The organism is Nocardioides dubius (genome assembly GCF_039528155.1).
In the GTDB taxonomy this organism is placed as follows: domain Bacteria; phylum Actinomycetota; class Actinomycetes; order Propionibacteriales; family Nocardioidaceae; genus Nocardioides; species Nocardioides dubius.
In genome coordinates this window covers 1-43,308 of sequence record NZ_BAAALG010000011.1, presented here as the reverse complement: position 1 = coordinate 43,308, position 43,308 = coordinate 1, and the positions used below count along the sequence as shown (strand labels likewise).

At 69.8% G+C, this 43,308-nt stretch carries 44 protein-coding genes, 2 tRNA genes and 1 riboswitch; of the genes, 32 read left to right on the top strand and 14 right to left on the bottom strand.

The genetic code is table 11. The features are described 5' to 3' along the window. The 7 genes from ABD151_RS13270 to ABD151_RS13240 form a co-directional block, all read left to right on the top strand. Positions 1–722: SDR family NAD(P)-dependent oxidoreductase (locus tag ABD151_RS13270; RefSeq protein ID WP_343995112.1), on the top strand; the 722-nt coding region annotated here is incomplete at its 5' end. A gap of 25 nt (positions 723–747) precedes the next feature. Further along, positions 748–2,280: an AMP-binding protein gene (locus tag ABD151_RS13265; RefSeq protein ID WP_343995109.1), complete on the top strand. Its 1,533-nt coding sequence runs from the start codon at positions 748–750 to the stop codon at positions 2,278–2,280. A gap of 105 nt (positions 2,281–2,385) precedes the next feature. Continuing rightward, complete coding sequence (locus ABD151_RS13260) at positions 2,386–3,174, top strand: ABC transporter ATP-binding protein (RefSeq protein ID WP_343995107.1); 789 nt, start codon at positions 2,386–2,388, stop codon at positions 3,172–3,174. Next, a complete protein-coding gene (locus ABD151_RS13255) occupies positions 3,171–3,896 on the top strand; it encodes an ABC transporter ATP-binding protein (RefSeq protein ID WP_343995105.1) in 726 nt (241 codons plus the stop codon). The genes ABD151_RS13260 and ABD151_RS13255 overlap by 4 nt, the downstream gene beginning before the upstream one ends. Continuing rightward, on the top strand, positions 3,893–5,794 hold the full coding sequence (locus tag ABD151_RS13250; RefSeq protein WP_343995103.1) for an ABC transporter permease: 1,902 nt from the start codon (positions 3,893–3,895) through the stop codon (positions 5,792–5,794). The genes ABD151_RS13255 and ABD151_RS13250 overlap by 4 nt, the downstream gene beginning before the upstream one ends. A gap of 49 nt (positions 5,795–5,843) precedes the next feature. Then, complete coding sequence (locus ABD151_RS13245; RefSeq protein WP_343995100.1) at positions 5,844–7,076, top strand: ABC transporter substrate-binding protein; 1,233 nt, start codon at positions 5,844–5,846, stop codon at positions 7,074–7,076. A gap of 144 nt (positions 7,077–7,220) precedes the next feature. After that, positions 7,221–7,856, top strand: a complete 636-nt coding sequence (locus tag ABD151_RS13240) for a TetR/AcrR family transcriptional regulator (RefSeq protein WP_343995098.1) — start codon at positions 7,221–7,223, stop codon at positions 7,854–7,856. On the opposite strand, the gene ABD151_RS13235 is transcribed toward ABD151_RS13240, so the two are convergent. The 3 genes from ABD151_RS13235 to ABD151_RS13225 all read right to left on the bottom strand — a co-directional run bounded on the left by ABD151_RS13235 (position 7,847) and on the right by ABD151_RS13225 (position 10,572). After that, positions 7,847–8,761 (bottom strand): crotonase/enoyl-CoA hydratase family protein, encoded by a 915-nt coding sequence (locus ABD151_RS13235; RefSeq protein WP_343995096.1) that lies wholly within the window; start codon positions 8,759–8,761, stop codon positions 7,847–7,849. The two genes, ABD151_RS13240 and ABD151_RS13235, sit on opposite strands and share 10 nt — an antisense overlap. Before the next feature lie 5 nt (positions 8,762–8,766). Next, positions 8,767–9,588 (bottom strand): enoyl-CoA hydratase/isomerase family protein, encoded by an 822-nt coding sequence (locus tag ABD151_RS13230; RefSeq protein ID WP_343995094.1) that lies wholly within the window; start codon positions 9,586–9,588, stop codon positions 8,767–8,769. A gap of 147 nt (positions 9,589–9,735) precedes the next feature. Further along, positions 9,736–10,572, bottom strand: a complete 837-nt coding sequence (locus tag ABD151_RS13225; RefSeq protein ID WP_343995092.1) for an SDR family oxidoreductase — start codon at positions 10,570–10,572, stop codon at positions 9,736–9,738. Between the two features lie 143 nt (positions 10,573–10,715). Between ABD151_RS13225 and recO the strand changes: the two genes are divergently transcribed. Further along, entirely contained in the window at positions 10,716–11,456 is a 741-nt protein-coding gene (gene recO, locus ABD151_RS13220; RefSeq protein WP_343995090.1) for a DNA repair protein RecO, read from the top strand. On the opposite strand, the gene ABD151_RS13215 is transcribed toward recO, so the two are convergent. After that, positions 11,441–11,911 (bottom strand): MarR family winged helix-turn-helix transcriptional regulator, encoded by a 471-nt coding sequence (locus tag ABD151_RS13215; RefSeq protein ID WP_343995088.1) that lies wholly within the window; start codon positions 11,909–11,911, stop codon positions 11,441–11,443. The genes recO and ABD151_RS13215 overlap by 16 nt on opposite strands. A gap of 47 nt (positions 11,912–11,958) precedes the next feature. On the opposite strand from ABD151_RS13215, the gene ABD151_RS13210 reads away from it, so the two are divergent. After that, complete coding sequence (locus ABD151_RS13210) at positions 11,959–12,723, top strand: isoprenyl transferase (protein WP_343995086.1); 765 nt, start codon at positions 11,959–11,961, stop codon at positions 12,721–12,723. A gap of 4 nt (positions 12,724–12,727) precedes the next feature. Here ABD151_RS13210 and ABD151_RS13205 read toward each other — a convergent pair whose 3' ends face one another. The 4 genes from ABD151_RS13205 to ABD151_RS13190 are packed head-to-tail and all read right to left on the bottom strand — an operon-like array spanning position 12,728 to position 15,990. Beyond that, positions 12,728–13,138 (bottom strand): Fur family transcriptional regulator, encoded by a 411-nt coding sequence (locus ABD151_RS13205; RefSeq protein WP_343995084.1) that lies wholly within the window; start codon positions 13,136–13,138, stop codon positions 12,728–12,730. A gap of 10 nt (positions 13,139–13,148) precedes the next feature. Continuing rightward, complete coding sequence (locus ABD151_RS13200; RefSeq protein WP_343995082.1) at positions 13,149–14,150, bottom strand: metal ABC transporter permease; 1,002 nt, start codon at positions 14,148–14,150, stop codon at positions 13,149–13,151. Continuing rightward, positions 14,147–14,974: a metal ABC transporter ATP-binding protein gene (locus tag ABD151_RS13195; protein ID WP_343995080.1), complete on the bottom strand. Its 828-nt coding sequence runs from the start codon at positions 14,972–14,974 to the stop codon at positions 14,147–14,149. The genes ABD151_RS13200 and ABD151_RS13195 overlap by 4 nt, the downstream gene beginning before the upstream one ends. Next, a complete protein-coding gene (locus tag ABD151_RS13190; protein ID WP_343995078.1) occupies positions 14,968–15,990 on the bottom strand; it encodes a metal ABC transporter substrate-binding protein in 1,023 nt (340 codons plus the stop codon). The genes ABD151_RS13195 and ABD151_RS13190 overlap by 7 nt, the downstream gene beginning before the upstream one ends. Before the next feature lie 82 nt (positions 15,991–16,072). After that, positions 16,073–16,139, top strand: a riboswitch (guanidine-III (ykkC-III) riboswitch). Positions 16,140–16,170: 31 nt separating this feature from the next. On the opposite strand from ABD151_RS13190, the gene ABD151_RS13185 reads away from it, so the two are divergent. From ABD151_RS13185 to ABD151_RS13165, 5 genes are all read left to right on the top strand, one after another. Continuing rightward, complete coding sequence (locus ABD151_RS13185) at positions 16,171–16,485, top strand: DMT family transporter (protein ID WP_343995076.1); 315 nt, start codon at positions 16,171–16,173, stop codon at positions 16,483–16,485. 119 nt (positions 16,486–16,604) lie between these two features. Next, a complete protein-coding gene (locus tag ABD151_RS13180) occupies positions 16,605–18,017 on the top strand; it encodes a glycine--tRNA ligase (RefSeq protein WP_343995074.1) in 1,413 nt (470 codons plus the stop codon). Between the two features lie 34 nt (positions 18,018–18,051). Continuing rightward, positions 18,052–18,738, top strand: a complete 687-nt coding sequence (locus tag ABD151_RS13175) for a hypothetical protein (protein ID WP_343995073.1) — start codon at positions 18,052–18,054, stop codon at positions 18,736–18,738. A gap of 55 nt (positions 18,739–18,793) precedes the next feature. Next, positions 18,794–19,924, top strand: a complete 1,131-nt coding sequence (gene dusB, locus ABD151_RS13170) for a tRNA dihydrouridine synthase DusB (RefSeq protein ID WP_343995071.1) — start codon at positions 18,794–18,796, stop codon at positions 19,922–19,924. 123 nt (positions 19,925–20,047) lie between these two features. Then, a complete protein-coding gene (locus ABD151_RS13165; protein ID WP_343995069.1) occupies positions 20,048–20,911 on the top strand; it encodes a VldE C-terminal domain-containing protein in 864 nt (287 codons plus the stop codon). A gap of 66 nt (positions 20,912–20,977) precedes the next feature. On the opposite strand, the gene ABD151_RS13160 is transcribed toward ABD151_RS13165, so the two are convergent. Next, complete coding sequence (locus ABD151_RS13160; protein WP_343995067.1) at positions 20,978–22,195, bottom strand: acyltransferase family protein; 1,218 nt, start codon at positions 22,193–22,195, stop codon at positions 20,978–20,980. Positions 22,196–22,278: 83 nt separating this feature from the next. On the opposite strand from ABD151_RS13160, the gene ABD151_RS13155 reads away from it, so the two are divergent. The 15 genes from ABD151_RS13155 to ABD151_RS13085 all read left to right on the top strand — a co-directional run bounded on the left by ABD151_RS13155 (position 22,279) and on the right by ABD151_RS13085 (position 35,598). Then, a complete protein-coding gene (locus tag ABD151_RS13155; RefSeq protein ID WP_343995065.1) occupies positions 22,279–23,523 on the top strand; it encodes a deoxyguanosinetriphosphate triphosphohydrolase in 1,245 nt (414 codons plus the stop codon). Between the two features lie 10 nt (positions 23,524–23,533). Next, positions 23,534–25,438, top strand: a complete 1,905-nt coding sequence (gene dnaG / locus ABD151_RS13150; protein ID WP_343995063.1) for a DNA primase — start codon at positions 23,534–23,536, stop codon at positions 25,436–25,438. Continuing rightward, positions 25,438–25,950: a hypothetical protein gene (locus tag ABD151_RS13145; protein ID WP_343995061.1), complete on the top strand. Its 513-nt coding sequence runs from the start codon at positions 25,438–25,440 to the stop codon at positions 25,948–25,950. Before dnaG ends, ABD151_RS13145 begins: the two co-directional genes overlap by 1 nt. Positions 25,951–26,039: 89 nt before the next feature. Continuing rightward, positions 26,040–26,303, top strand: a complete 264-nt coding sequence (locus ABD151_RS13140; RefSeq protein WP_343995059.1) for a type II toxin-antitoxin system TacA family antitoxin — start codon at positions 26,040–26,042, stop codon at positions 26,301–26,303. A 6-nt stretch (positions 26,304–26,309) separates the two neighbouring features. Next, positions 26,310–26,831: a hypothetical protein gene (locus tag ABD151_RS13135; protein ID WP_343995057.1), complete on the top strand. Its 522-nt coding sequence runs from the start codon at positions 26,310–26,312 to the stop codon at positions 26,829–26,831. Between the two features lie 87 nt (positions 26,832–26,918). Next, positions 26,919–26,991: transfer RNA gene (locus ABD151_RS13130), tRNA-Asn, on the top strand. Between the two features lie 173 nt (positions 26,992–27,164). Then, complete coding sequence (locus ABD151_RS13125; RefSeq protein ID WP_343995055.1) at positions 27,165–27,485, top strand: nucleotide pyrophosphohydrolase; 321 nt, start codon at positions 27,165–27,167, stop codon at positions 27,483–27,485. After that, entirely contained in the window at positions 27,472–29,229 is a 1,758-nt protein-coding gene (locus ABD151_RS13120) for a DNA/RNA helicase domain-containing protein (RefSeq protein ID WP_343995053.1), read from the top strand. Before ABD151_RS13125 ends, ABD151_RS13120 begins: the two co-directional genes overlap by 14 nt. Positions 29,230–29,625: 396 nt before the next feature. Further along, a complete protein-coding gene (locus tag ABD151_RS13115; protein WP_343995051.1) occupies positions 29,626–30,225 on the top strand; it encodes a DUF4352 domain-containing protein in 600 nt (199 codons plus the stop codon). Between the two features lie 296 nt (positions 30,226–30,521). Continuing rightward, positions 30,522–30,761: a helix-turn-helix domain-containing protein gene (locus tag ABD151_RS13110; RefSeq protein WP_343995049.1), complete on the top strand. Its 240-nt coding sequence runs from the start codon at positions 30,522–30,524 to the stop codon at positions 30,759–30,761. Then, entirely contained in the window at positions 30,758–32,092 is a 1,335-nt protein-coding gene (locus tag ABD151_RS13105) for a HipA domain-containing protein (protein WP_343995047.1), read from the top strand. Before ABD151_RS13110 ends, ABD151_RS13105 begins: the two co-directional genes overlap by 4 nt. Positions 32,093–32,212: 120 nt before the next feature. After that, entirely contained in the window at positions 32,213–32,950 is a 738-nt protein-coding gene (locus tag ABD151_RS13100; RefSeq protein ID WP_343995045.1) for a hypothetical protein, read from the top strand. Positions 32,951–33,017: 67 nt separating this feature from the next. Continuing rightward, positions 33,018–33,776: a class I SAM-dependent methyltransferase gene (locus ABD151_RS13095; RefSeq protein WP_343995043.1), complete on the top strand. Its 759-nt coding sequence runs from the start codon at positions 33,018–33,020 to the stop codon at positions 33,774–33,776. Between the two features lie 113 nt (positions 33,777–33,889). Next, positions 33,890–34,420: a hypothetical protein gene (locus ABD151_RS13090; protein ID WP_343995041.1), complete on the top strand. Its 531-nt coding sequence runs from the start codon at positions 33,890–33,892 to the stop codon at positions 34,418–34,420. Next, a complete protein-coding gene (locus ABD151_RS13085) occupies positions 34,420–35,598 on the top strand; it encodes a hypothetical protein (RefSeq protein ID WP_343995039.1) in 1,179 nt (392 codons plus the stop codon). The genes ABD151_RS13090 and ABD151_RS13085 overlap by 1 nt, the downstream gene beginning before the upstream one ends. On the opposite strand, the gene ABD151_RS13080 is transcribed toward ABD151_RS13085, so the two are convergent. Beyond that, a complete protein-coding gene (locus tag ABD151_RS13080) occupies positions 35,592–37,889 on the bottom strand; it encodes an ATP-binding protein (RefSeq protein ID WP_343995037.1) in 2,298 nt (765 codons plus the stop codon). The two genes, ABD151_RS13085 and ABD151_RS13080, sit on opposite strands and share 7 nt — an antisense overlap. Positions 37,890–38,037: 148 nt before the next feature. Here ABD151_RS13080 and ABD151_RS13075 point away from each other — a divergent pair, with 148 nt between their 5' ends. Beyond that, positions 38,038–38,862: a class I SAM-dependent methyltransferase gene (locus ABD151_RS13075; protein WP_343995035.1), complete on the top strand. Its 825-nt coding sequence runs from the start codon at positions 38,038–38,040 to the stop codon at positions 38,860–38,862. Between the two features lie 6 nt (positions 38,863–38,868). Here the strand turns inward: ABD151_RS13075 and ABD151_RS13070 are convergent, their stop codons facing one another. After that, a complete protein-coding gene (locus ABD151_RS13070; protein WP_343995033.1) occupies positions 38,869–39,525 on the bottom strand; it encodes a hypothetical protein in 657 nt (218 codons plus the stop codon). Positions 39,526–39,809: 284 nt separating this feature from the next. Here ABD151_RS13070 and ABD151_RS13065 point away from each other — a divergent pair, with 284 nt between their 5' ends. Beyond that, a complete protein-coding gene (locus ABD151_RS13065; RefSeq protein ID WP_343995031.1) occupies positions 39,810–40,553 on the top strand; it encodes a PIG-L deacetylase family protein in 744 nt (247 codons plus the stop codon). 18 nt (positions 40,554–40,571) lie between these two features. Continuing rightward, positions 40,572–41,030: a pyridoxamine 5'-phosphate oxidase family protein gene (locus ABD151_RS13060; protein ID WP_343995029.1), complete on the top strand. Its 459-nt coding sequence runs from the start codon at positions 40,572–40,574 to the stop codon at positions 41,028–41,030. A gap of 1 nt (position 41,031) precedes the next feature. Here ABD151_RS13060 and ABD151_RS13055 read toward each other — a convergent pair. The 3 genes from ABD151_RS13055 to ABD151_RS13045 all read right to left on the bottom strand — a co-directional run bounded on the left by ABD151_RS13055 (position 41,032) and on the right by ABD151_RS13045 (position 43,117). Continuing rightward, positions 41,032–41,105 (bottom strand) — tRNA-Ile (locus ABD151_RS13055). Between the two features lie 40 nt (positions 41,106–41,145). Then, the gene (locus tag ABD151_RS13050) at positions 41,146–42,531 is read right to left on the bottom strand and encodes a serine/threonine-protein kinase (RefSeq protein WP_343995027.1); all 1,386 of its coding nucleotides are present in this window, start codon (positions 42,529–42,531) and stop codon (positions 41,146–41,148) included. Between the two features lie 58 nt (positions 42,532–42,589). Then, complete coding sequence (locus tag ABD151_RS13045) at positions 42,590–43,117, bottom strand: hypothetical protein (RefSeq protein WP_343995025.1); 528 nt, start codon at positions 43,115–43,117, stop codon at positions 42,590–42,592. Between the last annotated feature and the right edge of the window lie 191 nt (positions 43,118–43,308).

Below are 43,308 nucleotides of genomic sequence, written 5' to 3'. Positions count from 1 at the left end.
AGAGGGAGATCATGCAGCAGATGACAGGCCAGGTGGCCGTGGTGACCGGGGGAACCTCGGGCATCGGACTGGGCGTGGCCAGGCTGCTCGCCGAGCGCGGTGCCCGGGTGCACGCGCTCGGGTTGGGCGCGGACGCGGCACCCGAGACGGCGGGCGTCACGTTCCACGAGCTGGACGTGACCGACACCGAGGCGGTCTTCGCGTTCTTCGCCGGACTCGACGCCGTCGACGTGCTGGTCCCCGCGGCCGGCATCTCGCTCGGCGAGGACGAGCACGACCCCGAGGGCTTCGGCACCGTGCTCGACGTCAACCTGCGTGCCGTGCACGCCTGCTGTCGTGCTGCCGAGCCGAAGCTCTTCGACGGCGGTGGCGCCGTCATCCTGATCGCCTCGATGTACTCCACCTTCGGCTCGGCGATCAGTCCCGGGTATGCGGCCAGCAAGGGCGGCATCGTCCAGCTCGCCAAGTCGCTGTGCCAGCGCTATGCCGAGCACGGCGTGCGGGTCAACGCGATCGCACCGGGCTGGATCGCCACCCCGCTGCTGGAGATGACCAAGGAGGTCGCCCCCGAGATCTACGCAGGCCTGCTGGACCGGACGCCGATGCGGCGCGTCGGCGAGCCCGTGGAGGTCGCGAAGGCGGTCGCCTTCCTGGCGGGCCCGGAGTCCTCGTTCATCACCGGCGCGGTGCTCCCCGTCGACGGTGGCTACCTCACCGTCTGAGCGCCCAGGCACTGGAAGGCACGACATGTCCAGCATCAACAGCTTCCCCGACGACCACGCGGCGGCCGACCCGCAGCGCACGGCCTACCAGATCGACGGCGGCCGGGCGGTCAGCTATGCCGAGCTGGTCGACTCCTCGCGACGGATCGCCCGACTGCTCGGGGAGCGTGGCCTGCGACGCGGCGACGTGGTCGCCATCCTGCTGCCCAACATGGCGGGCCTCTTCGAGGTGGCGTGGGCCTGTCAGCGCTCGGGCCTGCGCTACACCGCCATCTCGAACCGCCTCAACGCCCAGGACGTCGCGTACATCCTCAGCGACAGCGGGGCCCGCGAGCTGATCACCTGTGCCGAGCTGGGCGAGCTGGCCGGTGCCGCCCTCGCCCTGCTCGAGGCACCGCCGTCCGCGATCAGCGTGGACGGCGGGCTGGCGGGTGCGGACGCGCTGCCCGAGCTGCTGGAGACGGTCGGCACCGAGCCGCTCCTCGAGGAGTGCGAAGGCACCGACCTGCTCTACTCCTCGGGCACCACCGGGCGTCCGAAGGGCGTCGCGCCACAGCTCACCGCAGCGCCGCTCGGACAGGCGCCGGGCATCGCCCCGTTCCTCCAGGAGACCTGGGAGTTCGGGCCGGACACCGTCTACCTGTGCCCGGCTCCGCTGTACCACTCCGCTCCGCTGCGATTCAGCATGGCGGTGCAGCGCTTCGGCGGCACGGTCGTGGTGATGGAGCGCTTCGACGCGGCTCGCTGCCTGGAGCTGATCGAGGCCCACCAGATCACCCACGTGCAGATGGTGCCCACCATGTTCATCCGGCTGCTGGCGCTGGAGGAGTCGGTGCGCAGCGACGCTCGGCTCTCGTCGTTGCGTGCGGTGATCCACGCCGCCGCTCCCTGCCCGCCCGCGGTCAAGCAGGCGATGATCGCCTGGCTCGGCCCGATCGTGGATGAGTACTACGCCGGCACCGAGAACTACCTGATGACCCTGATCCGCTCCGAGGAGGCACTGCGCCGGCCCGGCTCGGTGGGCCGTCCGCTGATCGGCTCACCGCGGATCCTCGGCGAGGACGGCGAGCTGCTGGGCCCCGGCGTCTCCGGGGAGATCTGGAGTGAGGGTGGGCTCGAGTTCAGCTACCTCAACGCGCCCGAGAAGACCGCCGCGTCCCGCAACGACCGGGGCTGGAGCACGGCCGGGGACCTCGGCTACCTCGACGAGGACGGCTATCTCTACATCAGCGACCGCCGCGACGACCTGATCATCTCCGGCGGCGTCAACATCTATCCGCTCGAGGCCGAGAACGTGCTGATCGGGCACGAGGCGGTCGCCGACGTCGCAGTGATCGGCGTGCCGCACCCGGAGCTGGGTGCCGAGGTCCGGGCCGTCGTCCACCTGGCGCCGGGACGGCAGCGGGGCGATGACCTCGAGCAGCAGCTGATCGCCTACTGCCAGCAGGCGCTGTCGCGCTACAAGTGCCCGCGGTCGATCGACTTCGTCGACAGCGTCCCGCGTACCCCCACCGGAAAGCTCATGCGGCGCGAGGTGCGCGCCGCCTACGGGGTCTGAGCCCCCGCGCGAAGCAAGAACCATGCCCTGGTGTCGCCACCAGGTCCGTCGGCGCGCGCCCGCGCACCGAAGAAGTGCACGCAAACGAAAGAAGGACAGGTGGCCATGGGCGCCCAAGAAGTCTTCAGGACCGAGTCACTCTCGGTCCGCTACGGAGGACTGGTTGCTCTCGACGCAGTCTCCATCACGGTCCGGCCCGGCGAGCTCGCCGGCCTGATCGGCCCCAACGGTGCCGGCAAGACCACGTTCATCGACGCAGTCACCGGCTTCACTCCGACCACGGGCCGGGTGCTGCTGGGGGAGCGGGAGCTGCAGCGACTGCCCGCACACAAGCGGGTCTCCTCGGGGATCAGCCGCACCTTCCAGAGCCTCGAGCTCTTCGAGGACCTGAGCATCCGCGAGAACGTCCTGGTCTCCACCGAGGAGTCCTCCTGGCTGGCACCGCTGCGCGAGTTCGTCGTGCCGCGGCGCGGGGACAAGGTCCGCAAGGTGCGCGAGGTGCTCGAGCTGGTCGGTCTCGACGGCGTCGAGGACGCCTACCCGCCGGACCTCTCGCTCGCCGAGCGCAAGCTGGTCTGCGTCGCCCGGGCCCTGGCCACCGACCCGAGCCTGCTGCTGCTCGACGAGCCCGCGGCCGGCCTGGACTCCGACGCCAGCCTGGAGCTGGGCGCCCAGCTGCGCAAGGTCGCCGACTCGGGCGTCTCGATCCTCCTGGTCGACCACGACATGGACCTGGTCCTGGAGTTCTGCGAGTCGTTGAGCGTCCTCAACTTCGGCAAGCTGATCGCCACCGGACCCACCGCCGAGGTGCGCAACGACGAGGCGGTGCTCACCGCCTACCTCGGCGCCGACGACGCGGACGACGACCTGATCGCCCTGGAGGTGGGACTGTGAGCGCGGTGATCCGCACCACGAGCCTGGAGTCCGGCTACGCCGGCGTCCCGGTGATCCGTGGCATCGATCTGCATGTCGAGGCCGGCGAGGTGGTGGCCCTGCTCGGCGGCAACGGCGCGGGGAAGACCACGACCCTGCTCAGCCTGGCCGGCGTGGTGAAGCCGACCGGCGGCAGCGTCGAGCTGCTGGGCGAGCCGATCCGGCCCGGGCGGCCGCACCTGCAGGCCCGCCGTGGCCTGGCGCTGGTGCCCGACGACCGGTCGCTGTTCTTCAACCTGACCGTGCGCGACAACCTCAAGCTGGCCCGCGACCGGGGCTCCAGCACCTACAAGGAGCTGGAGGAGCAGGTGCTGGAGTACTTCCCGGCGCTGCGCCCGAAGCTGACCGTCAAGGCGGGCCTGCTCTCCGGTGGCGAGCAGCAGATGCTGGCCGTCGGCAGGGCCCTGGTGACCCGGCCGAAGGTGCTGATGATCGACGAGCTGAGCCTCGGCCTGGCCCCGTTGGTGGTCAAGGACATGCTGCCGGTGGTCCGCCGGATCGCGACCGAGATGCAGGCCGCGGTGCTGCTCGTCGAGCAGCACATCGACCTGGTGCTGCGTCACTCCGACCGCGCCTACGTGCTCAACCGCGGCCGGATCACCCTCGAAGGCACCGCCGCCGAGCTCCTCGACGACAAGGAGCGCCTGCGCGCGAGCTACCTGGCAATGGAGGTTGCCTCATGAACGACGTGATTCTCTTCGCCATCCTGGGCGTCGGCGCCGGCGCGGTCTACGCCCTGCTGGCACTGGGCATCGTGCTGATCCAGAAGGGGACCGGAGCGGTCAACTTCTCCCAGGGTGCCATCGCCGGCTGCGCGGCGATCTACTTCGGCGTCGCGACCAGTGAGGGCACGCCGCCGTTGACCGCGGCGCTCACCGCGATCGTGGTGGCCGGCCTGGGTGGCCTGGTCTTCTACGTCCTGGTGATGCGTCCGCTGCGCCAGGCACCGCTGCTCGCCCGGATCGTGACCACCCTCGGTCTGATGCTCCTGCTCCAGGGCCTGGCCACCCAGGTCTGGCAGGTGCCGACGGTGATCGCCCCGGCGATCTTCCCGACCGACAGCATCGAGCTGTTCGGCGTGATGTTCGGCATCGACCGCCTCTACCTGCTGGCCACCACCGTGGCGTTGACCGTGCTGCTGTGGGCCGTCTACCGGTTCACCGGCTTCGGCCGGGCCACTCGGGCCGCCGCGGAGAACGAGCGCGGCGCCGCCCTGCTCGGCTACTCGCCCGACGTGATCGGTGCGGTGAACTGGATGCTCGGCTCGATGCTGGCCGCGCTGGCGGGCGTGCTCTTCGCCCCGATCACCGCGCTGAACATCGCCACGCTGAGCCTGCTCGTGGTGCCGGCCCTGGCTGCGGCCCTGGTCGGTGGGTTCAACTCCTTCGGGATCACCACCGCGGTCGCCGTCGGGATCGGCATGGCCCAGTCGCTGCTGACCCGCTTCGTCACCCAGCCGGGCATCAACGACGCGCTTCCGTTCGTGATCATCGTGGTGCTGATGATCGCCTCGGGCCGGCTCATCCCGATCCGCGGCAGTCGCGAGGTCTCCCGCCTGCCGCTGGCTCCGGCGGTGACCCGGCGCGCGGTCCCGTTGACCGCCTTCGCGATCACCGTGGTGCTCGGCCTGGTGCTGCTCAACGACACCTATCGCGGCGGCATCACCACCACGCTGGTGATGATCATCCTGGCGCTCTCGGTGGTCGTGGTGACCGGCTTCGTCGGCCAGATCTCGCTGATGCAGATGGCGTTCGCCGGCATCGCCGCCTTCATCCTCTCCAAGCTCGCCGTCGAGGCGGGGGTCCCGTTCCCGCTGCCGATCCTGCTGGCCGCGATCATCGTGGTGCCGTTCGGCATGGTGCTGGGCCTGCCCGCGCTGCGGGTGCGCGGGATCAGCCTGGCCGTGGTCACCCTCGGTGCCGCGGTGGCGATCTCCAGCTTCGTCTTCGGCAACGTCGAGTGGACCGGCGGCGCGGACGGCAGCCATGTGCCGAGCCCCGAGCTCTTCGGCTGGTCGATGGACGCGGTCACCCACCCGGTGCGCTTCGGCCTCTTCGCCCTGGTCGTGACGCTGGCCTGCCTGGCGGGCGTGCTGAACATCCGGATGAGTGCGATCGGACGCCGGATGCTTGCGGTGCGCAGCAACGAGCGGGCCGCCTCGGCGTCGGGGATCAGCGTCTCGCGCACCAAGCTGCAGGCGTTCGCCCTCTCCGCGTTCATCGCCGGCGTCGGCGGTGGCGTGCTCGGCTACCAGCTGGGAGCGGTCGCCTTCACCCGGTTCGTGCCGATCGCCTCGATCTCGCTGCTCGCCGTCGTCTACATCGGTGGCGTGGCCAGTGCCTACGGCGCCGTCGTGGCCGGCGTGATCGCCAACGGTGGCGTGGTCTACGTGCTGCTCAACTCGGTGGAGGGCATCTCCGCCTGGTGGATCATGCTCTCCGGCGCGCTGCTCATCTTCAACGCCGTGATCCAGCCCGACGGCATCTCCGTCGCGCTCGGTCAGCAGCGCGACCTCATCAGATCCAAGCTCCGGCGCAGTGTGCCCCCGCAACGGAGTGCGCCGTCGCCGACGCACGCCTGACCCATCCCGTCTCGGACGAAGTCACATCCATCACTAGAGGAGTTCCAACATGTTGATCAACCGGATGACGGGCGTGGCCGCTGCGGCCCTGGCCCTCACCATGGGCCTCGCCGGCTGTGGGTCCTCGGACGCCGACACCCAGAAGGACCCGGGCAGCGTCTCGGGACCGAAGGGCGACCCGATCGTGTTCTACGACATCACCGACGCCACCGGTCTCGGTGCGGTGAGCGCGGCGATCTCGCAGTTCACCGTCGGCGAGCTCGCGGCGCAGGACTACATCAACGAGAACGGCGGCGTCGGCGGTCGTCCGATCAAGATCGTCAAGTGCGACAGCAAGGCCGACCCGGCCGCGACCACCGCCTGCGCGCAGGCGGCGGTGAACGACAAGGCGGTCGCCAAGCTCGGGCTCTCGGTGGCGTGGGGCGAGAACGGCTTCCCGGTGATCAAGCGGGCCGGCATCCCCAGCCTCAACCCGCCGGTGAACCCGCAGGACCTCCAGGACGGCGAGGGCAGCTTCGTCACCGGTGGCTCCTCGGAGTACGAGGCGCAGGTCCAGTACATCGGCGAGGAGCTGGACGCGAGGAGCCTGGTGGTCTTCACCGATGAGAACCCGTCGGGCCAGGACCACGTGACCCGGGTCAAGGCGGCGGTGAAGAACTACGGCTTCGACATCGACGTCCAGGCGGTCTACCTGCCGGCCGGCACCGCCGACCCGACGCCGTTCGTGGCCAAGGCGGTCAGCTCCGACCCCGACGCGATCATGACCAACCAGAGTGGTGCCCAGGCGGTCTCCGCCTACAGCGCGTTCGCCCAGCAGGGCTACCCGGCCGAGCAGATCTTCAACCAGGGCGGCGCCGCCGACTACGAGAGCTTCTTCGACAAGGTCGACGGCAGCGTCTCCGACGGCACCATGTTCGCCTACGCCTACGAGAACCCGGACAACACCGAGAACGCCGACGTGAAGCTCTACCGCGACGCGATGGAGAAGTACGCCGGCCGGGAGGGCAAGTCCGAGTTCTACCAGTGGGGCTTCGCCAACGTGATGACTCTGGCCGACATCGCTGAGGAGATCGGCGCCGACAAGTTCGACGCCGCCTCGCTGAAGGAGTTCCTCACCGACGTCGAGGACTTCCCGATGTTCATGGCGCAGCCGCTGAGCCGCAGCCTCTCCACGAAGACCGCCCCGGCCCAGCTTCGTCCGCAGATCCAGATCCTGCAGTACAAGGACGGGAAGCTGGAGACCGTGCGCGGGTGGTTCAACCCGTACGAGGCGATGAAGTAGTCAGCACCAGGCCACAGGGCCCGGACCGGGCGAGCGCTCGATCCGGGCCCTTTGGCTCACCCGACTTTCGGGGAAGGACCGGAAGCCGGAGCAGGACACGACACAATGACTCGTGGGAGTCGACCACAGGGAAGGGTGATGCAGGTGAGTGCGCCGCAGCAGGAGCGACGGGCCCAGGGGCCGGTGACGGGACGGGGCGAGCAGAGGCGCGCAGCGCTGCTGGTCGCAGCGCGGACCGTCTTCGAGCGCAAGGGCTTCCTCGACACGCGGGTCAGCGACATCGTCCGCGAGGCGGGGGTCTCGCAGGGCACCTTCTACACCTACTTCGACACCAAGGAGGCGATCTTCACCGAGGCCGCCCGGGCCACCATCGACGCGATGCTGGTCTCGATGATCCGGCCGCTGCCGTCCGCGGACCTGGAGTCCCGGGTGCGCGAGACGATCAGCCGCTTCGTCGCGGCCTACCGCCCGCACGCCACGATGATCGGACTGATCGAGCAGGTGGGCACCTTCTCCATCGAGCTGCGCGATCTGCGCCTGGAGCTGCGGGAGACGTTCGTGCGTCGCACCCAGCGCGGGTTCGCCCGGCTGGTGGAGGCAGGAGCCGCACCCGAGGACCTCGACGTCGAGTACGTCTCCGAGGCCCTGGGCGCGATGCTCGAGTACACCTGCTACGTGTGGTTCTCGCTGGGACGCGAGTTCGACGAGGACCGCCTGGTGACGGCGATGTCCGGCATCTGGCTCAACGTCCTGGCCCCGAAGGGCGCTGCTCAGTCCTGAGCGTCCTCGAGCGCGGCCGGGTCGAACGCCGGCGCCGGGAAGCCGGCGAACAGGTCGGGCAGGCCGTGGGCGACCGAGTCGGCGAACCGGGCCGGTCGCCGCTCGACGAAGGAGGCGAAGCCCTCCTGGCCGTCGGCGCTCACCCCGCGCAGGTTGATGCCCAGGCTCTCCGCGTGGTGCGCGACCATCGGGTGCTCGGCACCCTGCATCCGCCACAGCAGCTGGCGGGCCAGCGCGGTGGAGACCGGTGAGGTGTTCTCCGCGATCTCGCGGGCCAGCTCGGTGGCGGCCCCGATCAGCTCGTCGGCAGGATGCACACTGCGCAGCAACCCGCTGCTGAACGCGGCGGTGGCGTCGAAGATGCGGCCGGTGAACACCCACTCCAGGGCGGTCTGCATGCCGACCAGGCGTGGCAGGAACCAGCTGGAGCAGGACTCCGGGATCACGCCGCGCTGGTTGAAGACGTAGCCGAACTTGGCGTTGGTGGAGGCGAGGCGCAGGTCGGCGGCGAGGATCATGGTCGCGCCGACGCCGACCGCTGCGCCGTTGATGGCGGCGATGATCGGCTTGCGGCACTCGAACATCCGCAGCACCACGCGTCCGCCGCCGTCGCGGCGCCGCGGCAGGTCGTCGCCGGCGACGTCGAACTGGGTGCCGGTCGGCGCGGTGCTGCTGGTGCGCCAGGCGACGAAGGCGTCACCGGCGTCGCTGACGTCCATCCCGGCGCAGAAGCCGCGACCCGCGCCGGTGATGATCACGACGCGGACGTCGTCGTCCGCGTCGATCCGGTCGAAGAGCTCGATCAGCTCGGCCTCCATCTCATCGGTGAAGGCGTTGAGCCGCTCGGGGCGGTTCAGGGTGATCGTCGCGATCCGGTCGTCGACGGAGTAGAGCGTGGTCTGCATCAGGGTCACCTGTATCGGTAGTCGGGGTCGCGCTTGTCGAGGAAGGCGCGCATCGCCTCGGGCTGGTCCTCGGTGAGGGCGGTGAGCACCTGCTGCCGGTTCTCCAGCTCGATCGCTGCACGCAGGCTGGGCATCTCCAGCGCCAGCCACATGCCCTGCTTGGTCAGCTCGACCGACGCCGGGGGGTTGCGCAGGATCTCGCCCGCCTTGGCGAGGGCGGTGGCGAGCAGCTCGGGCTCGGGCACGACCTGGGTCAGCAGCTGCATCCGATGCGCCTCCTCGGCGTCGAACCTGCGCCCGGTGAGCATCAGCTCGTGGGCCGGGCCGGCGCCGACGATCCGCGGCAGCAGCCAGGAGAGGCCGATGTCGCAGGCGGAGTAGCCGGCCCGGATGAAGCCGACCGCGAACGCGGTGCCGGTGGCCGCGATCCGGATGTCGCTGGCACAGACCAGGGCGAGGCCGCCTCCCGCGGCGGGACCGTTCACCGCCGCGATCACGGGCTGGGGGAGCGTGTGCAGTCTCTCCACCAGGCCGGCGATCAGGCGTTGCCGGTCCAGCGTGCCCAGGGTGAATCCCATGGTCTCGATCCGCTCCGGGTCGCCGTAGCCCTCCAGGTCCAGGCCGGCGCAGAAGGCGCGGCCGGCACCGGTCAGCACGACCACGCGGCAGTCCCGGTCGCGCGCGATCTCGGCGAGGCGCGCGTGCAGGGTGTCCACCAGCTCGGCATTGAGGGTGTTCATCCGATCAGGGCGGTTCAGACGGAGGACGCGAACGCCGGCGACCGGCTCGGTCACCTCCACGGTGGTCGACATCTTGCTCCTTTCCACGACCACTAATCTAAACAAACGTTCGCTTAAATTACTAGCGATCTCAGGGCCGCGGAATGCGCGTGATCACGCCCCGGAAATGGCGCACGGCCGCCCGGATCGGACGGCCGTGGAAAGCGCTTCTCTCAGCGCTCGAACCCGTTGTGCTCAGGCAGTGGCCACCTCGGGCTCGCCGGCCTCCAGGCCGGCCAGCAGATCGGCGGCATGCGGCTCGAGCATCCGGCGCGACAGGGCCGGGTCGTCGTGGATCCAGCGCTCGCCGGCCAGCAGGGCGGTCAGGGTGCGGGTGGCGATCGAGTCGGGGGTGACGCCGGCGCTGCGCAGGTAGTCGGCGTAGGTGGCGCGCAGCTGCTCGGCCTGCGGGTTGCTGGCGGTGGCGTCGTCGAAGATCCGGGTGGCGACGACGCCGGGCAGCAGTACCGAGACGCCGACCGGCGCGGCCACGCTCTCCAGGTCGGCGGCCAGCGCCTGTGCCATCACCCGGACCGCGTGCTTGCTGACGTGGTAGGCCGACTGGCCGGCGGAGATGCCGACGCCGGCGATGGAGGAGGTGAAGAGCAGCTGGCTGCGCTGCTCGCCCGAGACCATCGTGGGCAGGAACGCGCGGGCCAGGTGGAAGGCCCCGTTCACGTTGATCGACTGGGTCCGCGCCCAGTGCTCCGGTGCCGTCTCCCAGAACAGCCCGGTCGTCTCCACCCCGGCGTTGCACACCACCAGGGCAGGCGCTCCGTGCGCGCGCAGGGTCTCCTGGGCCAGCCGCGCGACCTGGTCCCAGTCGGCGACGTCGGCGACCGCGGCCCAGGCCTGGCCGCCGGCGGTTCGGATCGTCTCGACCACCGCGTCGGCCCGTCCGGCGTCGACGTCGGCGACCACGACCTGCATCGCGTGGTCAAGCGCGGCGCGGGTGGCGAGTGCCTCGCCGATGCCGGAGCCGGCTCCGGAGATCACGGCGAGACGGCCGGCGAGGTCGAGCGGTGCGGACACGAGGGCTCCTTCGAGCTGGGGGCAGGTGGGCCAGATCACACCAGGTCGCGAGGCGGCGCACCCGCCGGGCACCGCTGACCGGGACCGCGGCCGGCCCGCGCGCCGGTGACCGCGCGCCAGGGCGCAGGCGGCACAATGGAGGAGTGCCCCTCTATCGCGCCGAGGCCGTCGTGCTGCGCACCCACAAGCTGGGTGAGGCCGACCGGATCATCACCCTGCTGACCCGCTCGCAGGGACTGGTCCGCGCGGTGGCGAAGGGCGTGCGGCGGACCACTTCGCGGTGGGGCTCCCGACTGGAGCCGTTCACCCACGTCGACCTGCAGCTGGCCGAGGGGCGCAACCTCGACACCATCACCCAGGCCGAGACCCTGACCCCGTTCCAGGCTCGGCTCGGCCTGGACTACGACCGCTACACGGCCGGCACGGCGATGCTGGAGACGGCCGAGCGCCTGATCGCCGAGGAGCGCCAGCCCTCGCCCCAGCAGTTCCTGCTGCTGGTCGGCGGTCTGCGGGCGCTCACCAACGACGATCCGGACGAGCTCCGGGCGCCGGGGCAGATCCTCGACTCGTTCCTGCTGCGCTCGCTGGCGGTGGCCGGCTACGCGCCGTCCTTCGAGGGCTGCGCCCGCTGTGACGAGCCGGGGCCGCATCGCTGGTTCAACCCGGCTGCGGGCGGCATCCTGTGCGCCGGCTGCCGGTTGCCCGGCTCGGCCAATCCGGCGCCGGAGACGGTCGCCGTCCTGGGCGCGCTGCTGGCCGGCGACTGGAGTGTGGTGACGGCGTCGGAGGCGCGGCACCTGCGGGAGGCCACCGGGTTGGTGGCCGCCTACCTGCAGTGGCACCTGGAGCGCGGCCTGCGCTCGTTGGCCTACGTGGAGCGCTGAGCGTCGTCCTCGTGCTCGGCGTCGATCCAGCCGTCCACGGAGGTGTTGAAGCGGCGGAGCCCGGCGAGGAAGTCGCTGCGCTGCTGCGCCGTCCAGCCGCCGAGGATCGAGTACAGCATCTTCCGTCGGTGCTCGCGGGCGTTCACGATCGTCTCCTTGCCTACCGGGGTGAGGCTCAGGATCGCTGCCCTGCGGTCATGCGGGTCGACGGTCTTGGTGGCCAGGCCGAGCCGGACGACGGCCTGGACCTGGCGGGTGATGGTGGAGGGGTCGAGACGGAACCGGTGGGCGATGGTTCCCAGCCGTACCGGTCCTTCATCGTCAAGTAGGCAGAGAATGCCGTAGATCGAGCGGTCGAGTTCGAATTCCCCCGAGCGGGTCGAGACATGGATCGCCTGACTCCGTCTGAAAAGAATGAAGAGTTGTTGCTCGATCTCCTCATTGGTATGCACCATGCGGGGACTATAAGCCTGCAATCGGGGCCTGCACCTATCTTTGTCCTGTGATTTCTGTGCCGCGTGCTCCCCGTCCACATCCGTCCGGGGCCACCCCACCGCCGATCCCGCCGGAATTGGTGCCCCGGCACGTGGCGATCGTGATGGACGGCAACGGCCGGTGGGCCAAGGAGCGGGGTCTGCCGCGCACCGCCGGGCACGAGCAGGGCGAGAGCTCGCTGTTCGATGTCGTCGAGGGCGCCATCGAGATCGGGGTCAAGGCGATCTCCGCCTACGCCTTCTCCACCGAGAACTGGTCGCGGTCCCCGGACGAGGTCCGCTTCCTGATGGGCTTCAACCGTGACGTGATCCGCCGGCGTCGTGACGAGATGCACGCGCTCGGGGTGCGGGTGCGCTGGGCGGGCCGCGCGCCGCGCCTGTGGAAGTCGGTGATCAAGGAGCTCCAGATCGCCGAGGAGCTGACCAAGCACAACACCGTCGCCACCTTGACGATGTGCGTGAACTACGGCGGCCGTGCCGAGATCGCCGACGCCGCCAAGGCCCTGGCCCACGACGTCGCGGCCGGCAAGGTGAAGCCGGAGAAGGTCGACGAGAAGCTGTTCGCCCGCTATCTGTATGTGCCGGAGCTCGCCGAGGCCGACCTGATCTGGCGGACCTCGGGCGAGCAGCGGCTCAGCAACTTCATGCTCTGGCAGGCCGCGTACTCGGAGTTCGTCTTCTCCGACGTGGCCTGGCCCGACGTGGACCGCCGTCACCTGTGGCAGGCGATCGACACCTACGCCCGGCGCGACCGCCGCTACGGCAGCGCCTGAGCCGTCACCGGCAGGAGGCGCAGGTGCCGAAGAGCTCCAGGGTGTGACTGATCTCGGTGTAGCCGTGCTCGGCGCTGATCGCCTCCGCCCACCGCTCCACGGCCGGTCCCTCGATCTCCACGGTGGCACCGCACGAGCGGCAGACCAGGTGGTGGTGATGGGTCGCCGAGCAGCGCCGGTAGGCGGCCTCGCCGTCCTCGGTGCGCAGCACGTCGAGGTCGCCGGACTCGGCCATCAGCTGCAGGGTGCGGTAGACGGTGGCCAGGCCGACCGTCTCGCCCGCGGCGGTGAGCATCGCGTGGATCTCCTGCGCGCTGCGGAAGTCGGCGAAGCTCTCCAGGATCCGGGCGACCGCCATCCGCTGCTTGGTCGGGCGGACGGCGGCGGCGGGCTTGTTGACGTCGGTGCTCATCATGACTCCAACCTCAGTGCTCGTCGTAGTGGTTGTCGTGGGAGGCGTGCCGGTGCCCGTCGTGCACGTAGTCGAGGTGGTCGCCGTGCTGGATCGCCGGGTGACCGCAGTTCTCGCCGTGCTGGTGCGGGTGCTCCTGGATCGAGTGATGGATCAGCGGAGCGACCTCCTCGAACGGGGCCTGGCGCCGGCGGCGCCGGCGCAGCCAGGCGCCGAGCGGCCAGGTGAGCGCGAAGATGCTCAGCGCCAGGATCACGATGGTCGGCCCGGGGCTGACGCCCTCCACGTGGAAGGAGGACCAGGCCGCCAGCAACAGGCCGCCCCAGGACGCCACCAGGCCCAGGCTCATCGCCGCGATCAGGGTGGTGCGGAAGCTGCGGGTGAGCTGTTGGGCGGTGGCCACCGGGATGATCATCAGCGCGGAGACCAACAGCAAGCCCACGGTGCGCATCGCCACGGTGACGGTCACCGCCGCGAGCACCGCGAGCAGCAGGTTGTAGGCGCGCACGTTGAGGCCGGTGACCTTGGCGAACTCCTGGTCCTGGGCGACGGCGAACAGCTGCGGGCCGAAGCCGATGCCGATCACGATCACCGCGGCGGCCAGCGCCATCGTGATCCAGACGTCCTCGACCGAGATCGTGGTGATCGAGCCGAACAGGAACTCCTGGAGGCGGGCCGCGGACTGGCCTGCCATCCCGGTGATCAGCACGCCGCCGGCGATGCCGCCGTAGAAGAGCAGGGCCAGCGCGACGTCGCCACCGGAGTTGCCGCGCTCGCGGATGATCTCGATCAGCACGGCGCCCAGGATCGCCACGGCGACCGCCGTCCAGGTGGGGGAGGCGCCGGTGAGCAGGCCCAGCGCGACACCGGTGACGGCGACGTGACCGAGGCCGTCGCCCATCAGCGAGAGCCGGCGCTGTACCAGGTAGGTGCCCACGATGGGGGCGGCCAGACCGGTGAAGATCGCCGCGAGCATGGCGCGGATCATGAAGTCCGCGCTGAGCACCTCGATCACGAGCTCACCTCCGGGTGCGAGTCGACGGGGGAGGAGACGTTGACGGCGTGGTCCGAGACCGGCTCGGGGTGTGCGTGGTGGTGGGCGTGGGCCCCGCCGAACAACGGGGTGTGCACGTCGGCGTCGGTCAGCGGAGCGCCGTCATAGGCGATCTGGCCGTCGCGCATCACGATCGCGCGGTCGATCAGTGGCTCCATCGGGCCGATCTCGTGCGTCACCAGCACCACCGTGGCGCCGCGCTCCTTGAGCACGGCGAGGGCCTGGGCCAGTGCCTCCTGGTTGGGCAGGTCGACGCCGGCGGTCGGCTCGTCGAGCAGGATCAGCTCCGGCTCGCCGGCCAAGGCCCGGGCGATCAGCACCCGCTGGTGCTGGCCGCCGGAGAGGGTGGTCACGGCGTGCCGTGCCCGGTCGGAGAGGCCGACCACCTCCAGTGCCCCGGCGATCGCCGCGCGGTCGGCCGCGCTCTTGGGGCGCAGCGGCCGCCGCCGGGTCAGCCGGCCCGAGGCCACCACCTCCCAGACGCTGGTCGGCACCCCGGCCGCCGCGGACGGGCGCTGGGGGACGTAGCCGAGGCGGTACCACTCACGGAACCGGCCGAAGTCGGTGCCGAAGAGCTGCAACGTGCCCCGGCTCAGCGGTCGCAAACCGGTCAGCGTGCGGACCAGGGTCGACTTGCCGGAGCCGTTGGCCCCCATCAACGCCACGAACTCACCGCGGTTGACGGTGAGGTTCAGGTGGCGCAGGACCGGGCGGCCGTCGATGGCGACCGACCCGTCCTGCAGCGCGATGACCGGTCCTGCTGTGGCGGGATCGTCGCTCAGCATCCGTTGGCCTTGCTCAGCTTGGTCAGGTTGGCGCGCATCAAAGAAAGATAGTCCTCATCGCGGGTGAGGTCGGAGAGCCCCTCGATCGGGTCGAGCACCTCGGTCGCCACGCCGGCGTCCTCGGCGACCGAGAGCGCGGCCTTGTTGCTCGACAGCGACTCCGAGAAGACCGTGGTGATGCCCTCGTCCGCGATCAGGTCGTGCAGGCGGGTGCGGTCGGCGATCGTCGGCTCGACGCCGGGGGAGAGGCCGGTGATGGTCTCGAACTCCAGGCCGTAGCGGCTCAGGTAGCCGAACGCGTCGTGGTTGACCACGACCAGGTCGCGCCGACAGCTGGCGAGGGTCTGCGCGTAGTCGGCGTCGAGCTGCTCCAGCTCGGTGCGGAAGGCGGCGGCGTTGGCGGCGAACTCGTCGGCGTGCTCCTCGTCGAGGGCGGCGAGCTCGTCGGCGACGGCGTCGGCGAAGTCGGCCATCTTCAGCGGGTCCTGCCAGAAGTGCGAGTCGAACTCCCCGTGGTCGTGACCGTCGTGGCCGCCCTCGTCGGCGTGGGCTGCGTGCTCCTCCGCGGTCTCGTGCTCGTGCTCGTCCTCGTCGGCGTGGGCCGCGTGCTCCTCGGCGGTCTCGCCGGCGTGCTCGTCGTGCCCGTGGTCGTCGTACGGCTCGAGGGTGACGGCCTGGGCGGCGTCCAGGGTGGCGCCCTTCGCGTTCTGCTCGATCGCCTTGTCGACGGCGGGCTGGAAGCCGTCGAGGTAGACGACCAGGGCCGACTCCGCGATGTCGGCGGTGGCCTTCACGCTGAGCTCGAGGTCGTGCGCCTCCTTGCCCGGCTGGGTCAGGTTCAGCACGGTGAAGCGGTCTCCGGCCACCTGCTCGGTGGCGTAGGCGAGCGGGTAGAAGGCGGCCGTCACCTGATCGGACTCGGCGGGCTCGGCGTCGCTGTTGGTCAGCGCGGAGCACCCGGCGAGAGCGGGGATGCTGACAAGGGCGGAGAGGGCGAGAGCCGAGCGCAACTTCATGAGAAGGATTCTCATTCGTAATGAGAACCGTTGTCAAACCGATGCGTGGTGAGGCTGCTCACCACGCATGCCGGAACGGCCGGGAGTTGCTAGGGTCGGGGTGAACCTGACGAGGTGCGCCGTACCAGGTCAAGGCACGACGGCGCGGATTGTTCGATCCCCACTCGAAGGAGTCTCGTCATGGCGTGGTTGGTTCTCGTTGTCTCCGGTGTCCTGGAGACCGTCTGGGCGGCTGCCCTCTCGGAGTCGCGCTCGTTCACCCGGCCGGTTCCGACCGGCGTCTTCGCCGTCGCCCTGGTGGCCAGCATGATCGGCCTGGGCTATGCGCTGCGCACCATCCCGGTCGGCACCGGCTACGCCGTCTGGGTCGGCATCGGCGCCGTCGGCACCGCGCTCTACGGGATGATCGCGCTCGGCGACTCGGTCAGTCTGGTGCGCATCCTCTGCCTGCTCCTGCTGGTCAGCGGGATCATCGGGCTCAAGCTCGCGCACTGATCGACACGCGCGATCAGCCGCACCCGAGATCCGCTGGCCCCGCGCGCGGCGGATCTCGGTAGGCTGGCCCGACTGTCGGCAGCCAGCTGACGGACCCGAATTCCAGGAGCACAGTAACCGTGGCCAAAGCCCCCGCATCCATCGTCGACAACGTCGTCTCGCTCGCCAAGCGACGCGGATTCGTCTTCCCGTGCGGTGAGATCTACGGAGGCACCCGCTCCGCCTGGGACTACGGACCGCTCGGCGTGGAGCTCAAGGAGAACATCAAGCGCCAGTGGTGGAAGGCGATGGTGCAGGGCCGCGAGGACGTCGTCGGCCTCGACTCCTCGATCATCCTGCCCAAGGAGACCTGGGTCGCCAGCGGCCACGTGGCCACCTTCAACGACCCGCTCACCGAGTGCCAGTCGTGCCACAAGCGGTTCCGCGCCGACCACCTCCAGGAGGCGTTCTTCGAGAAGAACGGCGCCAAGCACCCGGAGTGGAACGACCCCGACGACGTGCCGCTGAGCGAGATCGCCTGCGCCAACTGCGGCACCCGTGGCTCGTGGACCGAGCCCAAGCAGTTCTCCGGCATGCTCAAGACCCACCTCGGCGTCACCGAGGACGAGTCCGGCCTGCACTACCTGCGCCCGGAGACCGCGCAGGGCATCTTCCTCAACTTCGCCAACGTGGTGACCTCCGCGCGCCGCAAGCCGCCGTTCGGCATCGCCCAGATCGGCAAGAGCTTCCGCAACGAGATCACCCCGGGCAACTTCATCTTCCGCACCCGCGAGTTCGAGCAGATGGAGATGGAGTTCTTCGTCAAGCCGGGTGAGGACGAGGAGTGGCACAAGTACTGGATCGACGAGCGCATGCGCTGGTACACCGACCTCGGCGTGAACCCGGAGAACCTGCGTCTGTACGAGCACCCGCTGGAGAAGCTCTCGCACTACTCCAAGGGCACCATCGACATCGAGTACCGCTTCCGCTTCGCGGGCTCGGAGTGGGGCGAGCTCGAGGGCATCGCGAACCGCACCGACTACGACCTCTCCACGCACGCCGAGCACTCGGGCGCCGACCTGTCGTACTTCGACCAGGCCGCCAACGAGCGCTACACGCCGTACGTGATCGAGCCGGCAGCCGGTCTCTCGCGCAGCCTGATGGCGTTCCTGGTGGACGCCTACGGCGAGGATGAGGCCCCCAACACCAAGGGCGGCGTGGACAAGCGGACCGTGCTGCGCCTCGACCCGCGCCTCGCGCCGGTCAAGGTGGCGGTGCTGCCGCTGAGCCGCAACGCCGACCTGTCGCCGAAGGCGAAGGCGCTCTCCGCCGAGCTGCGCCGCAACTGGAACGTCGAGTTCGACGACTCCGGCGCGATCGGCCGTCGCTACCGCCGTCAGGACGAGATCGGCACGCCGTACTGCGTGACGGTCGACTTCGACACCCTCGAGGACAACGCCGTGACCGTGCGTGAGCGCGACACGATGGCCCAGGAGCGGATCAGCCTGGACGGCATCTCGCGCTACTTCGCCGAGCGGCTTCTCGAAGCCTGACCCGCGCCGCGTGTGCAGCGTGCACAATGACGCCATGAAACTTGGTCGTCTCGCGCCCGCTGTGCTCGCGCTCGCCCTGTCGTTCTCCCTCGCGGCCTGCGGGGGAGACGACGAGGACGACAAGGCGAAGTCCGACAAGGAGACCAGCCAGGCGCCGTCGACGGCCGCCACCCCGAGCGGCGACGCCTCCGGGATGACCGTGTGGGGCGCTGAGCTGGGCTTCGGCGAGCCGGCCCGCTTCACCTGGAAGCCGCGGCGCAAGATCGACGGCGTCGCCGAGGTGACCGTGACCGGCGTCCGGCAGGTCACCATGGCCGAGTTCGCCGGCTTCAAGCTGGACGCGGCGATGCGCAAGTCCACGCCGTACTACGTGTCGGTGAAGGTCACCAACATCGGCGACAGCGACCTCGCCCGGGTCGAGCTGCCGCTGTTCTTGGACAACGGCTCCGACGTGCTGCACCCGCCGGCCAACATCACCGGGAAGTTCAAGCCCTGCGGCAACCGGGTGCTGCCGGACGAGTTCCAGCCCAACGCCAGCGCGGATCTGTGCCTGGTCTTCCTGGCCGGAGAGGGCACCAGCCTGCGCGCCGTCGCGCTGCAGACCAGCGACTCACCGCAGTCGATCACCTGGACCGGCGAGATCGAGCAGCCCGCCAAGAAGGACAAGAAGAAGGGCAAGGGCGCCAAGAAGAAGGGCGCCGAGGAGTCGACCGGCGACTGAGCCGGCGGCGGCAGGTGATTTGTCTGAGCCAACCCCGCCTGCGGACAATGGCGGGGTGGCTCTGCAACTCGGCTCCCTGACCGTCGACGTCCCGGTGGTGCTCGCACCGATGGCGGGCATCACCAATGCCGCCTTCCGGCGACTCTGCCTGGAGCAGGGCGCGGGTCTCTATGTCTGCGAGATGATCACCTCGCGCGGACTGGTCGAGGGTGACGCCACCACCAAGTCGATGCTCGCCTTCGATGAGCTGGAGACGGTGCGCAGCGTGCAGCTGTACGGAACCGACCCGGTCTACGTCGGCAAGGCCGCCGAGATCCTGTGCGCCGACTACGGGGTGCACCACATCGACCTCAACTTCGGCTGCCCGGTCCCGAAGGTCACCCGCAAGGGTGGCGGCGGCGCGCTGCCCTGGAAGCGCGGGCTGCTGGGCGAGATCCTGACCGCCGCGGTGAAGGCCGCCGAGCCCTACGGCGTCCCGGTGACGATGAAGACCCGCAAGGGCATCGACGAGGACCACCTCACCTACCTCGACGCGGGCAGGATCGCTGCGGACACCGGCATCGCGGCGATCGCGCTGCACGGGCGGACCGTGCAGCAGGCCTACTCCGGCATCGCCGACTGGGAGGCGATCGGCGAGCTGGTCCAGGCCGTCGACATCCCGGTGCTCGGCAACGGCGACATCTGGGAGGCGCGGGACGCGCTGCGGATGGTCGAGGAGACCGGCGCGGCCGGCGTCGTCGTCGGGCGCGGCTGCCTCGGGCGTCCGTGGCTCTTCCGCGACCTGGCAGCTGCGTTCACCGGTGGACTCGACGAGATCGCGACCCTGCCCGACCTCGGCGAGGTGCGCGTGATGATGCGCCGCCACGCCGAGCTGCTGTGCCAGTACATGGGCGAGGAGAAGGGCAGCAAGGAGTTCCGCAAGCACGTCACCTGGTACCTCAAGGGCTTCCGTGCCGGGGGTGCTCTTCGTCACAGTCTGGCGCTGGTCGACAGCCTCGCCACGCTCGACCGGCTGCTTGAGGATCTGGACCCGAGCGAGCCGTTCCCGGTCGGCGAGCTGGGCACGCCGCGAGGCCGACAGGGCGCGCCCCGCAAGCATGTCGTGCTCCCGGAGGGGTGGCTCGACGACGCCGATGGAGCCGGGTGCGCGGTGGCCGAGGACGTCGACTCGTCCTCCGGCGGCTGATCGGGCATTTTTCAACTATCCCGGGAACGGGATGGGGATTTTTCACCGGACATGTGTTTCACTCGAAGCCGTGTCCGTGGGGGCGGGCACTTGCCCTGTAAGCAAGAGCAAAGGATCAGCGCTGTGGCACAAGGACGCCACAAGCGGGACGCCAATGCCCGCAAGATGCCGTCGGTCACCAAGATCGCGGCTCCCGTCGCCTCACTGGCGACCCTCGCCACGGTGGGGGTCGGCGTCCTGGCGGCGAACCCCGAGGTGGCCCAGCAGGTGAGCGCGGACGCGCCCGGCTCGGTGGCCCGAGCCGCGACCGGCACGCCGACCCGCCCCGAGCAGGTCTCCCGCAGCACGGTGCGCGCCGATCAGCTGTCGACCAGTGCGACGTTCGCCCGCAAGGTGGGCCGCGCCGGAACCCGCGACGCGATCGAGAGCGCGAAGAAGAAGCTCTGGACGACCGAGAGCCTCAACCTCTGGTCGTCGTCGGCAGGCAATGCCGCGAACCTCGGCGAGCTCGCCGAGGGCGAGGAGGTCCTGGTCACCGGGCGCGAGGCCAACGGCCGCGCCGAGGTGGTCTGGAAGGGCGAGGCCCGATGGGTCAACGCCGAGTACCTCAGCGAGGACGAGCCCCTGGAGGGCGTCGACGGCGTCTGCTCCAACGGCGCCAGCATCGCTCAGCCGGTCAGCCCGAACGTGGTGAAGGTCTTCAACGCGGTCTGTGCCCGGTTCCCGCAGGTGACCACCTACGGCACCCTGCGCAACGACGGCGAGCACGGCCAGGGCCTGGCCATCGACATCATGGTCACCGGCGACCTCGGCTGGCAGATCGCCGAGTACATCCGGGCCAACCGGGTGGCGCTCGGGGTCAGCTATCAGATCTACCAGCAGAAGATCTGGTCGGTGCAGCGCGACGGCGAGGGCTGGCGCGGCATGTCCGACCGCGGCTCGGTCACCGCGAACCACTACGACCATGTGCACGTCACGACGTACTGATCGCCTCGCGGGCGATCAGATCAGCTGAACCCGCGGCGGGGCCGCGGCAGCGAAGCCGGCAGGCAATCAGGCGGAGGTGATCTGCCGGTCGTGCGCTGATGGTGCCGGCGAGGCGACCTGGCGATCGGGCGGCGCCTGCTGGCGCCGCTTCGCCAGGGGGCGTGCGATCAGCCGCCGCGCGGGCTCCTCGAACCAGTGGTAGATCGCCATCGAGGCGAGCACCAGGGCCGGGATGGCGGCCAGCTCGACCCAGATCCTCAGGTCGCGGTCGACGTGCAGCAGGGCGGTGTGCGTGGTCAGGTCGCGCAGCAGCTTCAGGACCGGTCCGTGCAGCAGGTAGAGCGCGAACGAGGCGCCGCCGCCGAGCACGATCCAGCGGCGCGAGAGCAGGTCGATCAGCGGGCCGCGTCCGACGGTGAGGCAGTAGACGAACGGCAGCCAGGCGATCACCAGGAACCCTGCCCACCAGCCGGGGAGGACCGTCTCGGTGAGCGCGATCCACCCGGCGACCGCGAGCAGGATCAGCGGCGCGGCACGGCCGGCGGCGCGCCGGTGGGCGTCGTCGACCTCGACCGTGCGCAGGGCTGCAGCGGTGAACATCCCCGCGACGAAGAGGGAGAGCACGCGTGGTGCCCAGCCCCACTCGTAGGTGAAGCGGTGGTGGGCGAGCAGCCCGAGCATCAGGGGGGTGAGGCTGACCAGGGCCGCGGTCACCAGGCCCGGGGTGCGGAGCCGTCGGCTGACGTGCAGCACGAGCACGGCGAGCAGCGGGAAGAGCAGGTAGGCGAGCCACTCGGCCGACAGTGACCAGGCCGGCCCGGCCCAGCTGCTGTCCTTGCCGGTGGGCTGGTCCCACATCTGCACCAGGAAGAGCTGCTGCACGAAGGAGCCCAGGGTCAGCTCGTCGACCGATGCCGAGTGCCAGCGCCAGTGCCGGAACCAGATCGCGAAGCCGGCGAAGAGGGTGATCGCCAGGTAGGTGGGCCAGATCCTGGCGACCCTCAGCCACAGGTACCGCCCGGCCTCGCGCAGGTCGAACCGGCCGCCCATCCGGTCCAGGTAGTTGAGGGCGAGCACGAATCCGGAGAGCACGAAGAAGAGGTCGAGCGCGCGGTGTGCTTGGCCGAGGACCGGATCGAGGAGCCGGACGAGGTCGGGGTGGTTCGCCTCCAACCAGCGCTGGTTGGCGCGCTTGATGTGGTAGGCCACGACCCAGAGCGCGGCGAAGAGCCGCACGCCGGTCAGGGCGTCATAGCGCAGGCGAGGGCCGGGGACCTGATTCATATTAAGAAGACTAAATTACTTCTGTATGGAACGGCGGGATGTCCACGCCGTGACTGCCGGACGGCGTGAGTAGGGTCGAGGCGATGAACGACGAGCTCTACGGTCCGCACGACTGCGAACGGCTGGTGCCCGAGCCGCCGAAGCGGGTCGACGCGCCTACCCGCGCACCCTTCGAGCGGGACAGGGCGCGGGTGGTCCACGCGGCCGCATCGCGCCGGCTGGCCGCCAAGACCCAGGTGGTCGGCCCGCAGAGCGACGACTTCGTGCGCAACCGGCTCACGCACAGCCTGGAGGTCGCCCAGATCGCCCGCGACCTGGCCCGCGCCCTGGGCTGCCACCCGGACATCACCGAGACCGCGGCGCTGGCCCACGATCTCGGTCACCCGCCGTTCGGCCACAACGGAGAGGCGGTGCTCGACGAGCTCGCTGCCACCTGTGGCGGCTTCGAGGGCAATGCGCAGACGCTGCGGATCCTGACCCGGCTGGAGGCCAAGACCTTCGACGGCGCCGGTGCCTCGGTCGGGCTCAACCTGACGCGCGCCACGCTGGACGCCTGCACCAAGTACCCGTGGGCGCGTCCCGCCCAGGGTGGCAAGTTCGGCGTCTATGCCGACGACGACCCGGTCTTCGGGTGGCTGCGTGACGGCGCGCCGCAGGGGCGCAAGTGCGTCGAGGCGCAGGTGATGGACCTCGCCGACGACGTCGCCTACTCGGTGCACGACGTCGAGGATGCGGTGGTGGCCGGCAGTGTCGACCTGACTTGGCTCGACGACGCCGGACGCCGTCGGCAGGTCTGGGAGACCGTCCGCTCCTGGTACCTGCCGCAGGCCGCGGACGACGAGCTCGACGCCGCGCTGGCGGGGATGCAGGAGCAGCGCAGCTGGCCCGAGCACAGCTACGACGGGACCAGGCGCTCGCTGGCGGCGCTGAAGAATCTGACCAGCGACCTGATCGGCCGCTTCTGCGGCAGCGTGCAGAGCGCGATGGTGGCGGAGTTCGGCCAGCAGCCGTTCGTGCGCTTCGATGCCGACCTGGTCGTGCCGCGGGCCACCCTGGTCGAGATCTCCGTGCTCAAGGGGGTCGCGGCGCACTGGGTGATGCAGTCCGACGAGCGGGTCGCGATCATGGGGCGCCAGCGTGAGCTGCTGGCCGAGTTGGTGGGCGTGCTGGCAGCCCGCCCTGAGCTGCTGGATCGGCAGTTCGCCGAGGACCACGCGGCGGCCGGTGACGACGAGGCGCGGCTGCGCGTGGTGATCGACCAGGTCGCCTCGCTCACCGACGCATCGGCTATCCGATGGCACGCACGGATGGTCGGGGCTGGCACGTAGACTCACCGGCGTGGCCGGGCGGATCAGGGACGAGGACATTGCGGAGGTCCGCAACAAGACCCGGATCGACGACGTCATCGGCGACTACGTCGCGCTGCGCAACGCCGGCGGTGGGTCGCTCAAGGGGCTCTGTCCCTTCCATGACGAGAAGTCGCCGTCGTTCAACGTGACGCCGGCGCGGCAGTTCTTCCACTGCTTCGGCTGTGGCGAGGGCGGCGACGTCTTCAGCTTCCTGATGAAGATCGACGGGATCGGCTTCACCGAGGCCGTCGAGCGGCTGGCCGAGAAGTACGGCGTCCAGCTGCGCCGCGAGGACGGGAACGACGAGCCGCGCCGCCCCAAGGGGCCGCAGCGCAGCCGGCTGGTCGAGGCGCACAAGCTGACCGAGGAGTTCTTCATCGACGCGCTCGGGTCGCCCGAGGCGTTGGTGGCACGCAAGTTCCTCGCCGAGCGGGGCTTCGACCGCGAGGCGGCGGCGCGCTTCGGTGTCGGCTTCTCCCCGCGCAACGGCGACGCCGTCACGAAGTTCCTGCGCCAGAAGGGCCTCAGCGACGCCGAGCTGGTGGCCAGCGGCATCGTCGGTCAGGGGAACCGCGGCCTCTACGACCGCTTCCGTGGCCGGCTGATGTGGCCGATTCGGGAGTCGTCGGGCCAGACCATCGGCTTCGGGGCGCGGCGGCTCTTCGACGACGACAAGATCGAGGCCAAGTACCTCAACACCCCGGAGACCTCCCTCTACAAGAAGTCGCACGTGCTCTACGGCCTGGATCTGGCGCGCACCGCCATCCGCACCACCGGCCAGGCGGTGATCGTGGAGGGCTACACCGACGTGATGGCGTGCCACCTGGCCGGCGTCGGCACCGCGGTGGCCACCTGCGGCACCGCGTTCGGAGACGACCACGCCCGACTGCTGCGGCGGTTCGTGGAGGGTCAGGCCGATGTGCGCAGCGAGGTGATCTTCACCTTCGACGGCGACGCCGCCGGGCAGAAGGCGGCGCTCAAGGCGTTCGCGGGGGACCAGAACTTCGCCTCGCAGACCTACGTCGCGGTCGAGCCATCGGGGATGGACCCCTGCGAGCTGCGCCTGGCCAAGGGCGACGAGGCGGTGGTGGAGCTGGTGGCCGGACGCACGCCGCTGTACCGGTTCGTGCTCAGCAACGTGCTGAGCCGCTTCGACCTCGACCGCGCCGACTCGCGCGTCGACGCACTGCGTGAGGCCGCGCAGCTGGTCAGCAGCGTGCGCGACAAGTCCAAGGTGGAAGGCTTCACCCGTGAGCTCGCGCTGAGCGTGGGCGTCGACGTCGAGCAGGCGCGAGCCGAGGTGCGTCGAGCGGTCGCCAACCCACGTCGTCCGCAGAGCCATCCGCAGCGCGCCACCGCGACGGCGGCAGCGCCGGCCGCTCCCGAGACCCCTGCTGCGCCGCCGCGGCTGCCGATGCCGGACCCGCGCGACAAACGGATCGCGGTCGAGCGGGAGACCCTCAAGCTGGTGTTGCACCACCCGAACGTGGTGGGGCATGCGATGCGCTCGGTGGCGCCGGAGGACTTCACCCATCCGGTCTATCGGCTGATGTGGCAGACCATCGCCGCCTCCGGGGGGCCGGCGGCCGCGCACCCCGGGTGGGTGGCGCAGCTGCGCGACAGTCTCAGCGACCCGACTGCGGTGTCGGTGCTGACGGCGCTGAGTGTGGAGCCGATCCGCTCGGTCAAGGAGGTGGATCTGGCCTACGTGCAGATCCACGTGCACCGGCTGCTGGAGCTCACCGTCACCCGGCGGATCGCCGACCTGACCTCGCGGCTGCACCGGACGAACCCGCTCGAGCAGGCCGAGGAGTTCACCCGGATCAACGTGGAGCTGGTCGAGCTGGAGAAGCGCCGCCGGGTGTTGCGCCAGCAGGTCCTGGGGGCGCACTGATGCGCTGGCGCTCGGCCCTGCCCGATCCGGTGCGTGCGTTGGCGGTGGCCGACGGCGAGCGGGTGCTGGCGGGTGCCGTGGCGGCCGACGGCGCGGTGCTGGCCGGTACGGCCGAGGCGCTCTACCTGTCCTGGGTCCGGGGCGACGTGCGCCGGATCGGCTGGGAGCGGGTGCAGCGCGCCTCCTGGAGCCCGGACGACGGCGTGCTCGCCGTCAGCGAGGTGGGGGAGTTCGGTGGCGAGCGGCCGGTGCACCGCTTCGGTCTGGAGTACGAGGCGCGGTTCCTGGCCTTCCTGCGGGAGCGGATCGCCAGCACCGTCCTGGTGCAGCGGCACGTGCCGATCCATGGGGCGCGGGGAGTCTTCGTGATCGCCCGCCGCGCGGCGGGTGGGGAACGGGCCGTCACCTGGCTCTACGAGTTCGAAGAGGGCGTCGACGTCACCGACCCCGCCGTGCTCGCCGCCGCCGAGGCCGCGCTCGCGCGGGCCCGTGACGAGGTCGGCGACCTCTAGCGTCCCGGCCGTGGCCGATGGGGGACTCGCGTGCGTCTTCCGTGGTCCGTACAAGTCCCGTACAGTCGGGAGTGGAGGTGGCGATAGCCGTGACTGCCCTGACGAAGCGCTTCGAGGCCCGACTCGACCCAGAGACCGATGGGCTCATCGCGCGCGCCGCTGAGCTCTCCCGGATGAGCAAGTCCGCGTTCGTGACCCGTGCGGCGCGCGCGGAGGCGGAGCGTGTGGTCGCCCGTGCCGACATCACCTGGCTGGCGCCGGAGGTCTATGACGCACTGATCGACTCGTTGGGCACCCCTGACGAGGCCCCGGAGCTTGCTGCGAAGCTTGCGCGCCTGCCGAAGATCTCCTGACCTCCGGTGCACCGCTTCGAGGCGTTGAAGCCCGAACATGAGGTGGGTGGGTTCACCTGCGGCGACCCGCGCTACGACCGCTGGCTGCACGAGTCGGCCGCAAGCGCGGTGCGTGCCGGGACGTCGGCCGTCACCGTCCTGGTGCGTGACGGCGGCGTGGGGGAGGCCCGGGTGGTCGGGTACTTCGCACTCTGCGCAACGGCGATCGCTCGCGAGGAGATGCCGAACCGGGCCCGGGCCGGCGGGTTGACGCCGATCCCGGGCTACCTGCTCACGAAGCTGGCGCTGCACCACGACTATCGCGGCGATCGTGTCGGCATGTGGGGCACTCAGTTGTTGGTGGGAGCGTTCCGTCAGGTGGCCGGAGCGAGCAGGTTGGTGGGCGCGCGGCTGCTGGTGGTGGATCCGGGCGATCCCGCCCTCGTGCCCTGGTACGAGGGACACGGCTTCCTGCCCACCGCCTCGCCGCCGCGCCTGTACCTCAAGGTGTCCACCATTGAGCAGCAGTTGCAGTGCTACGACGCGTGAGCCGCAGGGAGCGAGCACTCACCGGGCTGGACCCTCGATTTCACCTCGGTCCCCGTTCTTGCTAAGGTTCAACCCGCTGCCAAGCGATCCCCTGTAGCTCAACTGGCAGAGCATTCGGCTGTTAACCGGAGGGTTGTTGGTTCGAGTCCAACCGGGGGAGCAATGAGGAACGGCCTGTGGCCTGCGGAAACGCAGATCACAGGCCGTTCTGTTTGTCCGTTGCATCGTCTATGCATCGTTCAGGCTGGTTTCGGCCCCTGCGCGACCTCGCTGATCACTCCGGTTCCCAGGAGTCGGTGCCGCAGACATCGGCCCGAAAGTACGATGCGGATCGTGAACACCGACGACGTCACCGCTCAGCTGAGCGCCTTCATGGCTGAGCGGGAGTGGGAGCAGTTCCACACACCCCACACCCTGGCCAAGAGCATCGCCATCGAGGCAGGCGAACTGATGGAGCTCTTCCAGTGGAGCGATGACGCCCCGGTGGCCGAGGTGACGGGGGAGTTGGCCGACGTGCTGACCTACTGCCTCTTGCTGGCTGCCAAGCTTGAGGTCGATCCTCTGCAGATCGTGCTCGACAAGCTGCAGGTGACGGGCGAGAAGTACCCGGTGGAGTTGGCCCGCGGCCGGAGCGTGCGGCATGACCAGCTCTGAGACCCGCGACCCGTTCCGCATCGAGAAGGTGCCGTTCACGCCGTCGACGGTTGCAGTGCTCAAGCGCGGCGTCGACCCCAAGCACGTGGACTGGCCCGTCGTCTACACCCTGGCGGATTCACGGGAGATCTACGTCGGGGAATCGCTCAATGTCGGGAACCGCCTGGGGCAGCACCTCGAGACGGCCGGCCGCCGCCACCTGGGCACTGCGCGCATCGTGATCGGTGAGGACTTCAACAAGTCGGTCTGCCTCGATCTGGAATCGATGCTCATCAAGTGGTTCGCGGGGGACGGGCGCTTCACTCCGCTGAACAGGAACGCCGGCGTCGTCGATGCGGACTACTTCGATCGCGCGCGCTACCGGGAGACGTTCGAGGACATCTTCGAGCAGCTCCGCGCTGAGGGGCTCTTCAGCAAGTCGATCGCCGAGATCCAGAACAGTGACCTGTTCAAGCTGTCGCCGTTCAAGGCGCTCAATGCCGACCAATCCGCCATCGTGGAGGCGATCCTCGACCAGATCTTCGACGACATCGAGGCCGAGCGACCCGCCCGGATGGTCATTCAAGGCGAGCCAGGCACCGGGAAGACCGTTGTGGCGATCTACTTGCTCAAGGTGCTGGCCGACATCCGGGCTTCGGACAACACGTTGGCCCATGAAGAGCACTCCCCGTTGGCCGAGTTCTTCGTGCCTGGCCATGCTGAACTGCTCACCGACTTTCGGGTGGGTCTGGTGATCCCGCAGCAGTCTCTGCGCGCCTCGGTGCGCCAGGTGTTTCGCAAGACCCCCGGACTCGACCCCAAAGTGGTCCTCAGTCCCTTCGAGGCGGTGACCTATGCCAGGAAGCACGGCCCGTTCGACCTGCTCGTCGTCGACGAGGCGCATCGACTCAACCAACGTGCCCCCCAGGCTGCCGGCCCGCTCAACGGCATGTTCCGCGACAACAATGTGCACTTGTTCGGCCATGACGACGCCGAGTACACGCAGTTCGATTGGATCAACAAGATCAGCACTCACCAGCTCTACCTGGTGGACGGGGCACAGGCGGTGCGTCCGGCCGACGTCGCACCCGAAACGCTCAACGCGGTCGTGGAGGGTGCACGTGTCGACCGCCGCCTGTACCGCCTGAGTTCGCAGATGCGCGTCGCCGCGGGCCAGGACTACGTGGGCTACATTCGACAAGTGCTCGCCGGCGAGCCGATCGAACCGCAGCAGTTCCCGGGCTACGACCTTCGGTTCTTCGATGACCTCGGGGCCATGCACGACGCCATCCGCGAACGAGACGCCGAGCACGGCCTCGCCCGCTTGCTGGCCGGCTACTGCTGGTCATGGGCCAGCAAGAACGACAAGTCCGCCATCGACATCGAGCTGGACGGGCAGCGCCTTCAGTGGAATCAGGCCCCCACCGACTGGGTGCACTCGCCAGGCTCGCTTGAGCAGGTGGGATCGATCCACACCATTCAGGGCTACGACCTGAACGTGGCCGGCGTCGTGATCGGCCCGGACCTGTACTTCGACCCCGCCGCCGGACGGGTCGTCTTCGACCGCAATGCCTACAAGGACCCGCGTGGCATGACGAGCAACCGTCAGCGAGGCATCACCTACACCGACGATGACATTGCAGTCTTCGTGCGCAACATCTACGCGGTCCTGCTCACCCGCGGCATGCTCGGCACCTACGTCTACGTGTGCGACCCCGCCCTACGGGAGTACTTGCGGCCACACTTCGTCAATACGCTGTCGTGACCGAGGTGAGGTTCCTGTTCGGGACGAGGCGCAGCAGGCAATGCCCCATTGCGAGCTGCAGCCCGCTCAGAGCCTGTGAACTGGTCCGCATCCCGTCGTGCGCCCTGCTCGACTGGGGCGATCGGCGCTGACTGTTAGTCATCAGTCCGGCTATCTGCCCTTGGAGGCGCAGAGGAGTGCCCTATCGGTCTCTGCGCAGACCTCTCGATGCGGCATCAGCAACGGGGATACTCCGGGTTGTTGGCGAAGAGCGGTGATTCGGAATGTCGTTCGACAGGGAGAATGCAGGTTCCCTGAGAACATCATCTGCGACGCTACGGACGATGTTTGGCTGACACCGTTCCGCCCAGCGGCCCCCGGCTGGGCGTTGTCCCTGAGGCGGATAGGTTTCTCGGCATGCGTATCACCCCCGCAGTTGTTGCTCTCGCTGTTGCCGCGTCCCTGACCGCGTGCGGCTCCGATGAGGAGCCCACCGCTAAGCCTGCCAGCCCAGTAGCCTCTGGGACGGCGCCCGCCGAGCCCTCTGAGCCCGCAGCGGAAGAATTGAGCGAGGAGGACAGCTCAGAGGAATCCTCCATTGGTGAAGTTGCGCAGCTGAAGGTCGGACAGGACTTCGTCTATGGGCCCGTGACCATCAACGTTGAGTCCGTCGCCCAACCGGCCCAGGCTCCAATTCCGTCGTTCCTGAGTGACGAGGAAGCAGCTCAAGGTGCGCTGCTGAAGGCGAAGGTGTGCCTGGCGCAGGACAGCCCTGACACGCTCGACGTGAGCTCTTATGACTTCTACGCCTACGACGCGAACGGTGGCGAGTACACGGTCGCGAACATGTCCTGGAATGGGTGGCCCACCGCTCCCGAATTCCCGTCAGAAGCAGTCGCGCGCCCAGGGCGCTGCGTCAGCGGGTCGATCCTCATGTCAGCGCCGAAGCGGACGGTGATCTCGTACGTTTCCTACGGTGGGGGATACGACACCGTCGCTGAGTGGGAAGTGAAGTAGTGAGGTGCCTTTCATAGCGCCTCACGCGTCAAGCGCCTCGGAGCATCGAATGATCGAGGGCCGAGGTCACCTCGATCAGTTCATCGATGCCCATCCGGTGAACGCGTAACGGAACCAAGCCCGAGCTCCGATGCTCGACTCCGTGCGCGACCGTTCGGTGTTAGGAACTGATCGAACACCCGATCAGATGCGTGGAACGAACACAGGACTACCGGGTGATTTACGCCGATAGGTCGGACCGGTTAATATGCACCGGTAGGTACAGCCGGTGGAATTCAACCGATAGGGGCTACCTGATGGAACCGCGATCGCCGCAACCACCGCGGCACGTGCGTTCGGCGAAGATCCTCGGTGAACGCATCACGGACCTGCGCTTCGAACACGGACTCACGCAGCGTCAGCTGGCAGACGCGACCGGCATCGATGAGCGCTACCTGCGCGACCTGGAACAGGGGCTCAACACCGTCGCCGTGCGTCGCATCTTTCAAGTGCTGCGCGAACTCGACGTTCACCTCGAGATTGTGGACGGCCGATGAGCGCGCTCATCCTGTGGCTGCATGGAGTTCCACTGGCCCGCATCGAGCGCGATCTTCGGCGTACCAATGCGCCGATCAAGTTCACGTGGACCGATCGGGGCGTGGAGGCTTTCAAGGGGCTGCGCGTACTGTCGACCCTGATGCGAGTGGGGGACTCCGTCTCCCCGGTCGTGGCGAAGGTCTACCTGGATGGACTGCTGCCCGAGGGCAATGCGCGGAAGAACTACGCGATCGCGGCTGGTGTCAGCGACCCGGACGACACCTACGGGCTCCTCGAGCGCTACGGGGCAGACACTCCGGGGGCCGCAGTCATCGTTGTTGACGAGGCGGGCGACCCAACCGCGGCGGGCAGCTACGAGCCGATCACAATTGACGAGGTCGCGATGCGGATTCGTCACGCGGACGAACACTCTCGCGCTGACAACACCGGCATCGCCCCAGGCTCGTCGGCCCTGCCCGGGATGGTCCCCAAGATTGCGCTGCACCGGGCAGCGGACGGCTCGTGGCTACTGCCCAAGGGGGGCGCCCCGTCGACGTGGATTCTCAAGCGGGCCGGCCTCGCGCGAGATGGCGACGACGTGATCGACACAGAGGTCCTGTGTCTGGAGTTGGCGCGCGCCGTGGGTCTTTCGAGCGTCCACGCTGAGATTCTTGACTTCGGCGACGTACGAGCGATCGCGGTGAGTCGCTACGACCGCCGCGACGTCGGCGGACGCATCGAGCGGTTGCACCAGGAAGACTTCGCCCAAGCCCTCGGCGTACCCGCCCAGGACGTGAATGCGAAGTTCCAGTGGGGTCGCACACGCCCTACCCTCGCCCTGATCGCCGCTGTCCTGGGTGACGCAGGTGCATCCACGATCGGACTGGCTCGCCTTGCAGCGTTCTCGTGGATCGTCGGGAACACCGACATGCACGCCAAGAACCTCTCCCTGACGCGCACGGTCGACGACGTTGTCGACATCGCTCCGGCCTATGACGTGTCCATGCGTCTGCATCATTCGGGCAGCCGTGAGTTCGCGCTCGACTACAACGGCGTCTATCGGGCTGACGACACCACCGTCGAGCACGTCATCGCCGAGATCGCGTCGTGGGACGGCTGGACCGTCCGCCGAGCACGCCGCCTCGTTGCTGACCTCGCTCGAGACCTCAACGTGGCGTTGGCAAGCACCAACCTCGACCACCACCCCGGTGTCTCCGTGCACGTCCTCGACACCGTCCGCGACCGCATCAACCTTGCCGCCGAGGCCACCCGCAACCACGCCCCCAACTCCGTCGCCGCCCCGACGGGCCCGGGTGCCCCGGCTACCCCGAAGCCCCGCCGACGCAGCTGAACCGCCCCGGCGGATCGGGCACCCGGACGGTGGCCAAATCGCCCCCAGGGGATCACAATTCCCCCAACGACCAAGCTCGACGGCATCGGGGCCAGCTGGGCCTGACTCTGGTGGTGGGCGATGGCGGTGTTGGCGGACGTCGGCGTGCTGAGCTGGCCGCAGGCGGCGGCAGCGGCGATCAGGCGGTTGGCTGCGGTCACCGCTGCCGGAGCCTTGCTCGGGGTGCTGGTCGGTGGCGTCGGCGGCCGGTTGGCGATGCTGCTGCTCGCCCGGCTGAACCCGGACGCGAGTGGCGTGGTCAGCGACGACGGCTTCGTGATGGGTCGCTTCACGCTCGCCGGCAGCCTGAACCTGCTGCTGGTCGCCGGAGCGCTGGGGGTACTGGGCGCTGCGATCTACCTCGTCCTGCGGCCCCTGCTGATCGGGCCGCGCTGGTTCCAGGTGCTCGCGATCTCCCTCGGCCCGGCGGTGGTGGTCGGCGAGCAGCTGGTGCACGTGGACGGCGTCGACTTCACCCTGCTCGAACCGGTCTGGCTCGCGATCGCGCTCTTCCTGCTGATCCCGGGCGTCTACACCGCGCTGCTCACGCTCCTGGCCGAGCGCTGGCTGGCCCCGGGCTCCGCGTTCTGGCGAGGCCCGCTCTGGCTCGCCGCGCTGCCGCTGCTGGCCTTCGGGCCGTTGGCGCCGCTGTTGGCTCCGCTCGCAGCGGGGTGGCTCGCGAGCGAGGCCGTCAGACGCCGCAACGGCGGCAGGATCCCGGCGGCGTCGGTCCTGGCGTGGGCGGGCCGGGCCGCGCTCGCCGTGCTCTTCGTGGTCGTCGGGAGCCGACTGCTCGACGAGGTGCAGCTCCTGGTCTAGGGACTTTCGCCTTGTTTTCTGCGTTTCTGGGGGCGCGCCGTCAGTTGCCGGGGCTCACGATGAGGAGGTGACGTTCGAGGTCTCGCGTGATCGCTATGACAGGTTCATGGGGCGCTACACCGAGCGATTGGCTCCCCAGCTGGTCGACGCTGCCGAGGTCGGTGCCGGCATGCGGGTGCTCGACGTCGGGTGCGGACCGGGTGGCCTGACCGAGGTGATCGCCGACCGCGTGGGCGTTACCGGCCGGGTGGCCGGGATCGACCCCAGCCCGCCCTTCGTGGCGGCCTGCCGTGCCGCCGTCCCGGCAGCCGACGTGCGTGAGGGGACGGCGGAGCATCTGCCCTGGCCCGACGACGCGTTCCAGGTCACGCTGTCCTGTCTGGTGATCGGCTTCATGCAGGACCCGGCCCGCGGCGTTGCCGAGATGGCCCGGGTCACCGAGCCCGGTGGCCGGGTGGGGGCCTGCTTCTGGGACGTGCCGCGGCACCGGATGCTCGCGCTCGCCCAACAGGGCATCGCCTCGGTGCGTCCGGACCTCGACCCGCACCCACCCATGGTGGGCACCGCCCGCGACGACATCCCGAGCCTGATGACCGCGGCGGGTCTGAGCGTCGAGGATGCAGGGGAGCTCGAGGTCCGGGTGGACTATGCCGACTTCTCCGATCTGTGGGAGCCGATCAGCCGGGCCCCGGGGCCGATCGGTGACGCGCTGGTGCAGCTCAGTGTCGCCGAGCAGGTGCAGGTCGAGCGCTACTTGCGCGCCCAGCTGCCGGTCGGGCCGTTCGAGCTCTCCGCGTTCGCCTGGTACGCCGTCGCGCGGGTCTGACCTCCCCGTCGGTCGCACGCTGGCTCACACGTCGGGTTTGGCGGCGCGCCTCGCGGGCAGAAGAGGCTCGACAGCGAGCGTCATCGGGACGCTCGAGTGGCAGAGGTGGAGCGATGGGCTTCGAGACCGACATCGAGCGGATGTACCGCGCGGGCAAGACCGACATCCCCCATGCCGCCGACCGGCTCTCCGGGATCAGCAGCACGTTCTACGACGCCTTGCAGACCTTGGACCAGCAGGCGGCACTGGCCGGCGACCCACGCTTCCTGCGCACCATGCTGCGGGTGGGCGGCGACCTCTACGACGTGCTGCGTGGCGGCGTCGACTCGCTCAACAACTGTGCGCTCGCGGTGGTGCGGACCGCCGACGACTACGTGAAGGTCGACGACGACGCCCGTGCCGACTTCGCGGCGATGGACGACGGGCTGCGGGACAAGCAGCAGCCCGGCCCCTCCGACGTCCCACCCGAGATCACGGACCCGGAGGCCCCGGGCTCCACCACCGAGCACCCGGGCGACGTCACCGTGACCACGCCGTCCACGCCTGATCCCGACTCGCTGGCCGAGGACGCCGAGCAGCGGGAGACCAACGAGTACAACAGCGCGTGGGGCCACAACATCGAGAAGCATCGGGGTGACTACTGATGGCGTTCAGCCGGGAGAACTTCCACCGCCTGCTCAAGGACATCGAGGAGCGCCTGGGCTACCTGCGTGGCAACGAGAACGCGTGGAAGTACCTGCGCGAGCTGCAGATCTACGCCGTCGAGCACCCGGTCGAGGGCGGCATGCTGATGGTGCTGCGCACCGAGCCGGACTACAGATTCCCTTGTCCTGACGGGCGATTCGCCGTCCAGCCGTACCCCTGGTGGTGCGACATGTACATCCCACCGGGCACCAAGTTCGACCAGTACGAGTACATGCGGATGGTGCAGAAGCACACCGACATGGCCTTCGAGGACGGCGTCGCCTGGGCCACCGGGGTCGCCGACTATGCGCGCAGCATCTGCGAGCAGTTCCTGGCTCCCGACGTGCCGACCATGGTCGATGCGATCCTCAGCCTGCAGCGTGACGTCGCCACTCCGCTGGTCGATGCGCCCAACGACGACTGGGCGAACCTCGGCAACCTCAACGCCCGCTGGACCGGTGACGCCGCGGCCAGCTTCAACGAGTTCTACCTGAACTACAACGAGTCCCTGGCCCGCTCGGGCCTCTACACCGACATGATCAACATCGGCTTCGCCTCGGCGGCCAAGGTGATCAGCGGCACCCAGTTCGGCGCCCAGTTCTTCCTGGAGGACCTGCGCGACGCGCTCGACGCACAGCTGGACCAGTGGGTCTCCTGGGGCCGGCAGCCCGACGACCCGCCGAAGACCCCGGTCTGGGTGGGCGACGTGGGCAAGATCGCCGAGGCCACGCTGAAGCTGGCCTCGCACATCCCGGCCGTCGGCGAGGTGACCGACAAGATCGACAAGGCCACCGAGATCGGCAGCGACGTCAAGGGGTTGATCACCGCGATCGAGGACGTCTCCGGCAAGGAGCTGTTGCCGAAGAAGCGCGAGCACACCCCGGTGCAGTTCGCAGAGTCGATCTACACCGACCTCACCAGCACCCTCACCAACGACTACCTCCGCGCCTACGACACCGCGCTGAACAGCCTGCAGTCCGGCTCGGCCCCGGGCAGCGTGCCCGATCCGGGCGACCTGGACGAGGCGGCCTTCAGCGGCAACGGAGTCCTCGACCTGATGCGCGCGGACAAGAAGAACAACGATTGGGATCTGCCCGACGTCCGACCCGAGAGCCTGCGCGGCGACGCCCGCTACTGAGCCGCTCCCCACGCTGGAGGCAACACCTCGCGGAGCCCGTCCGGCAGGAGAGCCTCAGGAAGCGGGCTGCGCAACGCGCTGGTCAGGGCGCCCAGCTCGACCTCTGCCGCGTCGCTGCGCCCGGCCTCGAAGAGGAGGCGGACCAGAGCGGTGCCGGCGATCCGCAGGGATCGGTCGTCACCGCTCTCGGCTCCCGCGGACCGCGCCTCACGCAGTGTCTGCTCGGCTGGGGCGGGTGCCTCGCGTGCTGCCCTCAGCACCAGGGCGCGCGACAGGCAGCGCAGGTCGCCGCTGCCCCGGAAGCCCCGGATCGCCGCGTCGAGCTCTGCGCGATCGGCGTCCGGGGCAGCCATCCATCGCACCAGCCGGGCGTGGGCGAGCTCCAGCTCGTTCTCACGTTCCTGTGCGTAGCGCAGGCACTGCGCGGCCCACCGGGTCGCGGTCTCGGTCCGGCCGGCCTCGGCAGCGACCAGGGCCATCATGTAGCGGGTGTCGTTCACGTGCATCCCGTCGCCGGCCTCGGCGAACGCGCGACGGGCCTCCTCCAACAGTGCGAAGGTCTCACCCCAGGGCCGGCCGGCGCGCCTGGCCGCCCTCGCGCGGAACTGGGTGGCGACGGCGAGCTCCCACCGATCGTCGAGTGCGCGGGCGTGCCGTTGCGCGATCTTGAGGTGGTGCGCCGCCTCCTGTGGCCGGTCGCGGTAGGTCAGTTGGATCCCGGTCAGCTGCGCTGCGGCCAGTGCTGCCTGCGGATCGCCGTCCCGCTGGGCCTGCGCGGAGGCCAGCGCCGTCAGGGCCGCGACCAGGTCGAGATGGGTGATCGACAGCGCGTGGCCCATCGCCAACAGCACCCGCGGTGAGGCGGCCGCCGTCAGCCGCGCGTCGGTTGCCGCCTCGCACAGCGCCTGCACCATCTCGGGATCGGGCCCGTACTGCGCGACTCCGACGCCGACCGCCGCTGCGAAGTCGGGGGCGCTCGGGTCCCCGTTTCGCGTCGCCCAGCGCAAGGCAGCAGCCACCTCCGGGCAGAGCAGATGGGCCAGCGCCTGACTGCTCGGCGTGTCGTCGGTGCGCGCCACCGGAGCGAGAGCCACCGCGATCTGCCGGTAGTGCCGGGCATGCCGTTCGAGGACCGCATCCTGGATCTCGGGCCCGGTCTGCCCGAGGACGAACTCGCGCAGCGGAGCCAGCAGCCGGAAGCGGGACGCCGGCCAGGCGTCGCCGAGGCGGACGATCATCGAGTGGTCGCTGAGCTCGGCCACCTCGGCGTCCACCCGGTGCCCGACGGCGGCGGCCGCCAGATCGAGGTCGAAGGTGCGGGGCAACGCCGCCAGGTGACGCAGAACGTCCTGCAGCCCCTCGTCGAGCACCTCCCAGGACCAGGCGAACGCGGAGTCCAAGGCGGCGTGACGGCGCGGTGACCAGCGTGCGCCGCTGAGGGTGCCGAAGCCCTTCTGCAGCAGGCGATCCAGCTCGGCGACGCCGAGATGACGGGTGCGTGCGGCGGCGAGCTCGATCGCCAACGGCATGCCCTCCAGGCGCTCGCAGATCCGCGCGAGCAGGGCGACGTCGTCGAGATCGGTCGAGCGCGCGGCCGCGCTCGCACGGTCGCGGAAGAGCCGGACCGCCGGGCCCTCCAGGGTGAGGGCCAGCGGCGAGAGCTCGACGACGACTTCTCCGGATGCGTGCAGGGGGACCCGCGAGGTGACCAGCACCTGCAACGAAGGGACCCTGGCAAGGAGGCGGCGCAGCGTCTCCGCCGCCTCATCCACGACCCGGTCCGCGTTGTCGACCACCAGCAGCAGGTGGGCGTTGGCCAACGCCAAGGAGCACGCGGCCAACAACGCCGATGGCTGCCCGGCCTCGATGTCGAGGGCGGAGGCCAACGCCTGCAGGAACGAGCCGGTCTCGGTGAACTCCGCCTCGACCACCACACTCGGCGTGTGGCGCGCGATCTCCAGAGCCAGTCGCGTCTTCCCGACGCCGGCGGGGCCGGTGATCGTCACCCAGCGATGCGTCTGCAGGTAGGCGCTGGCGGTGCTCAGCTCCTCCTCGCGGCCGACGAAGGAGTCGCGGGCGCCGGGAACCGGGCGTCCCAACAGGCCCTGGGCACCGTCGATCAGCTCGCGGCGCGATCCGGCGTGGAGCTTGCGGCGCAGCGCCGCGATGTGCGACTCCACGGTGCGCACCGAGACTCCGAACTCCTCGGCGATCTCGACATTGCTCAACCGCCGGGCGACGGCGGCCAAGGTGGCCTGCTCGCGCCTGGTCAGGTCGGGACGCCCCTGCATCCGGTCATCGTAGGCAGCAGCCGCGGGTCGCGGCATCGCCGGGTTTGTGGGCGATCTCCGTGCTCTGCACGGATGCCCCTGCCCTCGATCCGGATCAGCATGAAGGGGACGGCGCACCGAGCGCCGGTGAACGGCACAGGAGGACGTCATGAGTGTGAGCACGGAGCAGGACCAGCAGATCAAGAGCGCGCATCGCAGACTCTGGGCGCTGGGGGACTATCCGGCGGTGGCGCGGGAGGTGATCGCCGAGCTGGGCCGGGCCACCGTCGCCGCCGCCGAGATCCGGCAAGGCGAGCGCGTCATCGACATCGCCGCAGGATCCGGCAACTCGGCGATCCCCGCGGCTGCGGCCGGGGGAGTGGTGACGGCGACCGACCTGACCCCGGAGCTGTTCGAGGTCGGGCGCCGCGACGCCCAGGCGGCAGGCGTCGAGCTGAGCTGGGAGCAAGCCGATGCGGAGCGCCTGCCCTACGCCGACGACAGCTTCGACGTCGCCCTGTCGAGCGTCGGGATCATGTTCGCGCCGTTCCATGAGCGCAGCGCCGCCGAGCTGACCCGGGTAGTGCGCCCGGGCGGGAGGATCGCCCTCACCAACTGGACCCCGGCCGGCTTCATCGGCCGGATGTTCGCGGTGATGAAGCCCTATGCTCCGCCGCCGCCTCCAGGGGCGAGCCCGGGACCGCTGTGGGGCGATCCGGAGCACGTCGCCGGGCTCCTGGGCGAGCGGGTCGAAGGCCTCAGCGCGGAGCATCGGGTGCTCGTGGTGGAGAGGTTCGCAACGGCGTTGCAGTTCCTGGACTTCTTCAAGTCCCACTACGGGCCCACCATCGCGGTGTACACGCGGATCAGTGACGACCCGACGGCCGTGGGCGACCTCGATCAGGCTCTGCTCGACCTTGCCGGCGAGTACTTCCGGCCGGACGACGCCGCGATGGAGTGGGAGTACCTGCTCACGACCGCGACGGTGCGTTGAGGCTGCTCAGTCCCGGGCGACGGTCTGCGCCAGGCGGCGTGCCGCGTGCTGCACGATCGGGGCCTCGGCGGGATCGGCGGCCGCCTGCTCGGGGATGGCGCCACCGAGCAGCGCCGCCGGCTGGGTGAGCCAGCCCCACACCAGCCAGGGGTCCATCCCGGCGGCGAGCAGGGGAGGGAGCACCTCGGCCAGGTCAGCACGCGGGGACCCTGCGTCGTCGAACTGGAAGGCCGGGATCAGCAGCAGCTCATCCGCGCGCACCAGCAGCACCTGGTGGTTGTCAGCTCCCTTGTGCACGAAGAAGCGTGCCGCGTTCACCGACTCGCCGCGGGCCTGGGCGAGGGTCTCGTAGCTGTGCGACGGCGTCGCCGTCAGCTCGGCGCGGACCCGGGCCTGGCGGGCGACCTGCACCAGCCCGAGCGGAACGCCGTGCTCGGGCTCGTCGCCCTGTCCGCGCAGCATCGCATCGAGGGCGCGCAGCTGGTCGGTGCTCATCTGCCGGCCGGTGGCGGGGTCGCGCCAGCGCGGGGTGCCGTCGGCATCGCGCTGGTAGCTGGGCAACCCGGCGTCAGCGAGATGGGCGGAGAGGCCGAGGCCCTCCAACCAGGCGGCCAGCTCGAACGCCAGCGGGTCGACCACGTCGTTGCCACATGCACCACTCACGCCCTCATCGTCCCACCCCGGCCAGGTGCCGCAGCGGGCGGGAGGGCGCTCACAGGATCCGCACAGGATTTCTCCGACGCGGGCGTAACGCCGGATAGGTGGGGTCGTTGTCTGGGCAGGGAAACGCGCCGGAGAACCTCCCTCCCTCCATCCTCCGGCGCGCGGTGTCCGCCGTCCCTAGTTCGGTACTACATGGGGCGTACCGAAACCTTCGGCGGACACCGCACCCGGGGCTGTCGTGATCGGGGCTGTCGTGATCAGGTCCCTGCTGGCATGCTCGGGGCATGAGCGACGTGGAGCCTCTTCAGCCGTTGGACGAGACCTGGCAGCGGGCGTTGTGCATCGTGGCGCACCCCGATGACATGGAGTTCGGCGCTGCCGCCGCGGTGGCCCGCTGGACGGGGCAGGGCAAGGAGGTCGCCTACTGCCTGGTGACCAGCGGCGAGGCGGGCATCGATGGGATGACGCCGCCGGAGTGCCGCGAGGTGCGCGAGGCCGAGCAGCGCGAGTCCTGCCGCGTGGTCGGCGTCAGCGAGATCGACTTCCTCGGGCTTGCCGACGGCGTCCTGGAGTACGGCGTGGAGCTGCGCCGGGTGCTCGCCGAGGTGGTCCGCCGGCACCGGCCGGAGATCGTGATCACCGGCAACTTCCGCGAGACCTGGGGTGGGCGCAACCTCAACCAGGCCGACCACATCGCCGTCGGCCGCGCCGTGGTCGACGCCGTCCGCGACGCCGGGAACCGGTGGATCTTCCCCGAGCAGCTCAGCGCGGAGCTCGAGCCGTGGGGCGGCGTTCGCGAGGTGTGGGCGTTCGGCTCGCCGGAGTCCGAGCACGCCGTCGACACCACCGACACCTTCGCAGCCGGGGTGGCCTCGCTGGAGGCGCACCGCGCCTACATCGACGGGCTCGGCTGGGCCGACTGGGACGCCGAGGAGTTCCTGGAGGGTGGCGCCCGGGCATCGGGGGCGCGGCTCGGGGTGAAGTTCGCGGCCGCCTTCGAGGTCTTCCCGATGGGCTGGGGCGAGTAGGGCCGCTACCGTGGGGTCATGGGGAGCACTGGAGAGCAGCCGGACCTTGCCGGCACCGAGTCCGTCCTGACGTCCGAGGAGTGCTGGCAGTTCCTGCGCGAGCAGGAGTTCGGCCGCCTCGCCTTCCATCTCGGCGAGGAGGTGCACATCACCCCGCTGAACTACGCCGTCGACGGCGAGAGCCTGCTGTTCCGCACGGCTCCCGGCTCCAAGCTTCTCGGAATCGTGATGAACGCCGACGTCGCCTTCGAGATCGACGAGTTCTCCGAGGCCGAGGTGCGCAGCGTCATCGTGCGCGGCAGTGCCCGGCTGCTGGAGGAGGACGAGGCGCATCGCGCCGACAGCGTCCCGCTGCGCTCCTGGGTGGGCCTGGCCAAGTACAACGTGGTGGAGCTCGTTCCGAGCGAGATCAGCGGACGCCGGTTCGGCCTGAACCGGCCCTGGTTCCACCAGCAGCCGGGGCGCGCCGAGGCGTGAGTAGGCCAGGTGGGGCTTGAACCCACGACCGAACGATTATGAGTCGTTTGCTCTAACCGACTGAGCTACTGGCCCGCGACGCCACAGGATACAGAGCCCGGCGCCGCGCGGCTGCTCAGCCCTCGCCTGCGATCCGGTAGATGCCGTTGTCGTAGGCGAGGTCGAGGCTGATGTCCTCGGTGCGGGTCTTGCCGTTGGTCATCGAGTAGCGGACCCGGTACTGGACCGTCATCTCCAGCGGATCGGCGTCCACGGAGATCAGCTCGGCGCCCTCCACCTGGTTCCACCAGCCCTGATAACGGCCCCAATTGCCGCTCTTCTCCTGGAAGGCAGGGGTCAGCATCTGCTGGTAGGCGGTGGCGGGGTCGGCCGTCACCTGGTCGAGGTAGCTGGCCACGAACTGCCGCATTCCCTCGGCATCCGGGCCGGCGCTGGTGGTCGGCTCGGTCGAGGTCTGGCTGGTGGGTGGCGCGTCGTCTGTCGAGCCGGCGTCGTCGTCGCTGGTCTGGGTGCCGAGCACCCAGCCGGCGGCGATCAGGGCGATCAGGGCCGCCACCCCGACCGCGAGCAGCACCGGGGAGCGGCGACGGCGGGTGGGCGCGGTCGGGAGCACGTCGGTGGGCTCGGTGGCGATGACCGGCGCGCTCGGTGCGACCGGCGCGGCGGTGGGCCGTGCCGGCGCCGCCGGGAGCCGACGGTTGAGGCGCTCCCGGGCCTGCGGGTCGTGGAGCCAGGCCGCCACCTGGTCGGCCGACCACCGGCGCGCGGGGTCGCGCTCCATGGTGGCCAGCAACAGCGGCGCGAGCCAGCCCGCCGCCTCGGTGCGCGGAGGCTCCTCGTGCACCAGGCGGTAGAGCGCACCCATCAGGTTCTCGGAGGTGTCGTAGGGCGGATGTCCGGTGACGGCGTGGAACACCGACGCTCCGAACGACCAGACGTCGCTGGACAGGGTCGCGGACTGGCCCGCGGCCACCTCGGGGGCCAGATAGCCGGGGGAGCCGGTGACCATCCCGGTCTGGGTGAGGCCGACGTCGGTGCCGGTCCGAGCGATCCCGAAGTCGCCGAGCTTGAGCAGCCCAGTCGGCGTCACCAGCATGTTGCCCGGCTTCACGTCGCGGTGCACCACGCCGGCCTGGTGGGCCGCCGCGAGCGCGGAGGCAGCCTGGGAGAGCAGCGGTGCGGCGGTGTCCGGCGTCAGCGGACCCTGCTCGCGGATCAGTGCGGACAGGTTGCGCGACTCGACGTACTCCATCACCAGCCATCGCTGCTCGCTCTCGGCGACCAGGTCGAAGACGGTGACCACATGCGGGTGGTTGAGCATCGCCGCGAGGCGCGCCTCGCGGGTCACCCGGGCGACGGCGTCGCCGTCCGCCTGCACGGCGACCCGCTTGATCGCGACGTCGCGGCCCAGCATCTCGTCGCGCGCGAGCCAGACCGCACCCATGCCGCCGCGGCCGATCTCCCGCACCAGCGTGTAGCGTCCTGCAACCCGAGAATCCATGCCACCTCCTAGGCGATGGTAGGCCGGGGGTGGGGAAACCTGACAGCCGAGGACGGGCTCAGCCGAGGATCTGGACCGTGATCGGGGCGCCGATCCGGCTGCTGCCGCGCTGCAGTCCGTCGCCGAACTCCACCGTGATCCGCTCGACGGTGACGGTGCCTGCCTGGGTGCCGCGGACGCCGAGGACCAGGGCGTCGCCGCCGCCGAGCTCGACGTCGCGGCCCGGTGCCCGGTGCCACCCCTCGCAGAAGCGCTCCGGGGTGGTGGTCTGGCCGATCGACCCGCCGGAGCATACCCACAGGGAGACCTCGACGTCCTGGCTGGGGGAGCTGGTCACCTTCAGGTCGACGTCGTCGATGCTGATCGTGCGCGACGGGTCCGCGGCCGCGGGGACGCCCAGATAGAGGGTCTGGCCGACCTTGATCTCGCCGGTGACCGCGCGGTCGCTGGTGGGCAGGTCGCTCGGGTGCGTGCGCCACCAGGCGGCTGCGGCGAGGGCGACGAGCAGGACCGGGATCCACAGCCAGCGCGTCCAGCGACGGCGGCGCACCTGCAGGGAGTCGGGGCTCGACCCGGGGTCAGTCATGGCGGTCAGGGTAGTGCTCGGCGGGCTCGCGAACGGTACGTTTGCAGAATGCTGCGATTCACCGGAGCCGGGATCACCGACGTCGGACTCGTGCGCGACCACAACGAGGACGCCGGATTCGTCGGTCCCTACCTGGTGCTGGTCGCCGACGGCGTCGGCGGCGCGGCAGCCGGCGAGGTCGCCTCGGCGAC

Coding starts and splice junctions, on each gene's coding strand:
- ABD151_RS13265 (WP_343995109.1), top strand. CDS start 748: ATGTCCAGCATCAACAGCTTCCCCGACGACCACGCGGCGGCCGACCCG.
- ABD151_RS13260 (WP_343995107.1), top strand. CDS start 2,386: ATGGGCGCCCAAGAAGTCTTCAGGACCGAGTCACTCTCGGTCCGCTAC.
- ABD151_RS13250 (WP_343995103.1), top strand. CDS start 3,893: ATGAACGACGTGATTCTCTTCGCCATCCTGGGCGTCGGCGCCGGCGCG.
- ABD151_RS13245 (WP_343995100.1), top strand. CDS start 5,844: ATGTTGATCAACCGGATGACGGGCGTGGCCGCTGCGGCCCTGGCCCTC.
- ABD151_RS13235 (WP_343995096.1), bottom strand. CDS start 8,761: ATGCAGACCACGCTCTACTCCGTCGACGACCGGATCGCGACGATCACC.
- ABD151_RS13215 (WP_343995088.1), bottom strand. CDS start 11,911: ATGGTGCATACCAATGAGGAGATCGAGCAACAACTCTTCATTCTTTTC.
- ABD151_RS13205 (WP_343995084.1), bottom strand. CDS start 13,138: ATGATGAGCACCGACGTCAACAAGCCCGCCGCCGCCGTCCGCCCGACC.
- ABD151_RS13195 (WP_343995080.1), bottom strand. CDS start 14,974: ATGCTGAGCGACGATCCCGCCACAGCAGGACCGGTCATCGCGCTGCAG.
- ABD151_RS13190 (WP_343995078.1), bottom strand. CDS start 15,990: ATGAAGTTGCGCTCGGCTCTCGCCCTCTCCGCCCTTGTCAGCATCCCC.
- ABD151_RS13185 (WP_343995076.1), top strand. CDS start 16,171: ATGGCGTGGTTGGTTCTCGTTGTCTCCGGTGTCCTGGAGACCGTCTGG.
- ABD151_RS13175 (WP_343995073.1), top strand. CDS start 18,052: ATGAAACTTGGTCGTCTCGCGCCCGCTGTGCTCGCGCTCGCCCTGTCG.
- ABD151_RS13160 (WP_343995067.1), bottom strand. CDS start 22,195: ATGAATCAGGTCCCCGGCCCTCGCCTGCGCTATGACGCCCTGACCGGC.
- ABD151_RS13155 (WP_343995065.1), top strand. CDS start 22,279: ATGAACGACGAGCTCTACGGTCCGCACGACTGCGAACGGCTGGTGCCC.
- ABD151_RS13145 (WP_343995061.1), top strand. CDS start 25,438: ATGCGCTGGCGCTCGGCCCTGCCCGATCCGGTGCGTGCGTTGGCGGTG.
- ABD151_RS13120 (WP_343995053.1), top strand. CDS start 27,472: ATGACCAGCTCTGAGACCCGCGACCCGTTCCGCATCGAGAAGGTGCCG.
- ABD151_RS13115 (WP_343995051.1), top strand. CDS start 29,626: ATGCGTATCACCCCCGCAGTTGTTGCTCTCGCTGTTGCCGCGTCCCTG.
- ABD151_RS13110 (WP_343995049.1), top strand. CDS start 30,522: ATGGAACCGCGATCGCCGCAACCACCGCGGCACGTGCGTTCGGCGAAG.
- ABD151_RS13105 (WP_343995047.1), top strand. CDS start 30,758: ATGAGCGCGCTCATCCTGTGGCTGCATGGAGTTCCACTGGCCCGCATC.
- ABD151_RS13100 (WP_343995045.1), top strand. CDS start 32,213: ATGGCGGTGTTGGCGGACGTCGGCGTGCTGAGCTGGCCGCAGGCGGCG.
- ABD151_RS13090 (WP_343995041.1), top strand. CDS start 33,890: ATGGGCTTCGAGACCGACATCGAGCGGATGTACCGCGCGGGCAAGACC.
- ABD151_RS13085 (WP_343995039.1), top strand. CDS start 34,420: ATGGCGTTCAGCCGGGAGAACTTCCACCGCCTGCTCAAGGACATCGAG.
- ABD151_RS13080 (WP_343995037.1), bottom strand. CDS start 37,889: ATGCAGGGGCGTCCCGACCTGACCAGGCGCGAGCAGGCCACCTTGGCC.
- ABD151_RS13075 (WP_343995035.1), top strand. CDS start 38,038: ATGAGTGTGAGCACGGAGCAGGACCAGCAGATCAAGAGCGCGCATCGC.
- ABD151_RS13065 (WP_343995031.1), top strand. CDS start 39,810: ATGAGCGACGTGGAGCCTCTTCAGCCGTTGGACGAGACCTGGCAGCGG.
- ABD151_RS13060 (WP_343995029.1), top strand. CDS start 40,572: ATGGGGAGCACTGGAGAGCAGCCGGACCTTGCCGGCACCGAGTCCGTC.
- ABD151_RS13050 (WP_343995027.1), bottom strand. CDS start 42,531: ATGGATTCTCGGGTTGCAGGACGCTACACGCTGGTGCGGGAGATCGGC.
- ABD151_RS13045 (WP_343995025.1), bottom strand. CDS start 43,117: ATGACTGACCCCGGGTCGAGCCCCGACTCCCTGCAGGTGCGCCGCCGT.